Source organism: Marinilabilia sp., from assembly GCF_016278715.1.
In the GTDB taxonomy this organism is placed as follows: Bacteria; Bacteroidota; Bacteroidia; order Bacteroidales; family Marinilabiliaceae; genus Marinilabilia.
Genome location: NZ_JADQBH010000165.1, coordinates 1 through 46,563, shown reverse-complemented (window position 1 = coordinate 46,563; position 46,563 = coordinate 1). Strand labels below are relative to the sequence as shown.

General features: G+C 42.9%; 37 protein-coding genes and 1 pseudogene. 13 read left to right on the top strand and 25 right to left on the bottom strand.

Translation table 11 applies throughout. The features are described 5' to 3' along the window. Positions 1-14: 14 nt before the first annotated feature. The 4 genes from QZZ43_RS10650 to QZZ43_RS10635 form a co-directional block, all read right to left on the bottom strand. Positions 15-566 (bottom strand): hypothetical protein, encoded by a 552-nt coding sequence (locus QZZ43_RS10650; RefSeq protein WP_291858842.1) that lies wholly within the window; start codon positions 564-566, stop codon positions 15-17. Positions 567-601: 35 nt separating this feature from the next. After that, positions 602-1,021: a tRNA (adenosine(37)-N6)-threonylcarbamoyltransferase complex ATPase subunit type 1 TsaE gene (gene tsaE / locus QZZ43_RS10645; RefSeq protein WP_291858839.1), complete on the bottom strand. Its 420-nt coding sequence runs from the start codon at positions 1,019-1,021 to the stop codon at positions 602-604. 72 nt (positions 1,022-1,093) lie between these two features. Further along, positions 1,094-2,650, bottom strand: coding sequence for a PglZ domain-containing protein (locus QZZ43_RS10640; protein ID WP_291858836.1), 1,557 nt, complete (start codon positions 2,648-2,650; stop codon positions 1,094-1,096). 7 nt (positions 2,651-2,657) lie between these two features. Beyond that, positions 2,658-5,435, bottom strand: coding sequence for a tetratricopeptide repeat protein (locus QZZ43_RS10635; RefSeq protein ID WP_291858834.1), 2,778 nt, complete (start codon positions 5,433-5,435; stop codon positions 2,658-2,660). A 303-nt stretch (positions 5,436-5,738) separates the two neighbouring features. On the opposite strand from QZZ43_RS10635, the gene QZZ43_RS10630 reads away from it, so the two are divergent. Further along, positions 5,739-7,088, top strand: a complete 1,350-nt coding sequence (locus QZZ43_RS10630) for a sigma-54 dependent transcriptional regulator (RefSeq protein WP_291858831.1) — start codon at positions 5,739-5,741, stop codon at positions 7,086-7,088. 36 nt (positions 7,089-7,124) lie between these two features. Here QZZ43_RS10630 and QZZ43_RS10625 read toward each other — a convergent pair whose 3' ends face one another. The 7 genes from QZZ43_RS10625 to QZZ43_RS10595 form a co-directional block, all read right to left on the bottom strand. Next, the gene (locus QZZ43_RS10625) at positions 7,125-7,346 is read right to left on the bottom strand and encodes a NifU family protein (protein WP_291858848.1); all 222 of its coding nucleotides are present in this window, start codon (positions 7,344-7,346) and stop codon (positions 7,125-7,127) included. Between the two features lie 27 nt (positions 7,347-7,373). Further along, positions 7,374-8,483: an Mrp/NBP35 family ATP-binding protein gene (locus tag QZZ43_RS10620; protein WP_291858828.1), complete on the bottom strand. Its 1,110-nt coding sequence runs from the start codon at positions 8,481-8,483 to the stop codon at positions 7,374-7,376. 813 nt (positions 8,484-9,296) lie between these two features. Continuing rightward, a complete protein-coding gene (locus tag QZZ43_RS10615) occupies positions 9,297-9,644 on the bottom strand; it encodes an MGMT family protein (protein WP_291858825.1) in 348 nt (115 codons plus the stop codon). A 1-nt stretch (position 9,645) separates the two neighbouring features. Beyond that, positions 9,646-10,407, bottom strand: coding sequence for a tRNA (guanosine(46)-N7)-methyltransferase TrmB (gene trmB / locus QZZ43_RS10610; RefSeq protein ID WP_291858823.1), 762 nt, complete (start codon positions 10,405-10,407; stop codon positions 9,646-9,648). A 6-nt stretch (positions 10,408-10,413) separates the two neighbouring features. Then, complete coding sequence (locus QZZ43_RS10605) at positions 10,414-10,959, bottom strand: gliding motility lipoprotein GldH (protein ID WP_291858819.1); 546 nt, start codon at positions 10,957-10,959, stop codon at positions 10,414-10,416. Beyond that, positions 10,889-12,079 carry a regulatory iron-sulfur-containing complex subunit RicT gene (locus QZZ43_RS10600; protein ID WP_291858816.1) on the bottom strand — a complete coding sequence of 397 codons (1,191 nt, stop codon included), beginning with the start codon at positions 12,077-12,079 and terminating at the stop codon, positions 10,889-10,891. The genes QZZ43_RS10605 and QZZ43_RS10600 overlap by 71 nt, the downstream gene beginning before the upstream one ends. 187 nt (positions 12,080-12,266) lie before the next feature. Next, positions 12,267-13,406: an ATP-binding protein gene (locus QZZ43_RS10595; RefSeq protein WP_291858813.1), complete on the bottom strand. Its 1,140-nt coding sequence runs from the start codon at positions 13,404-13,406 to the stop codon at positions 12,267-12,269. A 214-nt stretch (positions 13,407-13,620) separates the two neighbouring features. Between QZZ43_RS10595 and QZZ43_RS10590 the strand changes: the two genes are divergently transcribed. Further along, on the top strand, positions 13,621-14,787 hold the full coding sequence (locus QZZ43_RS10590; protein ID WP_291858810.1) for a glycosyltransferase: 1,167 nt from the start codon (positions 13,621-13,623) through the stop codon (positions 14,785-14,787). A 1,109-nt stretch (positions 14,788-15,896) separates the two neighbouring features. On the opposite strand, the gene QZZ43_RS10585 is transcribed toward QZZ43_RS10590, so the two are convergent. The 3 genes from QZZ43_RS10585 to QZZ43_RS10575 are packed head-to-tail and all read right to left on the bottom strand — an operon-like array spanning position 15,897 to position 18,898. Continuing rightward, positions 15,897-16,754, bottom strand: coding sequence for a DUF3108 domain-containing protein (locus QZZ43_RS10585; RefSeq protein ID WP_291858807.1), 858 nt, complete (start codon positions 16,752-16,754; stop codon positions 15,897-15,899). Continuing rightward, entirely contained in the window at positions 16,751-17,062 is a 312-nt protein-coding gene (locus QZZ43_RS10580) for an MTH1187 family thiamine-binding protein (RefSeq protein ID WP_291858804.1), read from the bottom strand. Before QZZ43_RS10580 ends, QZZ43_RS10585 begins: the two co-directional genes overlap by 4 nt. Before the next feature lie 3 nt (positions 17,063-17,065). Then, positions 17,066-18,898 (bottom strand): Ig-like domain-containing protein, encoded by a 1,833-nt coding sequence (locus QZZ43_RS10575; protein ID WP_291858801.1) that lies wholly within the window; start codon positions 18,896-18,898, stop codon positions 17,066-17,068. A 90-nt stretch (positions 18,899-18,988) separates the two neighbouring features. Here QZZ43_RS10575 and QZZ43_RS10570 point away from each other — a divergent pair, with 90 nt between their 5' ends. Beyond that, positions 18,989-19,882, top strand: a complete 894-nt coding sequence (locus QZZ43_RS10570) for a hypothetical protein (RefSeq protein WP_291858798.1) — start codon at positions 18,989-18,991, stop codon at positions 19,880-19,882. Between the two features lie 11 nt (positions 19,883-19,893). Here QZZ43_RS10570 and metA read toward each other — a convergent pair whose 3' ends face one another. The 4 genes from metA to QZZ43_RS10550 form a co-directional block, all read right to left on the bottom strand. Beyond that, complete coding sequence (metA, locus tag QZZ43_RS10565) at positions 19,894-20,802, bottom strand: homoserine O-succinyltransferase (protein WP_291858845.1); 909 nt, start codon at positions 20,800-20,802, stop codon at positions 19,894-19,896. A gap of 182 nt (positions 20,803-20,984) precedes the next feature. After that, on the bottom strand, positions 20,985-21,593 hold the full coding sequence (locus QZZ43_RS10560; protein WP_291858795.1) for a TetR/AcrR family transcriptional regulator: 609 nt from the start codon (positions 21,591-21,593) through the stop codon (positions 20,985-20,987). Positions 21,594-21,785: 192 nt separating this feature from the next. After that, the gene (gene rnr, locus QZZ43_RS10555) at positions 21,786-23,948 is read right to left on the bottom strand and encodes a ribonuclease R (RefSeq protein WP_291858792.1); all 2,163 of its coding nucleotides are present in this window, start codon (positions 23,946-23,948) and stop codon (positions 21,786-21,788) included. A gap of 349 nt (positions 23,949-24,297) precedes the next feature. Next, entirely contained in the window at positions 24,298-25,467 is a 1,170-nt protein-coding gene (locus tag QZZ43_RS10550) for an aminotransferase class I/II-fold pyridoxal phosphate-dependent enzyme (RefSeq protein ID WP_291858789.1), read from the bottom strand. Positions 25,468-25,720: 253 nt separating this feature from the next. Here QZZ43_RS10550 and QZZ43_RS10545 point away from each other — a divergent pair, with 253 nt between their 5' ends. Continuing rightward, the gene (locus QZZ43_RS10545; protein ID WP_291858787.1) at positions 25,721-26,485 is read left to right on the top strand and encodes a hypothetical protein; all 765 of its coding nucleotides are present in this window, start codon (positions 25,721-25,723) and stop codon (positions 26,483-26,485) included. A gap of 5 nt (positions 26,486-26,490) precedes the next feature. Here QZZ43_RS10545 and QZZ43_RS10540 read toward each other — a convergent pair whose 3' ends face one another. The 3 genes from QZZ43_RS10540 to QZZ43_RS10530 form a co-directional block, all read right to left on the bottom strand. Next, on the bottom strand, positions 26,491-27,015 hold the full coding sequence (locus QZZ43_RS10540) for a DUF3267 domain-containing protein (RefSeq protein WP_291858785.1): 525 nt from the start codon (positions 27,013-27,015) through the stop codon (positions 26,491-26,493). Continuing rightward, on the bottom strand, positions 27,012-28,127 hold the full coding sequence (locus QZZ43_RS10535) for an efflux RND transporter periplasmic adaptor subunit (protein WP_291858782.1): 1,116 nt from the start codon (positions 28,125-28,127) through the stop codon (positions 27,012-27,014). Before QZZ43_RS10535 ends, QZZ43_RS10540 begins: the two co-directional genes overlap by 4 nt. A 111-nt stretch (positions 28,128-28,238) precedes the next feature. After that, positions 28,239-32,567 (bottom strand): CusA/CzcA family heavy metal efflux RND transporter, encoded by a 4,329-nt coding sequence (locus QZZ43_RS10530; protein WP_291858779.1) that lies wholly within the window; start codon positions 32,565-32,567, stop codon positions 28,239-28,241. A gap of 608 nt (positions 32,568-33,175) precedes the next feature. Between QZZ43_RS10530 and QZZ43_RS10525 the strand changes: the two genes are divergently transcribed. Beyond that, positions 33,176-33,424 carry a 4a-hydroxytetrahydrobiopterin dehydratase gene (locus QZZ43_RS10525; RefSeq protein ID WP_291858776.1) on the top strand — a complete coding sequence of 83 codons (249 nt, stop codon included), beginning with the start codon at positions 33,176-33,178 and terminating at the stop codon, positions 33,422-33,424. A gap of 5 nt (positions 33,425-33,429) precedes the next feature. On the opposite strand, the gene QZZ43_RS10520 is transcribed toward QZZ43_RS10525, so the two are convergent. From QZZ43_RS10520 to QZZ43_RS10510, 3 genes are all read right to left on the bottom strand, one after another. Further along, a complete protein-coding gene (locus tag QZZ43_RS10520) occupies positions 33,430-35,682 on the bottom strand; it encodes a PAS domain S-box protein (RefSeq protein WP_291858774.1) in 2,253 nt (750 codons plus the stop codon). 318 nt (positions 35,683-36,000) lie between these two features. Continuing rightward, positions 36,001-37,686 (bottom strand): PAS domain S-box protein, encoded by a 1,686-nt coding sequence (locus QZZ43_RS10515; protein ID WP_291858771.1) that lies wholly within the window; start codon positions 37,684-37,686, stop codon positions 36,001-36,003. Between the two features lie 64 nt (positions 37,687-37,750). Further along, on the bottom strand, positions 37,751-39,013 hold the full coding sequence (locus QZZ43_RS10510; protein WP_291858768.1) for an alginate export family protein: 1,263 nt from the start codon (positions 39,011-39,013) through the stop codon (positions 37,751-37,753). Positions 39,014-39,325: 312 nt separating this feature from the next. Between QZZ43_RS10510 and QZZ43_RS10505 the strand changes: the two genes are divergently transcribed. The 4 genes from QZZ43_RS10505 (at position 39,326) to QZZ43_RS10490 (ending at position 43,569) form a co-directional block, all read left to right on the top strand. After that, positions 39,326-40,105 (top strand): toxin-antitoxin system YwqK family antitoxin, encoded by a 780-nt coding sequence (locus QZZ43_RS10505; RefSeq protein ID WP_291858765.1) that lies wholly within the window; start codon positions 39,326-39,328, stop codon positions 40,103-40,105. A 79-nt stretch (positions 40,106-40,184) separates the two neighbouring features. Next, positions 40,185-41,657, top strand: a complete 1,473-nt coding sequence (gene cysS, locus QZZ43_RS10500) for a cysteine--tRNA ligase (RefSeq protein WP_291858762.1) — start codon at positions 40,185-40,187, stop codon at positions 41,655-41,657. Positions 41,658-41,845: 188 nt separating this feature from the next. Next, complete coding sequence (locus QZZ43_RS10495) at positions 41,846-42,868, top strand: M28 family peptidase (RefSeq protein WP_291858759.1); 1,023 nt, start codon at positions 41,846-41,848, stop codon at positions 42,866-42,868. Positions 42,869-42,915: 47 nt separating this feature from the next. Further along, entirely contained in the window at positions 42,916-43,569 is a 654-nt protein-coding gene (locus QZZ43_RS10490) for a ribonuclease HII (protein ID WP_291858756.1), read from the top strand. A 97-nt stretch (positions 43,570-43,666) separates the two neighbouring features. Here the strand turns inward: QZZ43_RS10490 and QZZ43_RS10485 are convergent, their stop codons facing one another. Next, a complete protein-coding gene (locus tag QZZ43_RS10485) occupies positions 43,667-44,257 on the bottom strand; it encodes a porin family protein (protein WP_291858753.1) in 591 nt (196 codons plus the stop codon). A 380-nt stretch (positions 44,258-44,637) separates the two neighbouring features. On the opposite strand from QZZ43_RS10485, the gene QZZ43_RS10480 reads away from it, so the two are divergent. The 4 genes and pseudogenes from QZZ43_RS10480 to QZZ43_RS10465 form a co-directional block, all read left to right on the top strand. Beyond that, positions 44,638-45,048, top strand: a complete 411-nt coding sequence (locus tag QZZ43_RS10480; RefSeq protein ID WP_291858750.1) for a TM2 domain-containing protein — start codon at positions 44,638-44,640, stop codon at positions 45,046-45,048. Positions 45,049-45,132: 84 nt separating this feature from the next. Further along, positions 45,133-45,873: a hypothetical protein gene (locus QZZ43_RS10475; protein ID WP_291858747.1), complete on the top strand. Its 741-nt coding sequence runs from the start codon at positions 45,133-45,135 to the stop codon at positions 45,871-45,873. Next, entirely contained in the window at positions 45,851-46,360 is a 510-nt protein-coding gene (gene yidD / locus QZZ43_RS10470; protein ID WP_291858744.1) for a membrane protein insertion efficiency factor YidD, read from the top strand. The genes QZZ43_RS10475 and yidD overlap by 23 nt, the downstream gene beginning before the upstream one ends. Next, a pseudogene (locus QZZ43_RS10465) lies at positions 46,360-46,563 on the top strand (hypothetical protein); the annotation flags it as partial. The gene yidD and the pseudogene QZZ43_RS10465, both read left to right, overlap by 1 nt.

Below are 46,563 nucleotides of genomic sequence, written 5' to 3'. Positions count from 1 at the left end.
TTCCCTCTTTGCTGTTACAGGTATTCCGAAGCAATCAATATGGAAGTATAACCCTCTATCTCACTCATGCTTCGCACAACCGGATAGCCATCTGACCCATCTTTCAACAATTCATAGGCCAGCGCATTTATTCTTTTATGCATCAACTGCTGCATCACCTCCCGTTTCTGATTGGCCAGATAAAGCAGGGAGATAAGCAATTGATTGGGGGACAACAGCTGACGTTCTTCCGCATCCGGAGGAGCCACCTTTAACACCACATCGCACCTAAAGGGTTCTTCATGATTGGAGACAATCTTTGCACCTGCTTCGGAGAAATCATGATCGTAATAATTAGCAGCATTTCCGGCACCACTTTCAATAACGATTTCATGTCCGTTGGCCGTAAGTAATTCAACGCCCTGCGGAGTGAGGGGAACACGATTTTCGCCTTCTTCCCTTTCGCAGGGAATACCAAATGACATAGACTTCTGTTTCCTCCCTATCTCCATCAATTCTTCCATTGGAGCAAGGCCGGCCTGATTCATAGCAAAATAGTACGATGCATTTTTTCGAAAATCCCCCATAGCGTTTTTCTTATTTCGGGATTAAGTTACACAATTCATGTGACTTTTAATGTTCTGGAACCATCCTCTTCTTCTTCGATGTAAACATCAAGCCTGTCGTCGGGCAAAACATCGGCTACTTTTTCGGGCCATTCAATGAGGCAATAATGATTGCTAAAAAAGTAATCCTCATACCCCATGTCAAAAACTTCGGTAACATTTTTCAGCCTGTAGAAATCGAAATGAAAAATTGTTTCGCCCTCTTTACCTTCATACTCATTAACAAGCGCAAAACTTGGACTCGTAACAGTGCCTTCCACACCCATAACCCGGCATAAACCTTTGATAAAGGTAGTCTTTCCCACACCCATATTTCCATAAAAAGCCACCACCTTATGCTTTTTTAATAGTGGCATAAATTCATGGGCTACCCTTTCCACATCCGATTCTGACTGAATGGTAAGTTTCCGACTCATAACTATTCATTATTTTAATACTTCCACAAAAATACAACAAAGATCATCAACTCGGATGGGGACAAAGACTTTTCATCTCAACGGAATCAACTCTACCAGGGGAACCATCATCTCCTCCAGCGAAACACCCCCATGCTGAAAAGTATCTTTGTAATAATTGACGTAATAATTATAGTTGTTGGGATAGGCAAAAAAATCGTCACCCTTGGCAAAAATATAGGATGTGGATACATTGGGGCGGGGAAGAAAGACCGCTTCAGGAGACTTCACTTCAAAAACATCCTTGGCTTTATAAGCCAGGTTTTTTCCCTGTTTAAACCGCAAGTTTGTGTTGGTATTCCGGTCTCCAACCACTTTCACAGAATGCTGAACCCTAATGGAACCATGATCTGAGGTTAGTATTACTCTGACCTTTTCTGACGACAACTTTTTAAGCAACTCAAAAAGAGGAGAATGCACAAACCATGAGCGGGTGAGCGACCGGTAAGCCGATTCATCAGAAGCCAGTTCACGTATCATTTTAATTTCAGTACGCGCATGCGAAAGCATATCTACAAAATTATAGACCAGTACTGACAAGTCATTATTCAACAGTTGTCCATAGTTTTCAGTCAGTTTCCTACCGGCTTCATTGTCGCTGATTTTATGGTAACTAAAAGAAAAATCCCGACGCATGCGTTTAAAGAAGGTCTGAATCAACTCCTCTTCGAAGTTATTGCGTCCGCCTTCTTCATCATCGTCCACCCAATAATCGGGATAAAACTCTTTGATCTGGGAAGGGAGAAGTCCTGAAAACAGAGCATTTCGGGCAAACTGGGTTGCAGTGGGCAGAATACTGCAATAGGTGGAATCGAAAACGACTTCGAATAAAGACCGGATATCATGTCTAATGGTCTCCCACTGGTCTAGTCTGAAATTATCAATAACCACCCAAACTACCTTTTCACCTTTGTCCAACTTTGGTAGAACCGAATGCTTAAAAACACGGTGCGACATAAGTGGTGCTTCATCGTCCACCAGCCAATGTTCATAATTTTCTTTTACGGTGCGTGCAAAGAGCTGATTGGCTTCTCCCTTTTGCATTTTCAATACCTCGTCCATCGGGCTGTCGGTACTCTGCAATTCAAGTTCCCAAAAAACCAGTTTCTTGTAAACTTCCTGCCATTCCGCCATAGTAAGTTTATCGCTCATGCGAAAGCCCAGATTTGAGAACTCTGCCTGGTAGGCACTGGTCGCTTTTTGGGAAACCAACCGTTCCCTGTCCACATGTCGTTTGATGGATGACAAAATTTGATTGGGCTTTACCGGCTTTATCAGGTAATCGGAAATTTTACTTCCGATGGCCTGATCCATAATGTCCTCTTCTTCACTTTTGGTGATCATAATGACAGGTAAGCTTGGGCGTAACTCTTTCATTCTTGAAAGTGTTTCCAGACCACTTAAACCAGGCATGTTTTCATCCAAAAAGACAAGATCAAAACGCTGAGTTTCCAGATTTTCCAGTGCGTCATTCCCATTGGAAGCCGTTTCAACAAAAAACCCCTTCTCTTCCAAGAAAAGTATGTGGGCCTTCAGATGTTCAATCTCGTCGTCCACCCAAAGAATTCTGATTTTCTTAATTTCTTCCATAACTCATCTATTCTCTAACATAAGGTTCTTCAGGAATCTCGCTTTCAGTTATTATGATGGCCGACGGATCACTGCCCGGCAAATATTTCTCAAGGAAAAACTGTCGGTACTCTTCAAGGTCGGAAGCAGATTTCAGCTTTCCGTAATTATCCTCAGAAATAAGCAACAACAAAGGTCTCCCCGGATTTGTAACAGCAAATACCGAAGGATTGTTTAACAATGCAAAGAAGTAATCCAGTCCTACTCTGCTGTTATTGAAAGGGCCCGTTTGCAAAGTATTGTAAGCAGCCTCCACCGTTCCACTTTCCAGTTGAAGTCCCCCCACGGTATATCGGTCAAAATTAAAATTAGCCAGATAAAACAATATCTGGTTGACATCCGCATCGGGCTGAAGGGCAATCAACAAATAGTGCACCTCCTCAGGCTGAAATACATACTTTCCGGTCTCATCTTCAGATTGTGAAGCATCTCCAGCTTCCCAAAGCTCTGAGCGCTCTGCCACCGATGTGTTCAACAGATCTTTTTCGGGATCATGCCCCTGCTTCAGCATTTCAAGCCAGTGTCGTGCCACATCGGCCTGCGATGAGCGTGGGTAAGCATCTGTCAGTGCCAGCAATCCATTTCGGAAAGCATTTCGATTCCCTGTCTGACTGTAAGCCGCGGCATTTAGCAACATTGCCTGAGGCATTATATCTTCATAACCGGATTTGAGAATAGTACTGGTATTATCCAACGTCCTGTTCCAAAACCCCTCTTTAAAGTCTCTGAAAGCTTCAGCATACAAAGTGTCCAACACTTGTTCCTGTGCTTCCTTTTTTTCGAAATAATCCGGGTCTTCAACAAACGCAGCAAACCTACTATCAGGAAAATCATCCTGTATTACCTGGCCGTAATGCGACAAGCAAGGGCGGTCCGGTATTTCAGCACAGGAAAGATAAATACCCATCAACGCCTGTTCACGAAAACCGGTCTGAGGATACTGGCTAATCAATTCTTCGAACCGGTCAATGGCCTCTGAATGTTTTTCAAAGTTCTGCGCCAACAAATGCCCGGCATTAAACAGGGCTTTCTGAACTTTCAACTGTGAAATCTCCATCTCTTCAGGTGTCAGGGGCAATCCGGAGATTAGTGCCTGCCTGTCAGGTTTACCGGCTTCCTCCCGCATTTCTGTTTCCGCAACAGGACCCGGCGGTTCCTGACTAAAGGGATCGGCAGGCATCATCCCGTCATTGGCGCCTAAATCTTGTTGCTGAATCTGTGCCTTCTTATTTTTCCTACGCCAGTTATCTTCCAGTTCCCGCCTTCCCCAACGCTTCTCAAACTCCATTTGTCCCAAACTAATCATGGTCTGATTGTAAAAATACCATTTCCCTGTCTCATCAGTACTCTTATTTCCCCTGTTGGCAAAATTCCGGTAAAAGAATGCATCATCCATCTGACCACCAAACTGTTCCTGCTCCTCCTGTTCCTGCATCGATGCCAACAGATTGTCGATAAACTGAGCCCTCTCTTCTTCCGAAAGCGCTGCAATGCGCTGCACACTGTCTTCATGTGAAATAGTGCGTAAACTTTCAGCCAGTGGTGTCAGCTTACGACGAAACTGTTGAATCTCAGAGACGCCAGGATAATTCTGAGGTAAAGCAGTAAGGGTAGAATCATAATAAGCATCAGCCGCCACATAATCTCCCGACTGAAAATAAATATCTGCCATGCGCTGGTAGATGTTTCCGGCAAGAATACGGTTTCTATCTCCATAGCCGGCTGCCAGCTGCAGGTTTACCAACGCATTGAGTGTATCCCCTTCCCAAAAGTGTGTTTCGGCAATGGAAAAAAATATTTGGTCTCTATAATCGAGGTTTTTGTATTCTCTGGCATATTTTTTAAGAATCTCCCTCGACTTTGCGGAATTATCGGGCCCTCCTGAAAGTAAAGCATTTTTCACTCGTGCATAAATCACCATCTCGTAATCGGGGTTCATCGCAACAACCTTTTGATATGCATCATAAGCCAGTTCTGAGCGATCAAGTTTCTCGGCTACCTGGCCCAAAATAAAAAACCAACGAATTTTTTGCCAGCGGTCGGTTGCATTTTCGGCAGCCAGGCGGCAATATTCCACCGCATTTTCATAATCATCCTGCATCAGCCAAAACCAGGCATAAGTAGCTGAAGCTGCCGGGAAAAATTGTTTTTCATTCTCCACTCCGCTGGAATAGCGTTCGAGACTAAGTCGGGCATTCTGTAAATCACCCATTTCAATGTAAGCCCGGGCAATCCAAAGCATCGCCTCAAACCTCACAGATTTTTCGGGGAACAATTGAAGCACCATATTAAATGCTCCTATTGCTTCGTACCATTCCCTTGAATAGATATGTGACTTACCCATTAACATATAGGCATCATCTACCCATCGATTAAACTCCCTTTGATTGTAAAAAGCACGGTATTCCTCCGTGGCGCCTCGTGCGGAACGACTGGGCTTGACAGTAATAGAATGTTTCTCAATGAGTTTGTAAGCTTTTCGGATAGCCCTGTTCATATCAGAAGATGAAACCTGACCTCCCGAGTTTTCAGAAAAAGCAAACACCGGTAATACTTTGGTATAATCATTCGTTACCGACTCCCGCATTTTATCCTGCCCACGGTCAAAACTCTGCTGTCCGTTGAATAAAACATTATACCTGGCAGTAAGATTGTGGTATCCGCGCGATAGCCAAGTGTTTTTCTGTGTTGAACACCCAAAAGAGACCAAAAGAACAAGTAAAAATATTATAGAAATTTTCTTCATGTACAAAACCAGACTGATAATACATTATAAACTACCCTATGGCAAAAATATTTCACAAATTGAGTAAGAAAAAATACTTTTAACCTGATTAATTCAGGAACACTCGTTGTCCAAAAAAACAATTTAGATTACGACCGGTGCAATGAATAACCCGGAAATTTGAAAATCCAAAACAATTACCAACAAAGATAATCATCTGGGTGGAAGTTTATTTGAAGCATCCCAGCTAATTTACCTTTTATTTTAACCCATGGGTAATACAACAACAGGTTCATTGAGAAATATTTAACTAGGATCACAGCCATGAGAGTTGACATTATTGAGGACGATGCTGTTTTCAGTAGAATGATTGAGCACATATTAAAACAAACCGGCCATTGTGAAACCGGGGTTTATCACGAAGGCAAAAGTTTTCTGATGCAACTCTCTCCCCAAACAGACGTGGTGACACTGGACCTTGGTTTACCTGATATTTCGGGAGCCGAATTGATGAAAAAGATCAAAAATTTCAATCCCGAAATTGAGGTAATTATCATTTCTGGACAGGACAACATCAGTCTGGCAGTTCAGCTATTAAAAGAAGGTGCTTACGATTACATTACCAAAGATGAAAATATCAAAGAGCGACTTTTGCACACCCTGAAGAAAATCCGTTCCAATCAGGAACTCAGGCAGCAAGTGGTCCAACTCAAAAATGAAGTCTCGGATAAATATCCTTTTCATGACACTCTTTTAGGAAACAGTTCTGCCCTTAAAAGCACTTTCTCTCTCATTGAAAAAGCAACCAAGGTGCCGAACATAAATGTCTCAATTTTAGGCGAAACAGGGACGGGAAAAGAACTGGTGGCCAAAACCATTCATTACAACTCAACCCGAAAAAATCACCCCCTTTTAAAAGTCAATATTACGGCAATGTCGAAAGAGCAACTGAAATCGACACTTTTCGGAATCGAAAAAGGAGCCTTTCCGGAAGCATTGATGACAACCAAAGGAAAGTTTGAAGAAGCGGGAGAAGGCACCCTTCTGCTGGATGAGGTCACCGATTTTGATGCTGACATGCAAATTGCATTGCTAAATGTTTTTCAGGAAAGAAAAGTCCGACGTATTGGAAGCAATGAAGAACGGGCCGTAAAATGCAGAGTTATTACCATCACGTCTTACGACTTGTTACAAGCCGTAAAGGAAAAAAAATTCAGAGAAGATTTATACTACCAACTGGTTGGCCTGCCCATCACCATGCCTCCCCTCAGGGAAAGAGGAAAGGACGTAATCATCCTGGGCGATTATTTTCTGCAATTGTTCTGTCAGAAAAACAATTTGCCCCCAATGAACCTATCATCAGGGGCAAAAAAGAAGTTATTGTCACACGATTATCCGGGAAACATTAGGGAATTAAAGGCCATTATTGAACTTGGCGCTGTTCTGGCCAACAGCTCCGTCCTGGAAGAACGGCACATTGTTTTTAACCATTCTGACCCTACCCCTGAACTCTTTCATGAGGAACTCACCATGAAAGAATACAACGACCGCATCATCTTCTATTTCATGAGAAAATACAACAATGTAATGGAAGTTGCCAGGCGACTGGACATTGGAAAATCGACCATCTATAATCTACTAAAAAAGCGAAAAGAAGAGGACGAAACTTCTTAACCAGGCAAACTCCAACATCACATTAAGCAACTCAACTCACACAGCGATAACTTCCAGTATTTCAGGAACTTTTTGCTTAACAACCATTTCCACGCCCCCTTTAAGCGTTTGCATACTCATGGGGCAGCCGTCACAAGCTCCTTTAAGCTGGACTTTCACCTGCAAATCGTTAGTAATACCAACAAAGATAATATCACCTCCATCAGATTGAAGATAGGGGCGAATGGAATCCAGCGCCTCCAGTACGCGTTGTGTCAGTTTCTCCTTATCAATTTCCATAATCGTCTATTTTCTTGTTATTTCCACCACCTTGGTGGGCGGTAGGTTTTCATTACGTTTTCCGACAGCTTTTACAACTGCTTCTCCCAACTCAACAAAAGCTTTACCAGTAACCGAATCGGGATTGAGCGCTGACGGCTCTCCTTTGTCACCGCCCTCACGAATGCTCTGAACTATAGGAATCTGGCCAAGCAATTCCACATTCAGTTCTTCAGCCAGACGTTTACATCCGCCCTCACCAAATATATAGTATTTGTTATCCGGAAATTCGGCGGGGGTAAACCACGCCATATTCTCCACCAGACCCAGCACCGGAACATTAATTTTCTCCCCTGCAAACATACTGATTCCTTTCCGGGCATCGGCAAGTGCCACATCCTGAGGAGTACTTACAACGACAGCACCGGTAATAGAGATGGTCTGAACCACTGTGAGGTGAATATCACTGGTTCCGGGAGGCAAGTCGAGCAGCAGGTAATCCAGCTCCCCCCAGTCGCCATCGCCAATCAACTGTTTGATGGCTCCGGTTGCCATAGAACCTCTCCAAACCAAAGCATCGTTAGTATCTACAAAATAACCGATACTCAGGTTCTTGACACCATACTTTTCTACCGGCACAATTTTGTCTTTACCCTCAACTTTCCGCAGCACCGGACGCTCACCTTCGGTATGGAACATTTTTGGAATGGACGGGCCAAATACATCTGCGTCGAGTAATCCTACCTTATAGCCCATATTGGCCAATGCCACCGCCAGGTTACTGGCAACAGTGGATTTTCCAACACCGCCCTTTCCGGAAGCTACTGCAATAATGTTTTTCACATCAGGCAAAAATTTCGGCTCAGCGATAGGAGCACGAGGGTTCACTTTAATAAAAATATTGCCCTCTATTTCGGCATCCTCTCCAACATATTTTTTTATGGACTGCACAGATGCTTTCTTTATGGCGGACACAAAAGGGTCGTTAGCCCTGTCAAATTTCAAGCTGAAACTAATGCGTTTCCCGTCAATTCGAATATCGTCCTCAACCATACCCAGAGACACAATATCTTTCTCTTTGGCCGGATGAATTACATGTTTTAAAGCGTCAGTTATAAGCTGTGGATAAAAACTCATATCTAAATTTATTTAAACTTTTTAAAGATAAGGGCAAAGATAAAAAAAATTCCAGAAAGCGAACAAATGCTTATTTAAACCTCTCCGCAATTCTTTTGAATTTCGATGATGATTTAATCTAGCCTGAACCATATAAAAATCATTGGTGTCCGATAAAAAACAGAGATTTTTTCCAAAAGGTTGGGATTCGAAATGACATTCAGACCTTAAGTTTTTCGGGATTCATCATAATAATTCGTGCCTGAATATTCTTTTTATTAAATCATAATCGAAAAACTTGAGAAAAAAACAAATACACATAGTACGACCCACCACGGGGGTCGATCCTCACGTAAACATTTCATCTATAAATGTCTGACCAACCTCGGGGTTATGTTATTATAATTGATAGAAACGGAGCCTTCAGAGTCATGTTTTTATATTTGATAGCAATCGAGCCTGAAGGGCTCTTATATTTATAGTTTTTCGTAAAATATAAAATATCGACGCTGAAGGTGTCGTATGCAATAGTGTTTGTTTGAAAGAACTTTTAAAACAGGTACCCATATTTGTGATGAGCCTAAAAACTAAAGATTCCTTGGTTACTTCGGGGTCATCTTTTATATTTGATAGCAATCGAGCCTGAAGGGCTCTTATATTTATAGTCTTTCGTAAAATATAAAATATCGACGCTGAAGGTGTCGTATGCAATAGTGTTTGTTTGAAATAACCTTGGTATCAGGTCATTGCTTTGACGTAGAATTACTCTTTCAATCTACCGCTTAAACACAACGAATCATACCACCTTTTGCATCCAGCAATACTTTTAAGGATCTATTTATCCAAGTAGCAGTCAATGTTAAAGTCATCCCAGAACACGTCTATAAAATCCACCACGGTGTCGTTATTAACTCGAACGCCTTCACTTTCGAGCAATTCCTGCATGGTACCGGCATTTGGAAAGGCATGCTTTCCGGTTAGTTGACCGTTGCGGTTAACCACCCGATGAGCAGGCACAAAACCGGGATGTGAAAAAGCTTTGTTCATGGCCCAGCCTACCATGCGGGAAGCGCCGGGGGAGCCTACAGCAGCAGCAAGAGCCCCGTAAGAGGTCACCCGTCCGGGCGGAACCTGTTTTACTGCTTCATAAACGCGAAAGAAAAAACCATCATCGCCCGCCATCTCAAACGTTGTTTCCGGTTCGTCTGGGCTTCACCCCCCTACCGGCACTTCGATAGTTATCCGGTTCAATATCCACATAAGGCTCAATCAGGCCATCAGCCTTTTGCAATACAAATTTCAGATATTTGATTGGTATCCCTTGCTCCAGCCATTTCCTTTCGTAATAAGTCTGTATACTTAAAATATCATCCTGATAGCCACAGGAATATAAATCCGATTCATCTACAAGCGGAGCTATACCATTGGCTTTTAGCAACTCGCGGGTATACGTATACATAAACAGGCTGTCTGTCTTCAGATGAATAATTCCTCCCGGTTTAAGAAAGCGGCCATAAGCCTCCAAAAAGCGGGAACAGGTCAAACGCTTACGGAACTTCTTTATCTGTGGATCGGGAAAAGTCAGCCATATCTCATCGACCTCCGACGGGGCAAAAAAAGCATGGATCGCTTCGATGCGAGTACGCAGGAAGCCCACATTTTTCAGCCCTTCATGAATTGCATCTGTTGCACCCCGGTGCATTCGATTGCCTTTGATATCAACACCAATAAAATTCTTTTGAGGGAACAAGCGGGCCAGCCCCACGGTGTATTCACCTTTACCACAGCCCAACTCCAGCACAACGGGATTGTTATTTTTAAAAAACATCTCGTTCCACCGTCCATACAATTCATGATTGTTTTGATGCACCTCACTAAAAGGAGCCTGCACAACATGTGGATAAGTGTCCATCTCCTCAAACTTTTTCAGTTTATTTTTTCCCACTTTTACTTAGTTCGATTCTGAATTTTCTTTTAAATCCGCTTCTTCTATCCACATAGATAAAGAAAGCACCCCCTCCAGCAAGTCGCGGCGCATTCCCTGGTGAACGATGAAAGAATACGCTCCCGGTTGTCTTAATTTCACGCCTGGTTTGTAAAGCCAGTTTGCAACTCTTGTTTTATCGTTTCCCTTCCCCAGCCAACGGCCATCAGGCTCTGCCAGAAAAAACTCCATCGTATCGGTTTGTTGATGGCCTCCCGGCCCGTTTACTTCCACAAACAACCAAAGATTACTATATGAATAATCATTGTTGTGTTTTAGAGAAAATCCAAGATTAAAAACTTTGGAAGTGTCCTCAATCACAGGGTTAAAAACAACAAGTGAATCTTTGTGCCAGCTGCCATGAGCCATTTCCCGGTTTTCTTCAAAAACCAGGCTCTGATTACAGGATACCAGTCCTATCAGCATAAGGATTGCCAGAAACTTAAACGTTCGGACCCTCTGAAGAATTGGACGACTTGTCGTTTCTGCGTCTTCGATTTTGATTGTTCCCATTTCCGGACTTATTAGTATTTTTACGTCGCTTATTCTTACGTCGTTTATTCGATTTTTGGTTGGTCTCATCAAAACGGGTGATACTGTCTTCACCTACCACATTGGTATAGTCGATTTCTTTAGCTATTGTTGCAGATATTTCACTGGCCAATTTATCTAATTTGGTTCCCGCCTTGTTCAGTTCAATTATCTCTTTGACCCTGTCCACTGTTAGCATGACCACATTCCCTGTGCTCTCCCGTCCGGATGAGAACCACATCAGCCGCTTAAAGATATCGGTCTTGAAATGATAATAGGTTTCATTTTCGGTTCGCAGGGGCACATCGGTTCGCGGAAAATCTTTTTGCGCGTCAATGTAGGAATCCAGCTCATAGTTGAGACAACATTTAAGCTTACCGCACTGACCGGCAAGCTTTTGCGGATTCAGAGAAATCTCCTGATAACGTGCAGAATTGGTGGTAACCGACACAAAGTTGGTCATCCAGGTAGAACAACACAATTCGCGTCCGCAAGGGCCTATTCCACCAATACGACCAGCTTCCTGGCGGGCACCAATCTGACGCATCTCAATGCGCACTTTAAACCGGTCGGCCAATACTTTAATCAACTCGCGAAAGTCAACCCGCTCATCGGCAATATAATAAAAGATAGCTTTGGTTCGATCCCCCTGATATTCGACATCTCCAATCTTCATATTCAGATTGAGCCGTTCCGCAATACGCCTTGACTCCAGCATGGTTTCATGCTCCATCGCCTTGGACTCTTCCCATTTATCGATATCCACCGGTTTGGCCTTTCGGTAAACTCGCTTGAACTCATAGGTCGCAGGATCCAGACCATTTTTCTTCATCTGAAGAATCACCAGTTCCCCTGTCAGGGTAACTTCGCCAATATCATGTCCGGGGGAAGCTTCCACAGCCACCACATCACCCTTTTTCAGTTTGACCTGATTACTGTTTCGAAAAAATCCTTTACGTGTATTTTTAAACTGGACCTCCACAATGTCGGTAACATATCCGGGTTGCGGAAGATCGGAAAGCCAGTCGAAAACTTCCAACTTGCCACATCGGCTACTGCAAGTGGTACACTTGCTTTCTTGTGGAATTGTTTCTTCTTCCATAACATTCCTGATTTTTGAAGAGAACTAAAAAATGATTTCAGACCAGTTCCGAAACATCTGAAAAGTGTCAGAAAACCATCAGGTCAGAAAGACTTCTCCAATGGAGTGTCTGTAAAAATTTTGTTGTTCTCAGGTATATAAAATAATATGGAAACTGTAAACATCAACAGTTTCCGCCGGTGGGCAATCAAACAAGCTTATTGGATATTCTGAACCAACTACTTATCTTAATTGCCATATCAAAAAGAACAAGCCTGGTGTTACCGTTCTGTTCAATGTGCGAGAGGGCCAGAGAAAACTCCTCAACCATCATCTCTACATTGCGATCGTTCACAAAAGGTTTGAACTTTCCAATAAAATCATTCTCTGCGGGGGTGGCATAAACCAGTTCCGCTATATCAAAATTCGCGATGTAACTTTCGCGCAAAATAGCAATGCAATAAAGCAATATATTTTTCAACCGCTCTTTGGGCAAAGCAGATAACTGCTCCACCCATCTGGAAATTTCATCAAGCTGACCTTTATAGGAATACCTCATGAAATTCACAAACATCTGATTAAAAAACTGTTTCTCCTCGCTGTTGCCGACGATGTCACGTGCCCTTATAAAATCGCCACCCGAAATACGCGCCACCGTATGGGCTTCTTCTTCAGAAACCATAAAGGCATCCATAAGCCCTTTGGTCATGGAAGCATCATCAATACGAGGAATCTTCAACTGCTGGGTACGCGATAATATGGTTGGCAAAATACCAACAGGATAATCAGACACCAGAAGAAAAAGGGTACGTGCGGGCGGCTCTTCCAATATCTTGAGAAGCTTATTGGCAGCAGAATTGTGCATCTTTTCGGGTTGCCAGACCACCATTATTTTATAGCGCCCCTCAAAATTCTTGAGACTAAGCCGTTTAATAATTTCATTCCCCTCCTGGGTATAAATCATTCCCTGGCTCTTTTCAGCATTCAGGAAAGAAAACCATTCATGAACGGTAAAATAAGGACTTTGAAGAACAAACTCTCTCCATTCATTGAGGTAATCGGCGCAAACAGGACTTTTTTCATTTCCCCGTTTCATAATAGGAAAGACAAAATGAAAATCAGGGTGAATAAGTTTTGCCATCTTTTTACATGATGGACAAACCCCGCAGGAATCATCCGGCCCGGGATTATGACAATTGACATATTGGGCAAAAGCCAGCGCCATTGGCATCAGCCCTGCACCGGAAGGTCCGGTGAAAAGCTGCGCATGACTAATCCTGTCTTCACTGACCATTGAAATCAAATGGTCTTTTATTGGCATCTGTCCTACAACGTCTTTAAAAAGCATAGCAAATCTTATCCTCTTTTTACCATTATATTCTGTAAGTGGTCAAAGATAGCAAAAACATCGGGACGTTGCTGTCTAAATTATCAACGGCTACGCAAGGCAACCAGTGACGAGAAACATGCATCAACATCCTGTACTTAAGTACTTTAAACCAAAACCAATAAATCAAATGAAAACAATCTTAGCTTTATGAGTAAATTTCGATAGTTTTGAAATGGAAAAATTAATTGATTTACAAAAACGGCTTTCACCTCATCAATTGAAAAAGATGCTGCACGAGGAGAAAAAAACAGTTCTCTTTTGTCCTCTGGACTGGGGCCTGGGGCATATCGCACGTGACCTTCCACTAATACGGGAATTTTCCCGAAACGGTCATCGGGTTATCGTTGCAGCATCAGAAAAGCTCCGTCAGTGGCTCCACGCCGAGGAACCCGGAATTGAAACCGTTTTTTTCGAAGGCCCTGAAGTCCATTACTCCGGAAAGCAAGGAGCATTTTTGAAGGTCTTACTCCAGCTTCCCGGGTTACTCCAATGGCCTGCGAAAGAAAAAAAACGAATAAAAGAGCTGGTATCTATTTATCATCCCCAACTCATTATCTCTGATAATCGCTACGGCGCCAGGCATCAGAAAGTTTTCTCAGTGCTTATTACCCATCAACTTTGTATAAAATTGCCAAAGTGCCTTAAATGGGGCGAATATCCGCTCTATCTGCTTGTAAAACAATCAATCAAGAGGTTTGACCAATGCTGGGTTCCCGACTTTCCGAAAAACAATTCGCTGGCAGGAGACCTTGTTCACAAATATCCTCTCCCGTCAAACGCCCTGCTCACAGGACCGCTTTCCAGATTTGACGGGATTTCGGCGGACCACAACAACATTAAGAGTAAAAAAGCTGTTCTTGGAATTCTTTCAGGCCCTGAACCGCAGAGAAGCTTGTTTGAAAATTTGTTAACCCAGGTTTTGAAAAAGCACCCCGGTCAACACACCCTGCTTACCGGGAAAACACCCTCGGATATGAGTTCAAATGAAACATCCGGGCCGGTTCTGCTGAATCATCAGCCTACTTCCGAAATGGCCAGATTAATCCGGGAACACCGACTCATTATCTCCCGGTCGGGGTACTCCACCATAATGGATATGTATTTCCTGAAAAAGAATATTCTGATAGTCCCCACACCCGGCCAGCCGGAGCAGGAATATCTGGCAACACATCACGACCAAAAAAACCATAAGAAAATACTTCAGTCGCAAATACCCGAAACAGATTTTTCAAAAACAACTCCTCCCGATGCAATTCGTCCAATGGAGAAATCGCCACTAAACTTTCGCTCTGTCCTGAACACTTACCTACAAAAAGCCGAAAAACAGAAGAAAATTTAAAGCTCCTGAGTCGGGCCAGACTCTCATCCATGAAAAGAAGTCCTTCATCACAACAAAGAATCTGTTCACAATATAATTGGCAGAAAAAACAAAAAGAGGAAACTTTTGTGACTGATTGACGTAACAGTTCAAAACCAATCGCATCAGACAAACAGAGTCAACAAAAGCCTATGTATTTTTTACCTTATGCAATTGCATTGGGGGTATCAGTTTCATTAACCCTCGTTATAGTGCGCAAGTTCTATCCTGAGTGGGTAAAAAAACGGGCAATAAAGAAACTTGATTCCTTCCTTTTTCCAAAGGGATACCGGCAAAAAGAAGAAGTGTTAAACACTTTCAAAGCATTTACAGGTGACCGCTTCAGTGATGATGAAATCCTTGATTATTTTTTCAAAATAAAAGGGCTTCAGTCGGTGGAAATCAATAAAAAAACCAATTTTTGGGTTAAGAAATATTTATTTAGGCCCACAACCATTAAATTAAATTATTTCGAACAGGTAAAATTCTATGAAACCTTTCTGAATTTTCCTGGACCACCTAAAAAAGCAAGAAAATCATTTTTTAAGCCTGAGAAGTTTTCTCAACAAAAAATAAAATCAGACCATGCTCCCCGAATGAGCAGAAATACAGTTTAACGACCAGACGTAAAAGCATTACCAAAGTCGTAAAAAAACGAACACCCGGCACGTATCTCACTTTATCTTCATGGCCCTTGATAGTGAAACATAACGTCCGGGTGTTCTTCTTTTATAATAGAACTTCGAGTAATTCTAATTTCCTTTCATCTAACAATGGCCATAATCAGCTTTAGACCTGATGTTTATACGGCTCTATTAATTCCTTGGGAATGTCAGAGACAGGAAACCCCACTACTAACTAAATTATTTTTATCAGAGATTCTTCGCAAGTTCAGAAAGACTGAAGTGTTTGGCTTGATTGCCTCCATTGGTTTCATAAGAGATCTTTCGTCATTCCTCCTCAGAATCAGTTCCTGGATAATCGGGTTATCTTGAAGCAACATTATTTAATCTAATAAAAACTAAAAATGTACACCTTGCACATTTTTTGTTGGTTACTCATGCATGTCATCTGAAAATCCTCACAACTGACTAATCTACTTTTATCTCTGCTTCCATTGGGCTTTTTAGTCCTCTGGCATTTACAAAAACAGCCTTTACCGACCCCACCAATATTTTGGCTTCAACAATAATGGGAATCCTGTTTTTATCATCTGTAACCCAAACAAACATTTTCTCTCCTTCTTCAAAAATAGTTCCCTCAACAAGCAAGGGTGAAAACTTCAGGCACCTGAATTCACGACCACTTCGGTCTTTCACCAATTCCTTACCGATATACCGAATATACAAATTGTGCACGTCTCCGTCAACAATCATATTTATTGGAATCCGGTCTCCCTCCTTATAACGCGAAAAATCAATATTTCTTGCATGATATACCATGGACAATAAATCAAAGGAACATTCGGGCCAGGTAAAAGTAGTATCGCGATAAGCTTTGCCCCGCTTACTGATGGAAGCGTTCACTTTTTGCTTGTCCGCATCAAAGAGATAGTGATGATGCGCTGTATAAGAACCTTCATTGGTTCTCCGGTGAAATTCGAAAGGTTGCAACGACGAAGGATCAACCCATACATCTAAGCTATCCCTGACTTTGAAGAAAAGATCATACGCTTTATAGGAAGCGCCATAAGAACTTATATGCCAGGCATTTTTCCCCTTCCAACTTGAGTTGTCAATGGCAAAAGTAACCGCCCCTGCATTAATCCAGACAAATCCCCAGTTGTAATAGGCATGATACGTCACCTCTTCCCCGGGGCCGAAACGGGTTACCGGATTTTCACATTGCCCCGAAGCTGTCCGGGCCCACAGAATTAGAAAAGCAAACACCAATAAAACCCTCAGCGTTGAAAACTTTAACGCATTCTTCTCAGTCACCTCATCAATCATTTACGAACCTTTCCAATTTTGGATTCCACGGAATCAATTTTAGCACTTATTCGGCCGACAGGCCCTTTCCGGGCATCGATGTTAATGGTTGTATAAATCCGGTCGGAGTGAGGCTCCAGTATTTTATATGCCTCATTAACCACCTGCAATGCCTCCTCCATCGTCTCTGTTTCAATAGAAGTGCCCATCGGGTTTAACTTGTAATTAACTCCTGATTCTCTCAAAAAAGCAATAACTTTGGCGACGTAATCACTCACACTGCCTCCCTTATCGGTGGGAAACATGGCAAAATTCAATAAAACAGACATAATTTACCTCCTGTTAGATTTTCGTTCCTCTTTTTTAATCCGGTTACGATTGATAAAATCATAAACCTTATATTCATTCACGTCCCAGGGAACCATTTGGTCCCAGTTGGCGCGTATTTCAATAACATCCGGAAAGTAAAGCATACTTTCGGGTTGTTGTCTGTCGGAAAAATCTCCGGTATCCCATTGACCATTTTGATTAATGTCTCTCAACATTCGTAAGAAATATTTCCCGGGCTTCATATATCTAAATGCAAGCTTACCGTTTTGAGGCAAATAGCCTTGTCTGATAACATTTTCTTTCGAATCCAGAACCTGAAGCAAGGCATTATCGGCCATTCCGGAAGCATCTACATACAAAATTCCATAGCTATCCTCCTTCTTAACAGTCAGATTTTCTTTCATGGGGCCATTGACCTTGCCGTAGATATCCCTGAAAGCAGCAGAATCAACCAACAACTGATATTGGGTTCCAGGTTGCCATTCGTGAATCAGGGCAAACTGTCGTATTCGAATAGAGTCCTGTTTCAGATCAAAAGGAACCGGTTGATAAACCGAATCGACCATAACAGAGAGCTGCAGAGAATCGAGGTAAACCTCAGAGATGGGCGTCGGAAAATTAAAATACGGGGTACTCCCAATTTCAAGATTCCCTCCGGGACTTCTGACTCTGAGTGGCTCAGCTTTCGGTGCATCTTTCTCATCATCTTTTCTGTTTCGTCTTCTCTCCTCAACCTTCCGGTGAAACATTTTTAGTGTATCTCTTTTGTCAACCGGATTATTCAACGAATCCTTCACCTGATAAATTAGCTCCATCGTTAACGAGTCTCTTGAAACCAAAGAGGTGTCACTTAACCAAACCATCACCGAATCATGCTTAAGTGAACGCTCATAAACAAACCATTCATCTGATTCCGGCTCTGCGTTAAGAACCTCAATTTCCAGGGGTTTTTCCAGACTTCGATTGAAGAAAAAATCAAGTCGGTATCGTTCTTTTCTTTCTCTGGAATCAAGATATTGTTCTTTGTAATCCTCCTGAAACAAAAACAATTTCAGACTGTCAGGAGTGTAAATAAGTTCTTTGGTGATAAGTACTGTGTCAAGGGTAACAGAATCAGTAAACAAAGAATCGATGCGATCACGATATTCAAATGAGGGTTCCACCAACTCATCGATCCATGCAATCCGCTCTCCGGGCTGGTCAAATTTATAATCGCGGTTCATATCTTCCAGGGCATAAATACGATATTGCCCCTCAGCAAGATTCCGAATAACAAATTCCCCGGCCTCATTGGTCTTAGCTACGCGGGGCGGAACCACTTTGGTCAGTGCTGTATCTGTAAGGTTGGAGTGAGCCATCACCATCACACCCGGAACAGGCGTATGGGAAAAAGCTTCAAAAACATGACCTGAAACCTCCAATGAATCCTGAGTTTCTCCTGTAGAAAAAGAGAAAGAAAAACCCTCCAGCACATTACCCTCATTATTATCCTGAATAGCATCAGCAAAATCGATGGTGTAGGTGGCACCGGGTTGCAATTCTTCTTCGAAAGAAATAGTAATGCGATTTCCCATGCCCCTGATGATCGGAGGCGTATTCAAAGGAGGCGACACCACTACTTTTTGGAAAGCCTCTTTGAGGACTATCAGCTCATTGAATTCTAAACTGATTTCATCCCCCTGGAAATTAGTAGAATTAAGTGGGGGGGTGGAACGAATCATCTTCGGAGGAGTTTCGTCAGCCGGGCCACCCTCGGGATATCCAATGTTGGCACAGTGAGAAAAACCAAGCATTAACAAAATGACAACAACAAAAAACGAAATATTTTTAAGCATCAGACGTTTATTTTCGGTAAAGAACAAAGCAAAGTTAGACTAAAATGATGAAACTTTTTAAATTTGTCCGGCATTCAATAAACAAAAACCATGCAAACTCAGGAAACAAATAACCCTTATAGGAATAAACCACTTTTCATAGCCCTTGGGATTACCGCATTATTGCTCATTGTGGTGGCAGTACTCTACATTTCCCAAAGCGTGGAAATGAAAGAAGTTGTGGAAGAAATGACCGTTGAGAAGGAGATTCTTACCGAAGAATATCAGGAATTGGCCCTGGGCTACGACTCTCTGGAATCGACCAGCGACACACTGAACATCATGCTGGAGCAGGAAAGGCAAAAGGTTGAACACCTTATCGAGGAGATAAAAACCATAAAAGCCACCAATGCTTCCAGAATGCGCGAGCTTAGAAAAGAACTATCGACCATGCGCGGAGTCCTGAAAAGCTACGTTCACCAGATTGACAGTCTCAATCGCCTGAATGAAGAGCTTAAGCAGGAAAACAAACAGTATCAGCAGCAATATACGCGCATTCAGAGCTCCTACCGCGAATTGGAAGGGGAGAAAGATGAATTGGAAGGGAAAGTGGAAATTGCAAGCCGTCTTGAAACAGCAGGTATAAGGGCTTCGGGCCTCAACACCCGGGGACGCAGCACTGACCGGACAAACCGAATCGATAAGTTAGAAGTTTGTTTTACAATATTAAAAAATGTGACTGCCCCCGTTGGAATAAAACCATTTTACGTAAGAATAGAACGCCCCGACGGACAGCTATTGCTTCACAGCCGTGATGACCTATTTGATTTCGAAAATTCGGAAATTAATTTCTCCGCCATGCGAAGTGTGGAGTATGGTGGTGAAGAAATGGAAATTTGCATTTATTATGACGTTGATATGGGCGAACTGATGCCGGGAGCATACACCGTAGATCTATTTGCAGACGGAGCCAACATTGGTCGTTATTCATTTGAGCTTGATTAAAGTGCCTGCCACTAACCCCACTCATAGGGGGTAGACTGGTAAACGTAATAGTTTAACCAGTTGGAATAGAGCAACTGCGCATGACTGCGCCACCGGACAATGGATTTTTTAGCCGGGTCATTCTCTATAAAGTAATTTTCCGGAATTTTTGTTTGCAATCCTCTTTGCTGATCGCGCCGGTACTCCTCGCCCAGGGTGAATTTATCATATTCGGGATGACCGGTGAGAAAAACCTGGCTTCGGTCTTTCGACAAAATCAGGTAAGGTCCCCCTTTTGCTGAGTCAGACAAAAGAATCAGGTCATCTACCTTCTCAATATCTGATTTCCGAACTTCGGTATAACGCGAATGAGGAGCCCAAAAAACGTCATCAAATCCACGCAGCAACGGCTCTTCCGGAGCATTCACAAAATGCTCAAAAACCCCAAAAAGCTTAGACCTCAACTCATACTTTGGAATTCCATAATGATAATAGAGTCCGGCCTGTGCCCCCCAGCAAATATGCAGCGTGGAAGTAACGTTGGTTTTACTCCACTCCATAATAGTGCAAAGCTCTTTCCAATAAGTCACTTTCTCAAATTCCAGCAATTCCACCGGAGCACCTGTGATAATAAACCCGTCGTAATGCTGATTCTTTACCTCTTCAAAAGTTTTGTAAAAGCTTATCAGATGTTCCTGAGGGGTGTTTTTAGGTGTATGCGATGAAGTAAAAAGCAACTCAACCTCGACCTGCAACGGACTGTTAGACAACACCCTGAGCAAATGGGTTTCTGTTTTAATTTTCAAGGGCATTAAATTGAGCACAAGAATCTTAAGGGGCCTAATATCCTGCGTTACAGCACGACTTTCGCCCATTACAAAAACATTTTCGGCCTCCAGCAAGCTTTTGGCAGGCAACAAATCAGGGATATTTACAGGCATAACAAGAAACTGATTGGTTAAAAAAAAGAGCATACAAAGATAGGGTAAAGATGAGAAAAATCAACCTGCAAAGATAATTCCCGTACAAACCGAAAATCCAGACCTTTCCAAATAAGCAGACCCCGCCGGTATCGTTAACATATCGGGCGGGGTCTGCTCTATATTGTCTTTAATTGTGATTTCTATCTTTTTAAAATCCCAAAGAAAAGGATATTGAGGATGTTGTCCAGTTGCAGTCTGAAATCATCAAAATTATCTACTCCTCTAAACAGGGGCAATTCCAATCCGCGCAATGCAGTGCTAATGCCCACAGCAGCAAGTTTCAGATTTTTAATATCAAATTCGCCCCCTGAAACCCCCTCTTCCAATACCGATCGGATCATCTCCTGTTCTGCCTTCTCAGATTTCTCACGCACCTCATCCAAAAAATGATAATCACTGTAAGTCTCGTCCCGCATGGCTTTTTGATAGTTATCAAGCTCCCTCAACGTTTCCATCCGAACAATAATATAATCGTTGAATTTTTGGCGGGGCGTATATTCACTGGAAACCACCTCACGTAATCGGTGTTCCAGCATATCAGCCTCCAACTCAATAACAGCCTGGAAAATTTCCTCTTTATTTTTAAAATAGTAATAAAGAGAACTTTTCCCTTTGCGAAGAGCCATGGCAATATCTTCCATGGTTGTTTTGCGGTACCCGAACTTTGCAAAAAGCTCACGCGCCGATCTTAAAATTGAGTTCCGAACAGTATCCTCCCCGGAAATCATAGAATTAAAAATTTCGCTCATAATATTTAAACTTAAGGTTACAGGACTATGGGGTCAAACAGGTATTATCATACTTAAAGTCAACTAAAGTCTCTAAAATCCCTAACCGGAACAATTCCTACATTTCTAAGATCATGCATGAAGTTCAGGTTTGTCGTTCTCCGAGACAATAATAATCTTAAAAACATTGTTCGACGAAATCAATATCCAGGGTCAAGTCGCCAGCACAAAATCCAATTGTCTTTTTTCAAGGTTGGCTTTGGCTATCTGAATTTTCACCGCATCACCCAGCTGATATTTCCGGTTTTTCCGGCGCCCTACCAAACAATAATTGTCTTCATCGAACTGATAATAATCGTCATCCAGGTCACGAATGGGCACCATTCCTTCACATTTATTCTCATCCAACTCCACATAGATTCCCCATTCGGTAACACCCGAAATAACGCCCTCGAAAACTTCTCCGACTCTGTCTTTCAGAAATTCCACCTGTTTGTATTTGATGGAAGTTCGTTCGGCATCCGAGGCCCGGATCTCCATTTTGGAGCTGTGGTCGCACAACTCTTCATATTTTTCACGTGTAGCTGAGCGTCCCTCATCGAGGTATCGCTGCAGCAACCGGTGTACCATCATATCAGGATATCGGCGGATGGGAGAAGTAAAGTGGGTATAATACTTAAATCCCAACCCGTAGTGACCGATGTTATGCGTGGAATAAACAGCTTTGGACATCGTCCGGATAGCCAGTGTTTCCACAATATTTTGTTGTTTTTTGCCCTGAACTTCGCCAAGTACCCGATTCAACGATGTACTAATGGTTTCGTTTTGTTTAGGGGCGGCTTCGAAACCAAATTTCCGTACAAACTTGCTGAATGACTCGTACTTTTCAGGATTGGGTTCATCATGAATCCGGTAAACAAAGGTTTTTGAATTTTTGGACGAACGTTTGTGCTCAGGAGTTAACTCATTGCGACCAATAATTTCAGCCACACGGCGGTTTGCCAGCAACATAAACTCCTCGATCAGCTTATTGGAATCTTTGGCTTCTTTAAAGAAAACATTCAGTGGTTTACCATTCTCATCCAACTTAAACTTCACTTCCACCCGCTCAAAATCGATCGCCCCTTTGCTGAATCTAATGGCTCTAAGTTTTTTGGCCAGACGATTCAGTGTCAGTATCTCATCTTTTAAGTCACCTTCCCCTTTTTCAATGACCTCCTGAGCTTCTTCGTACGCGAATCTTCTGTCGCTGTGGATTACCGTGCGTCCTACCCAGCTATCGTGAACGGCTCCATCTTCATCAACCTCAAAAACAGCAGAAAAACAGAGTTTATCTTCGTTTGGGCGTAACGAACAGAGCTCATTACTCAGCCGCTCCGGCAACATGGGAACCACCCTGTCAACCAGATAAACTGATGTAGCCCGATTGACAGCCTCTTTATCCAGCACACTGTCAGGAGTCACATAATGTGTCACATCAGCAATATGTACACCCACCTCCCAGTGCCCGTTTTTCAGTTTCCTCACAGACAAAGCATCGTCAAAATCTTTGGCATCGGCCGGATCAATAGTAAAAGTGGTCACCTTCCTAAAGTCACGTCTTTTCTTAATCTCTTCGGGAGGAAGTTTATCCTCAATTTTTTCAGCAGCCTCTACCACCTTTTCCGGATATTTGTAGGGCAAGTTAAACTCCGCCAAAATAGCATGCATCTCGGTGTTATTATTCCCGGGATCACCCAGAACATCCACCACTTTACCAATAGGATTTTTGGCTTTCTCGGGCCACTCAGTAATGCAAACCACAGCTTTTTGGCCCTGTTTTCCACCATTTAGTTGATCTGGTGGGATAAAAATATCGTGATGCATCACACGTGAATCAGCAACCAGGAAAGCAAAACTCTGTGAAACCTCGAGTGTTCCCACAAACTGGTCGCGGCTTCTTTCGATAACCTCGACCACTTCGCCTTCTGCCTGCTTATTGCGCTTGCGTGCATACTGAAGAATCTTCACCCGATCTCCGTTCAGGGCATGTCCCAGATTGCTTTGAGAAACAAAAATATCTTCATCTCCCTCTTCCGGGACGATGTATGCCGCTCCTTTAGCGGTCATATCCACCAATCCTACCACAAAGGTTTCGGGAACCATCTTCATCTTAAAACGCCCGGTGGACACTTCGTTCAGGAAGTTCTGCTCGCTCAGTTCAAACAGGAAAACTTCAATCTGCAGCCGGCCGGTTTTTTTGGTTATTCCCAAAGCAGCGGAAACCTGCTTGTAGTTATAGGTTTTCTGAGGATTATTCGAAAACAGATTTTTCACCTGTGACTGTAAATCACTCTTTTTGGTTTTCTTTTTATTTGATTTGTTCTTCTTTGACATAAATTTCTTATTCCTTAAATTCTAAAAATAACAGGGTTTGGTAAAATGTTTTCTAATTACAAAAAACCATCATGGAAAAACAGGTTACATACACAATTCCATCCTCTTTTCTGTTTTTGAAAAGAATGGAAATTCTCAGAATATACACCACAGCAAAATATTCGAAATCAATTGCCCTTGAAAGTATTGCCGGTTGTTTTTTTGGAGTTAAAAAAATGCTTTTTTAACTGGGAAAAAACAATCCGTCCAATATCTTAGCCCTATATTAACCTCAAAGATAATAATATCCATAACAATAATAAATGCTTCGATTAAAATGTTCGATTATTTTTTTAACTTAAAAACCATATTAAACCAACACAAAAGCCTTTTTAATGGCATCAATTAAATCATCCGGCTCTTCCAGACCAATACTTAAACGCACAAGGTTGGGATGAATCCCCAACTTTGCCCTGTCCTCATCCGAAACATCCACATGGGTCATGGTTGCAGGATGTTCAGCAAGACTCTCGGTTGATCCGAGACTAACCGCAAGTTTAAAAAGTGACAAATTGTCCAGAAAGCGGAAAGCCTCCTCTTCCCCTCCCGAAATATTAAATGAAATCATGGAGCCGTTGCCCAGACATTGTTTCTCAAAAATGTTTTTCTGTGCATCCCCCGATTTCAGGAATCCCAGGAAATGAACATTCTCCACTTTAGGGTGGTTCCGTATATATTCAGCAACTTTAAGTGCACTTTCAGCTTGTCGCTCCATCCTTATCTTCAGTGTTTCGAGGCTTCGCATCACCAACCATGATGAGTGCGGGTCGAGCATGCTTCCCATAAATGTTCGCATTCCTTTGATGGCGGCAATCACTTCGCCGGAACCCACACAAGCCCCGGCTATTAAATCACTGTGACCATTGATGAATTTGGTGGCCGAATAAACCACCAAATCAGCACCATGCGCAAGCGGATGCTGAAAAACAGGTCCTAGAAAAGTGTTGTCAACTGCCAGCAGGCATTTCTTATCCTTTGCGGAAAAAAAATCAGCCAAACGAGCACACATCTCAATATCTATGAGATTATTGGTAGGATTGCCCGGCGTTTCAACATAAATAAAAGAGGGCGTTTCGCCCGGCCAGGCAGCATTCAGCAAGGCCTGAATGTTCTCCTCACTGTCGTCTGAAGTAAACATCAAGGTTCGAATGCCAAACTGTGGCAGAACATGGTGAATAAAATGGTCGGTACCACCGTACAACGGAGAACCAAAAAGCAAAATATCACCAGGTCTGAGAAAAGTAAACATCATTGTAGAAATGGCTGCCATACCGGAAGCAAAAAAAGCAGCATCCTCGCCCTTATCCCAAAGCTTAAGCCGTTGCTCCACAATTGCAAGATTAGGATTGTTTACCCGGCTGTATATCATCCCCATTTCTTCTCCTTCTCCGGGGTTTCGAAGTCCGTACGCAAGTTCAAAAAAGGCTTTTCCTTCGGATGCAGAGGTAAAGGCAAAAGTAGAGTCTGAAACAACGGGCATTTCACAGCCCCCTGGTGTTCGGCAGCTTGGTATCCATACGACATCATCAGACTTTCAGGATAATAGGGAATTTTATTCATAACAACCGGATTTTAAAGTTTATTAAAAACATGAAAATTTCATTTAACTAAAATTAACAAAAAGTCATTCAATAATCCAGTCATTTTCACATAAATATCCGGTTGTTCGAAGTGATTTTTATCATGACAAACAAAATTTTATATTTTTGCACCCGAACTCACCTGACTCAACAATGAAGCACATCTTATTTTTTCTCTTTTTTTTTCTTTCCATTCCGGTTTTTTCGCAGGTAGAAACCAGGCACCACATGGGCTTTTCGATGGGTGCGGATCCATTGTCCGCAATCAGGGTTATGTTGGAAAGCATCGGTGATGATGATTACGACCCAAACGAGGATTATAATACAGACGAAGATGACTTTGGAGCTGTAGCGCTTGCCGTTTACTACAAGTATAAGCCACTCCCAAAATGGGACTTTGATGCCGGGGTAAAGCTGGGAGCCATCAGTTATGGTGCATTAGAATATACCCATTCCGACATCCATGCAAAAATGGACCTGGGATTCAATTTCGGTTTTTTCTCTGCGGTCAACTTTTCCACCCAAAACCCTTTCTCCAGACATTCCAACAACCCGTTTTTCTCCTCACTGGAGATTGGCTGGACAAGCCCCCCAGGAGACTTAGAAATCCATAACCGGGTAAGTAATGAAACGGAAGTTATTGACAACCTTGACGGCTCCATCTACTTCGAAGGAAAAGCCGGGATGAAATTTGGCTGGGAAAACAATGCCGTAGGACTTTTTCTGGCAGTGAACAACATGACCAACACCAAATCAGCCGACAAAGAATTACGAAACCGCGGCTATGGGGAATTACCGAAAATCGGAGTGGTTATCCTTGTTGGAATGACCTACGAATTCGGATTCAGAAAAAGTGATAAAAGGAACGCTAGGGAAACAAAAACCATTTATCCCGATTGGTTTCAACCTGTAGAGTAAAAACTTTAATCCAGCACAAAAAAACCCATTTTCTCAGGGTGATCGAGTACCTTTTTATGTCCGGGAATTTTCTTCAGCATTTTGAGGGCCACCAAATCTCCGCCGGCACCAATAATATAGATGTATCCAAAAAACCAGAATCCGAAAGACCCTGTAAAAAGTGCGACCACAAATGGAGCAAACCCCAGTACCAGCAAAGGCATTAAAGCCCCCAACCGGTAGTATTGCACACGAATGGGTGTGGTGCAATGACAAAAAGGCGTATAAGTTCGTGGCTCGACACCAAATTTAATGGATTTGTAGCCTCCCCTGGCAAACATCCCGAAAATGAGTGCATGAAATAATTCATGAAGAGGAATACCCACCGAAACGCACCCCAAAAACATAAGTACCCCCATCCAACTCCAATGCTGAAAAGGCTGCCAGCCATGTAACACAAAAAACGGAATACCGGTGGCGAAAAGTGCCGGAAGAATAAGCCCGATTACTTTGCGGGCCGTTTCATCTATGGTAAGTGAAATCTCTCTCATTTAATTAATCCAAATGCTCCTTTGGACAAAAATAGGGTATTTGGTTCAAATTCTTCGTAATTAAGAATGCCTGTCTGACCTTTTATAAGATCTGTCGTCTCCACTTCGCTGCGTACAAAGGAGTAAACGCTGTCATTTTCAGCTTCTTTAACCAAAACCCATTTCCGGTTTTCCACATCCACTACTGCATCAGCGGGCAATACCCACATCTCCCCGGAACTCTTCAATATTTGTGCATTTACAAACATATCTGGCAGCAAAGCCGGTGCTACACCCTTGAAGGTTGCTTGCACAGCAATGGTTCGCGATTCCGGATCAACCTTTCTGGAAATACGTACAATCTGTGCTTCATGCCTATCAGCACCAACAAGTACCTCCAAACCCTCGGCTAATCCATCCATTTCGGATTCATAAACATCCATCTCAACATAAACCGACTCCGGGTCTATAATCTCCATAACTTTCTCCCCGGGTGACAAAAACATCCCCTGACGCACCTCCTGCATGGTCACATTCCCGGCAATAGGAGCTTTAATCGTTATGCCCGAAGCGATCTCAACTGATTCCTCCAGCTTTGATGCATTAACCCCCAACAGCTCGAGCTGAGCTTTTAGTCCAGAAAGCCTTGCCTTGGCACCCATAAAATCGGCACGAGCCTTTTCAAATACCTTCTGTGAAGCAATTTCCTCACTGACAAGTTCTTTTTGTCTTTCAAAATCAGACTTCAAAACAGGATAAAGAGCAGCTGCGTCCAGATAATCCTTTTGCAAATTGATAATGGCAGGGCCCTCCAGCACAAAAAGAGCTTCTCCCCTTTTCACCCAGTCGCCCAGCGAAACAAACACTGAGCGCACCCGCCCTTCAATAAGAGGACTGATTTCGGAGAGATGGCCGGGCGTCACTGCGATTCTGCCATTAACATCAATCTCCTCAGTCGCTTCAACTTTCTGAAGAGGGGCCATTTCCATCCCGGAGGTCTCAAATTGTTCTTTGGTTACCACTACTGCACCATCAGAAAAAGTAGTTTCTTCGGATGAAGCATCTGTTTGATCGCCTGAACAGGCAGAAAAAATCAACAGCGAAACAACCAATAAAAGAATATTCTTAAACATAGTCGATATTTTTTATGAAAGTGTTTTTATTTTTTTATCACTGAGCAGACTCATCCCTATCATTACCGCTTCTGGAATTTATGTAACTACCCGAAAACGACTTCAGCTCCGTCACGGCAACAGGTAATTGATCTCCAGCACCGTCCGGTTGTAAGCCCTCAAACTATCCATATAATCCAGAATCAACCGGCGGGCCTGATCCATCACGGTGACATACTCCAGCACACTTATTTCTCCGGCCTCGAAAGATTTTCGGGCCACATGCATCATTTCCGAAGCCTGTGCGCTTCCGCTGGATTCGAAAACCTCAAGCGACCGGGCATGCTTTCGGTTTTGGCCAATTAGTGCTTCCAGCTGGCCGGAGAGTTGTCTTTGAAAATTACGATAATCCATACGGGCCGCTTCCATATCCAATCTGGCTGATTTCACTTTAGAACTTTGACTTCCAAAAAACAAAGGAAAAGCCAGTCCTACTTCAAAACCACGATAAACCCGGGCATTCTCCTCCTCGTTGGTACCCTGAAAATAACCCAGATTGATGTCGGGCAACCAGTTTAGTTTGTGCACATTCAATTGTTTCGAAGCCATTTCGCCCGAAGCATTTTGCATCAGCAATCCGGGATGTCCGGCCAAATCAGGGACCTGCATATTCAGGCGTGGCAGTGAATCCATTGCTACCTCAAATTCATCCTCGCTCTGAAGCAAACTGGACAAACGCTGCATAGCTGTCTTCTTATCTTCCGAAGCCCGCAGCAGCATCAGAGCCACCTCATCTTTTTTGGAGCGGGCCAGCAGAAGATCCAACCGGTTGCCGGCTCCTGTTTTTTGTCGGGTGTCGGCAGCACGGGCATAAATGGAATAAAGCGAATCAAGAGATTGATAGTGTTTTTCCACACATCTAAAATATACCACGTCGTAATAAGAAGTCAAAACGTTCAGGGTCAGCTCCTGCTGATTCATTCGATGCCGATACAACTGAATCTCTTCTTCAGCTTTCAAGACTTTCTTCCCGGCCATATAAACCAGAGGGAATTTCAGGCTCTGTTGAACTCCCCAAACGGTTATGGGGTCATCATTGTCGGCAGCAATGTTATTTTCATCATAGCTGACATAAACCTCCGTCTTATCCAAATCCCATGCTGTGGAAGTCCTGGCACCGGCAGCTTTCACTTTCAGGTCTGACGCCAAAATACCTGTATTGTTTTCCAGCGCAATTTTCACGGCTTCGTCCGGGCCAAGCGGTTTTTGAGCAGTTAGCCCCACTGGTACTAACAAAAGCACCAAAACAGTCAGCCAGTTAGGGATTCCAAACTTCCGCAACTTTGAGCGATCTTCCATCAAACAATACAACACCGGCAAAACCACCAAAGTCAGCAAAGTAGCTGTTACCAAACCACCCACCACAACCGTAGCCAGAGGCCGCTGCACTTCAGCACCGGCACCTGAAGAGAAAGCCATCGGGAAGAAACCAAAAGCGGTGGAGGTGGCGGTCAAAAGAACAGGTCGCAACCTTTGCCGTGCACCGGAAAGGATCAATTCTTTCAAATCAGTCATGCCCGAGCGTCGTAAATCATTGTAATGTTCTATCAAAACAATACCGTTGAGCACCGACACACCGAACAATGCCACAAATCCTACCCCCGCCGAAATGGAAAAAGGCATTCCACGCAACCATAAAAAAAGAATTCCGCCCACGGCAGAAAGAGGCACAGCTGAAAATACCAGAATGGCCGGACGAATACTGCCAAAAGCAAAATGCAACATAATAAAGATCAGCAACAGCGCCACTGGTACCACTACCAGCAATCGCTGACGGGCACTTCTTAAATTTTCAAACTGTCCGCCGTATTCCACATAATAACCGGGAGGTAAATCAACTTTCTCATCAATCAAAACGCCGGCATCTTCCACCACCGATTCCAGGTCGCGTCCTCTGACATTCACACCAACCACAATTCGCCGTCGGGCTTCATCTCTGGAAATCTGAGCCGGTCCCTTAGAATAAGAAATATCAGCTACTTCTCCAACAGGAATAATGCTGCCTCCAGGAAGGGTGACCATAAGATTTTTGAGATCTTCGATAGAATTTCGGGATTCCTTAGCCAACCTGACCACCAGATCGAACCTACGTTCTCCTTCATAAACTGTCCCAACAGTAGTTCCGGCAAAGGCCACATTTATCAACCTATTAACATCAGCAATATTAAGCCCAAGGGAAGCAAGCTTCTTGCGGTTGTAGGTCACAAGCATCTCGGGCAAACCGGTAGTCTTTTCCAACACCACATCAGCCGCCCCCGGAATTTGGTGCATCAATTCCTTAATCTGCTCCCCCTTCTGATTGAGCACATCCATATCGTCACCAAACACTTTGATGGCTAAATCGGCCCTCACCCCGGTAATAAGTTCGTTAAAACGCATTTCGATGGGTTGAGTAAACTCTATTTCAAGACCGGGAATTTTTGCCTGAATCCGTTCTTTGAATTTGTCGGCAAGCTCATCTTTAGTATCAGCAGTAGTCCATTTCCCTTTACGGATAAGCGTGATTATTACGTCGGTTTCCTCCATAGACATAGGGTCGGTAGGCACTTCTGCAGCACCGATGCGACTTACCACCTGACGGGTTTCGGGAAATGACTTGACAATTTTTTCAATGCGGGTCATAATTTCGATGGTCTCCCCCAGACTGGTTCCGGTTTTCAGCACAGGTTGAATCACAAAGTCGCCCTCGTCCAGGGTGGGGACAAACTCTGCCCCCAGACGGGTAAAGATAAACCCGGAGCCACCAAGCAACAGAGCAGCAAGAATGACTACAACTTTTTTATGATCCATTGCCCACGCGATGGTGGGTGCGTAAAGGCGGTTCAGGAAGTCCATCAAACGATCAGAGATGGTCCTTTTTTCCCTGCTTGATGCTTTGATAAACAATGCTGAGATGGCCGGGACAAAAGTAAAACCAAAGACCATAGCACCTATCAGAGCGAAGCTAAAAGTCAGCGCCATGGGACGGAACATCTTGCCTTCCACACCGCTTAGCGTAAGTATAGGTATGAGAACAATAATGATGATAATCTGACCAAAGACGGCCGACTTCATCATTTTTGAAGCCCCTTCAACAGACAAAGCATCCCTTGCATGGAGCCGTTCATCAGGGGACAACTCATTTAAGCCTTTTCGTCGCACATTAACTTTATAGGAAATGTATTCCACTATAATCACTGCGCCATCGATAATAATACCAAAGTCGATGGCTCCCAGGCTCATAAGGTTGGCATCAACGCCGGTCATATACATCAGTGAAAGGGCAAAAAGCAAACTTAAAGGGATGATGGCAGCCACCACCAGCCCGGAACGCCAGCTGCCAAGAAGAAGTACCACCACAAAAATCACAATCAGGGCGCCCAACACCAGGTTTTCTGCAATGGTGGCGGTAGTTCGGCCAATCAGGCCGCTTCGGTCGAGAAATGGATTGATGTAAACCCCTTGTGGTAAAGTCTTCTGAACTTCCGCCACACGTTCTTTCACACGATCTATCACCGCTTTCGAATTTGCTCCTTTCAGCATCATCACCTGCCCCATCACTTTTTCGCCTTCTCCGTTTCCGGTAATGGCACCAAAACGGTTGGCACTGCCAAATTGCACTTCGGCGACATGCCTGACCAGGACGGGTGTTCCCGCTCTGTTTCGAACTACAATATTTCGGATATCATCCAGATTTTCCACCAGTCCTTCGCCCCGCACAAAATAACTCTGCCCGCTACGTTCAATGTAACTCCCTCCCGCCATATTATTGTTTTCGGACACGGCACTAAAAACCTGCTCCAGGGTAACATCCAACGCTTTAAGCTTGGCCGGATCAACAGCCACTTCGTACTGTTTCAGGAACCCGCCCCATGTGTTCACCTCCACTACCCCCTCAGTACCGGAGAGTTGCCGCTTTACCATCCAATCCTGAATGGAGCGCAACTCCATAGGTGAGAAATGCTCTTCATACCCAGGTTCCACTTCGAGTGTGTATTGAAAAATCTCGCCCAATCCTGTTGACACCGGTCCCATAAAAGGTTTTCCATATCCTTCTGGAATCGCTTCCGAAGCTGCATTAAGTTTTTCTGAAATCAACTGTCGGGGAAGATAAGTACCCATATCCTCATCAAAGACGATGGTTACAACCGAAAGCCCAAATTTTGAAACCGATCTAATCTCCTGAACTCCGGGCAAATTGGCCATTTCCATCTCCACCGGATAGGTAAGAAATTTCTCAACATCCAGCGTAGATAAGTTACGTGAAGTAGTGATAACCTGAACCTGATTATTGGTCACATCGGGTGTGGCACCAATGGGTAATCGAGAGAGAGAGAAAATTCCAAAAGCTGAAACAGTGGCGGTAAAGAGAAACACCATCAGCTTATTTCGAACACTAAACCGGACTATTGCCTCAATCATAGGAAGTGAAGTTGAATGGTTATTGGCTTAAAATCAGTGGTTAATTTACAAATAAAAAAACAAAATGTTCAACCATGCATTCTACCAATTCGAAAAATTACATTATCCATAGTTTTGACAACAAATCCGGCAAGATCATTCGATTTTATTAAACTTTCACTACTCCAACAGACCGTTAGATTTTTAGATATTAGAATTAAAATAAATCGTATAACGCTGAAAATCTGCATTTCATCACAAATCAATCCTCCGGCGTAAACAACTGATTAAAAGAGTTCTTTGTAAAAGTTTAATAAATTATTAAGTACTCAATAGTCCGTTAAAAAAGCATAAACGCAGAGGTGCATAAGTGCCTGACTTTTAATATTCGTATTTTTTTGGCAAAATTTTTCCAAACATTTATTATGAAAATGGCTGCGCCATTTTTTGTTTGGCGTCCACAAATTACACGAATTGATTAGAGATTTCTTCGGGCATGGACCTCGCAGTATCTGAACCTCCGCGTAAAAGATAAGAGATTTGAAGGATTAAACTTTAAACAATTCGCACCTCTGATATGTATAATTAAAAGAATCTAAAATTGAGAAACCAAAAAAAAGGAAAAGAAAATGAAAACACCTGAAAATTGGATTATTGAAAACAATCAGCTTACGCGCACATTTGTGCTGAGCAACTTTGTAAAGGCCGTTGAATTTGTGAACAAGATAGTTCCAATAGCAGAAGAGGCCGACCACCATCCGGACATTGAGATTTTCGCTTACAAGAAGGTAAAAGTAAAACTCATCTCGCACGACGTAGGAGAAATAACAGAGAAAGATGTGAACCTTGCTGAAAAAATAAGTAACCTTAAAAGTTAAGTTCGTTACTCAACCACAGTAACATCAAGCGCACGTGCAAGGGATTCATCGAAAAGCGCGGGAAGAAACAGTAAAAACTCACTTCCTTTGGCAGGTTTGGATTTTAACTCAATATGTCCTCCCAGCATGTTTGCCAGATGCTTGCAGAGCGCCAGCCCAAGGCCATTCCCCCCAAACATACGGGTATGGCCTTCATCGGCTTGTCTGAAACGTCTGAAAATAACCTTGTGCATCTTTGCAGGGATACCAATTCCTGTGTCTTTCACGGAGAATAACACCCACCGGTTTTCGGTATAAGAAACCGTTATGGTAATGCCACCCTGTTCTGTAAACTTCACTGCATTGGACAAAAGATTCAGAAGAATCTGACGCAGACGCGACTCATCGGTAACAAGCTTAAACTTGTCAGGTAGTGCATTCTGCACTGAAACCTGCAATTGATTCTTATTGAGCTTTTTCTTAAAGATTTCGGTCTCCCCAAGCAAATCATCCAGCAGTTTTTGCGCCTGAATTCTTATTGGATGAATCTGAACCAGTCCTGAATCAATAAAGGAGAACTCAATAATATCATCCATTACATGCAATAAGTGCTCGCTACTCTCATTGATCATGTCAATGTACATGAGTGACTCATCGCGAGAGAGATCTTGGTCTTTCAGCAAGCCTGAAAATCCCATAACCGCATTTAGTGGCGTGCGAATTTCATGGCTGATATTGGCAAGAAAGGCAGATTTCAGCCTGTCACTTTCCTCTGCTTTTTTTCGGGCTTTCACAACTTTGGTAACATCCCTGAAAAAGGTCATTTTTGCCTGATAGATGCCTTCAAACACTACAGGAACGGTTGTAATCTGGTAATCCCGCTTATTGATACGATGCTCCTGCCGTTTGCGAAAACCCGACATATTCTCTTGGGCTGCCATACACCAGGGGCAGGGTTCTTTGAGCCCGAATACCAGCGAGTGGCATTTCAAGTTTTTCTTTACGTTGCCAAAACGCTTTTTAAAAGCCCGGTTAACATACACAATTTCGTATTGATCGTCGCTAATCATGACCGGATCCTGTAGGCTTTCCATCATTGTCCGATACTTCACTTCGCTCAACTCAAGCGCCTCTTTTGCCTTTTTTGTATCGGTAACATCTTCTACGAAAGTCACTTTTTTATATTCACCCGAAGCATCTTTAATGCGCGTTGCATCAGCCACAATGAAATGCTCCTTGCCGTCTTTGTCAATAACCGTCCAGTTGCCTTTAATTTCTTTTCCTTTATTAATAAAGTCGTCATGAAGTTCGAACATGTATGCACGATTGTCCTTCGGCACCACCAAAGTAAAATGCTTTCCAATTAACTCTTCCGGTGTATAGCCGTATATCTGGCAGTACTCTTCATTCACAAACTCAAAATTCCCCTCTTTATCGGTGATACAAATCCCAATAATGCAACTTTCTATAATGTCTCTGAAACGTTGTTCACTGTTTTTCAAATCTTCCAGGGCCCTCTCTTGATCGGTAATATTCCGGGCAACAGCCAGTATCGCTTTACGGCCTCCCAGATTAAAAATGCGGGCATTCACTTCGGTTGGAATTTCTTTTCCCGACTTGCTGCGCTGAATAACTTTAAAAACAAAAAATCCTTTCTGTTCAAGCCCTTGAGCCACCAGATTGTAATTGGTAGATCCTGCAACATCAATATCAGCGGGCGTGAGGGCAAAGAGCTCCTGTTTGGTATATTCAAGTCTCCTGCAGGCCACCTTATTGGCTTCAATAATTGTTCCCGGCACACTATTCTTTTCATCCCAGGAAAAAAGCAATACGGCATCTCGAATATTCTCAAAAAGAGTTTGATACAAATTCTCGCTATCCGAAAGAACCCTTTTACTATTGTTCTTACCTAATGCTTTTCGAATTACCTCCGCCACATAAGGAAAGAAATATTCTTTTTGGTCAGACCATTGCAAAAATTCTTCTGCACCACCCTTCATCACTTCTGAAGCCTGACTTACATCACCATCTTCGGCAATCACCACAAAAGGAACTTCTAATTCATTCTCATTCATCCACCGTATAAAACCGACAGCATCCATATCGTTGAGATGATCCTGCAGAACCATGATGTCATATTCATTTCGAACCAATGCCTCTTTTGCAACAGAAGTATTGGTGAGCATCTCCACCGTGCCAAAAAAATCGCCCAGAAAATTCTGTAGCTCTTTTCTTTGCCCCGGTTTATTCAGAAGAAGTATTTTGGATGAAATATTCATTACTAGTACAAAAAAAATCAAGCCTGCATGGAAAGCAAAAATCCAGGTAAACGCCCTTCCCGATAAAAATACATGCAGTTTATGTGGCAAGTTTAAAAAATCAAAACCCCATGCTTTTTTCAGAAGACATTTCCAGCTTTTGTCTTAACCAAGTACAACTTTACGTAAAAAAAAACTTTTTGTTCTGTTAAAGAACCGCAACACACAACCTCATCTATAAAAACCCCGTTTTTTCTACTATTACAGTAGTAAAAGTAATTTACAACATATCTCACCACAAATACAAGAATGTCCAGCGAAGAAACCAGATTTGCAGTTTTAATTGAAAGGCAGAACAACAGAGAAGATACTCCCTGTGCCGATAGTTGAACGAACTTTTAGAAGTCCCCCCATTCCTTCCACAAGATTCTTACTTATGAACAATCCAAGTCCGTTGCCTCCTGCCACGCGAGTGGATGACTCATCTACCTGTCTGAATCGCTCAAAAATAATGGGTATTTTGGCTTTTGGAATCCCCATTCCGGTATCTTCCACATTAAAAATAACTTCTTTATCGTTCCGGAAAGCCTCCAATTTCACATACCCTTTTTTCGTGAATTTGATTCCATTGCTCATCAGATTCATTAAAATCTGTTTCAACCGCAAAGGATCAGAATTAAAGCTAAAACCGGCAGGTAAGGTATTCGCCAGCAATAACTCAATTTCAGGTTTACTCCCATCAGCCAGTTCCAGCCGCATCACATCCATCACCTCCGAGAGCAAAATATTCACATCCACCGGAATTTTAGAAATACGTAGGTCACCTTGTTCAATACGGGCAACATCCACTATGTCATCGATGATGTTCAACAACTGAATACCACTCTGATGTATCAGATCCACAAAACGGCTTTTCTCTTCATAAGTCAGGGTGTCGTCATTTAAAATATCTGAAAAGCCCAGAATAGCATTCAGGGGGGTCCTTACTTCGTGACTCATATTGGCAAGGAATGCTGTTTTTAAACGATCACTCTCCTCTGCCCGTTTTTTATCTTTGAGTATTTCAGTAAGATCGCGAAGCACCACCATTTTCCTCATCACTTCCGGTTCAAACTCAACTGGCACCATGATTATTTGAAAAATACGACCGTCAGACTCACGGTAATACTCCGATTCAAATTTCTGACCGGGCTTTAGGTTCGCCACATCTTTACACCAGTTGCACTTTCTCTCTGTTCCTCTTATTTTTCTGTAGCAAAAAGTATCGTTATCGATATCTCCAAAATGGCTTCGAAAAGCTTTATTGGCAAAAATTATCCTGCAATCATTGTCCGTAATATACAAGGGAACATCCAGTTCCTCCATCATGCTTCGATACCTTTTTTCACTCCTGCGTAACTCATCTTCTGCCCTTACCTTTTCAGTTACATCGGTCACAAAAGTCACCAGACGTTTTTTTCCATTCAACCAGCTTATTGGAAGGGTTTCAATAACCACGGTTTTTTTCTCCCCATTTTTATTTCTGACGTTCCACGTTCCCTGACGATTCTCTTCATTGTCGAGCAACCCGGCATGTACTTCCAATGTCATCAGACGAATTTCTTCATCCACTAATAAACCTATAGAATTGCCCAAAAGTTCTTTTTCCGAATACCCATAAATTTTACAAAATGCCGGATTTACAAACTCAAACACGCCAAACTTGTCGGTAATGCAGATTCCTGAAACCGATTTTTCAATCACTCCTTTAAATCTTTGTTCACTTTGTTCCAGCGACTCCGAAAGACGACGGTTCCGACGCAGATAATTCTTGATTATCAGCAGCAATAACACTGAAACCGAAACCACGAAAAACTCACCTTTCCATGTTTGCAGACGGGAATATTCATGGGGGTTATCTACAAATATAAAAACCAAGCGATCGCTGAACAAAATCCATGCACTCCCAATCACCAGAAATAACACTGAAACACGAATGGCCATTCCCCATTCCGGATCAAGTTTTTGCTTTAGGCGATTGAGCATATCGTGTTTTATTAAGTTTTTTATATTAACCTAACATCTATACGAGAAAATTCGTTCACAAGATTCAAAAAAGAGTGGGTGTAATGGTCAACTCCACAAAAGCAAAGTTGGGAAAGCGCTCCTGAACAACACCTTGCAGCTGGCGAAAAGAGTCGGTGGGAAGATAAAAAAGCCATCCTGCCTTCAATGCTCCCCATCCATTAAATTTAAATTTTAGTTCCACTTCATTTTCCATTCCTAGTGCTTTACCATCCGGAGTATTTGAATTGGTTTGCGCAAGACTAAAAAAATGAGTCGTGTTTTTCAGCGAAATATTGTCCGACACTTTGTATCCCAGATATCCGTACCAATCAGACAATCCACCACCACCGGTATGTGAAGTCATATTCCGGAAATAATCCATGTGTCCAAAAAATCGGTGTCGGGCTCCATACAATGCATCAAACAAATTTTCGGTGGTGGAATCTGCCTCATCATTTCCGGACAGGTAACTAAAACCCACGCCAGGCTTATATCGTCCCAGACTCAAAGAGGCATCTGCATCCACCAAAAAAGCGCTGACTTCGGTTCCAACCTGGTTCTTTCCATACTGAAAATAAAAATTTCCCTTCATCGAGAAAGAACCCACATTATAGGTCGCATATACTCCTGATGTCTGTTTAAAATGCATGGTATTGGTTGTATCGGTTTCAGTCACCCCGGAAGCAATGTGGCTAAATGAAACATCAAAAGTTTCCCCAAAACTCTTTTTTAACCATAAAAAATTCAAAGACTTTATTCTGTCAGAAAGATAAAAACTCTCCGATGCAGTAGCTTTTAAGGAGTTCCAGGAAGCACCGGCATGTATAGCCCAGGCACCGGCTATGGTTTTAAACACAACAGCATCGTAAGCCAGTCCGTGCTGATTCCAGTTCCGTCCTGACAGCAATCGTTGATTATCGTAGGAAAGTTGCTGACGCCCCACGGAAATCCAACTGTTTTCCCACAACCTCAATTCGGCATAACCTTCAAATAAATCAAAAGATGCCTCGTCTCCAAAAACACCGGTCGAACTGGAGAGCTGCTCGTCTCCCCAAACTCTCACATCCTGAGGAGCAAACTTCAACTTCAACCCATCGGTCTGATAGCTGACAGACATCCGCAATCGCTGTAAAGCAATAAAGGATGGAGAAGCACTGCTTGACAGCAACTCCCCGTAACCGGCTCTCCATTCAAAGCGCGGTCGGTATTCCACTTCAGCATTTACCTGTCCCCTGACTGAAAATGAGGCAAGAAAGCCAGTAAGGGTCATCAAAAAAATAGTCATTAAGCGTGTTATTGTTTTCATAATTCAAACGTTTTCCCGTTCTGACACAATAGAAGAGAGGATCATTCGAAAAATCATCAAGGCGAAAACTTATTGTCTACCAAAAAGCGGGAAAGGGTTTTTGCTTATTCTGTCAGATTCGACATTCAAAGCAGAAAGTCTTTGTAAGAAAAGGTTAAATACTTCAATATTTTTTCTTTTTCTCATTTCCAAACGATATGCAGCTCAGCAAATTTCTGGTTTTTTGAAACCTTTTGTCCCGATTTTACGATAAAACAAGAACAACGAGATACCTTATCATAACTGATTTCCAACAAGCTTATCATTTAGAAAATGAAGCACACCATCTTTATTATATTATTCCTGATATTCTCACTTCCATCAACAGTCGGAAGCCAGGGAGTAAAGACTGCGCCCAACCAAACAGATGAAAATAATCAGCGAACCGGTCAATGGGAAACATATTACGATAGTGGCGAACTAAAGGAATCGGGTATTTACGCTGATGGCCAACGCACCGGCCTTTGGAAATCGTTTTACAAAAGCGGCGCCCTGAAACATGAAATCACTTACGAAAACGGGATGGCCAAAGGCCCCGCAAAGTTTTTCTATCGCGACGGACAACTATGGGAAGAAGGTTATTGGGACATTGACCACTGGAAAGGAAAATACACCTTATACCATGCCAACGGACAAAAATTCTATGAATGGAACTACAATGATGCCGGGAAACGAACCGGAGAACAGAAGTATTTCCATGCCAACGGAGAAGTGCAATATTCAGGCGAGTGGAAAAACGGACAGGCAAATGGTGAGGTTTCTGTTTTTAACAACCGGGGCCAACTACTTGAGAAGCGCGAATACTCAGAAGAGGGATTCAGCAAAAGTACCGTCGTAACCTCCCGCCCCGAAAATACCGATGAAGATCCTGACCGAAAAATACTGCCATTCTACGGCACAGGACACTACACACTTCAGTCGATCGACGGACTCACCATCAAGGAAGGCTATTTCAGGGACGGTATCCTCCAGGACGGGAAACATTATATCTACAGCCAACAGGACAGCCTCATTGAGGTCAGAATTGTGGAAAACGGGAAATATGTGAAGTAACCAGGTACACTCCCAACACTCCTGATATTTTTCTTAACTTAGCCGTCTGAAATTAACGCTTAACAAGCAGACGACTATCATGGAAAACAATCTGACGCTTTACAATACGCTTTCGCGAAAAAAAGAATCATTCAACCCCATAAAACCGCCGCATGTAGGACTTTACGTCTGTGGCCCCACCGTTTATGGCGACCCGCACCTGGGACACGCCCGACCAGCCATCACTTTTGACATTCTGTTCCGTTACCTGTCACATTTGGGATATAAAGTGCGCTACGTACGCAACATCACCGATGTAGGCCATCTGGAAAACGATGCCGACGAAGGCGAGGACAAAATCGCTCAGAAAGCGCGTCTGGAAGAGGTTGAGCCCATGGAAGTGGTGCAGTACTACACCGATCGTTACCACAAATTCATGGAGGCTCTCAATGTAAAACCGCCCAGCATTGAACCACGGGCATCCGGCCATATTATTGAGCAACTGGAAATTGTCAGGGAAATTCTTGACAAAGGGTATGCCTACGAGAAAAACGGATCCGTCTATTTCGATGTTCAGAAATACGACAAAGACCACAAGTACGGAGTCCTGTCGGGTCGTGTGCTGGAAGATTTGCTAAGCACCACCCGCGAACTGGAAGGGCAATCAGAGAAACGCAACAGCTTCGACTTTGCCCTCTGGAAAAAAGCCACACCGACACACATCATGCGCTGGCCATCGCCCTATAGCGACGGATTCCCCGGATGGCACCTTGAGTGCTCGGCCATGAGTGCCAGATACCTGGGCGAACAGTTCGACATCCACGGAGGAGGCATGGATCTGCTGTTCCCCCATCATGAATGTGAAATTGCACAATCGGTCGCGGCCAACGGAAAAACTCCTGCGCGCTACTGGATGCACAACAACATGATTACCATCAACGGACAGAAGATGGGCAAATCGTTGGGCAATTTTATTACCCTGGAGGAGTTCTTTACAGGCAACCATAAGCTGCTCGACAAAGCATGGTCGCCAATGACCATTCGCTTCTTCATTCTGCAGGCTCATTACCGCAGCACGGTGGACTTCTCCAACGAAGCACTGCAGGCTGCTGAGAAAGGGATGGAACGCCTGATGGAAGCCCTTCGGCAAATGGATAAAATCAAAGCGGGCGACAAAACCACTTTCAATCTGAATCAGTTCAGAGAAAAGTGCTACGGTGCCCTCAATGATGATATGAACAGCCCCATCCTGATAGCGCATCTCTTCGAAGGTGTAAAAGCCATCAACAGTGCCCTGGCCGGAAAAGAGTCTTTTACCCTAGAGGATTTGGAAAAATTCCGCCAACTGATGCATTTGTTTGCAGAAGAAATTATGGGACTATCTCAGGAAACAACAGCGGATGCAGGAGATTCTCAGGTGCTAAACGGCGTAATGGAACTCCTCCTCAATGTGCGTCAGCAAGCCAAAAAAGCCAAAGACTTTGACACCTCCGACCGCATTCGTGACGGCCTGAAAAACCTGGGCATTGAAGTGCGTGACGGAAAAGACGGAGCTGATTGGGAAGTGAAATAAAGACTCGGGGTGCCCAAAAGAGACTTTGGAAGAAGGTTAGACATTGGAGGTTAGAGGATCGAGGTTTGATCTACTTTGAACGATTTCAAACAGGCTGAAAGTCTGTAGAGAAAAAGCCCCGGACAACGCCCGGGGAAAATAGATTATTCATCTAAAAAGGCAAAACATTCCAATAAAAATTGAATTAAATGCAAAAGCAAATCACTCAATTTATTAACATTCCATTGGTATTATCAGTGGTTGCTTTGATTTCCCTTGGATCAGGATGCAACAGCACCGGCTCAAAGAAATCATCAGAGAAAGAAGATATAGCCCGGCCGAAACTTCAGACACCAGCCTTCAATGCCGACTCAGCCTTCAGTTATATTCAAAAACAGGTTGATTTTGGGCCACGGGTTCCCAACACACCTGAGCACGAAGCAACAGCAAACTGGCTGGCCGCAAAAATGGAGAGTATGGGGGCCGATGTCATTATTCAGAAAGGCAAAGTCACCGCTTTCGACAACAGCATCTTAAACATCAAAAACATCATTGCGCAGTTTCAGCCCGAAAAAAACAACCGCATTCTGCTTTTTGCCCATTGGGACACACGTCCTTTTGCCGACTATGACCCCGACCCGGCCAAACGCAATCAGCCCATCGACGGAGCCAATGACGGAGCCAGCGGTGTGGGCGTTTTAATGGAGATTGCCCGGCACCTTCAGGATAATCCTACACATCCGGGCATCGACATCATCTTTTTCGATGCGGAAGATTACGGCACACCCGATCACCTCAATGTGGAATACAAACAAGATACATGGTGTTTGGGCAGCCAGTATTGGGGAAAAAATCCGCACAAAAAGAATTATTATGCCCAATATGGCATCTTGCTGGATATGGTAGGAGCCAAAAATGCCCGTTTCTATCAGGAACAGGCTTCTCTGAGATTTGCTCCGAAGCTGGTCAACCATATTTGGGATACAGCTGCAGCACTGGGGTACGGCAGTTATTTCATTTTCCGGAAAGGCGGATACATTACCGACGACCACGTTTATGTAAATAAACATACGGGCATACCTGCCGTAGATATTATTCAGTACGATCCCTCTACCAAAACCTCATTCGGTAGTTACTGGCACACACATGACGATACGATGGAGAATATTGACCGCAACACACTGAAAGCAGTGGGCCAAACGGTAATGGAGGTTATTTACGGCCCCCTCTAACTCTCCAAAAATGGGAGGAGGGCCCCCGGAAAAAAAGGAAGAAGAGAATGCCTGGCAGAAAACAAAAAGCGACCATAAAAGAAAAACTACCAACCGTCAGGGGAGAATTGCTGCCTGCCGACGGGCCTTTAGTCGCCGGTTGCGATGAGGCAGGCCGTGGATGTCTGGCAGGCCCGGTAGCAGCTGCTGCCGTTATTCTGCCCGAAGGTTTTAATCACCCGCTACTGAACGACTCCAAACAAATTTCTGAGAAAAAACGCGATTTACTAAGGCAGATAATTGAAGATGAAGCCCTCGCCTGGGCGGTTGCTATGGTTCACAATGAAGAAATTGACCGCATTAATATTCTGAACGCTTCCATAAGAGCCATGCACCTTGCCATTAAGCAGTTAACCCCAACACCGGTGTCGTTGCTAATCGATGGCAACCGGTTTCACACTTACAAAGAAATCCCCCACCGGTGCATTGTAAAGGGCGACAGCATTTATCGATGCATTGCAGCTGCCAGTATTTTAGCCAAGACACACAGAGATGAGTATATGCTGGGCCAACATGAGAGGTATCCTTTTTATGACTGGAACAAAAACAAAGGCTACCCCACAAAAGCACATCGTTCAGGAATCGAGACTCATGGAGTAACGTCGGTTCACCGACTATCTTTTAAGTTGACAGAGAAACAAACCAGTATTCAGTGGGAGTAAATTCCGGTTTCTATTTTCCGGAATTGGTTAGAAACAAAAAAGTCACCTCCTTATTATCCGGAAGTGACTTTCTTAAATTCTAATTACTTCTCAAATATTAGAACGAATAGCTTAATCCAACCTGAATTACACTGTTTTTAATATCGCCATCTTCTTCGTCAGAAATATTTGAAAGCCCTATATTATATCGTACATCCACCCCAAGCGGTCCAAAATCGTATCCCGCACCAACATTAAATCCAAAGTCAGAACCTTTCAAATACTCTTTAATATCCTCAGTTTCTGACTCACCGCCACCTTCATATTCATTCTCAGCTGACAGCAACAAACTCACTTGAGGACCTGCCTGCAAATTAAGTCCTCCGGCAATGTTATACTTTAACATCAAAGGAATATCAAGATAGTTAAGTTTAGTCGTCTGGTCAAAATCTACCCCCATGATTGAAGAAGTGTTTTTTATTCCTTTCATAGAGTACAATAACTCAGGCTGAAACGCTAACTTTTCTCCAAGCCCGAGATTAACAAAGGCACCAAAAAATGGAGCTAATCTTGAATCGGCATCCTCAACATCATCACCGGTAGCATTCGCTATGTTTACACCGGCTTTTAATCCAAATTTAGCCTGAGCGATGGATGCTGTGGAAACACTTAGTAACATCACAGCTACAAAAAACAAAACTTTTTTCATAATAAATAAGTTAGTTTGATTAAAAAAAGACATTAACTGTCTGCATTAATTGTATCGAAAATAAAACATTTCGGTTGAAAAGCTTTCCAAACTCATTGAATACCCACCTTTTTTATGATGAATGGCTCCTATCTTTACACCAACCCCTAATTTTTATAGATAAAAACATGTTTTAACACTATTTCCAACTATCTGATTATTAACCTTAAATAGTCTATTATTATTTATTGCCTATTCATATAAGGTATATGCACAAAAAATGTACTATCTCAATCGTTACCGATAACCATTATAAATTAACCTTTTTTGACCACTGCAGGATTCAAATTAAAAACAAATACTTATTTTCGCAACTAGTCTTAATCAAAATCATATTTATTATGAAGAAACTTTTAATCGTTCTGACCCTTGTATTGGGTATTTCTGCGTTTACTACAAACGCAAGTGCATCTTACACTATTGACGATGCCCAGATTGAAAATCTTTTTGCCTCAGCTACAGCTACAACTTTCAGCATGGTTGCTGATATAGCAGAAGCTGCTCCTGCCATGGCAGTTGCTTCAGCCAGCGGCGGAAAAGACCCTTTAATTGCCATTTTGCTTGACTTCTTCCTGGGAGGTTTCGGTATTCACCGTTTCTATCTTGGAACTAAAGTCATGACAGGAATTGGATACATCCTTACCTGTGGTGGTATCTTCGGCCTGATGCCTTTGATTGACCTTATTGTTTTGGCAGTCAACTGGGACGACATCAGCGCTTATGTTGATAATCCGAAATTCTTTATGTGGTAATACAAAAACCATTTTAACAAAAAACAAACAGGTCTGTCATCCCGACAGGCCTGTTTTTGTAGTTCCAACTTCCTATTTAACATTATGAATTCTGTTTTCGGTAAAAGAAATTATTTTAAAAAAGCAGGTTTTCTATTGCTGGTTGTTCTCTCCATGCCAGCGATCAACGTTTTCGCACAAACCTACACAGGTCAGGTGAGCGTAGATGCACTTTACCAGAACTATCAAAAAGGGAGTCTGTTTACAGCAGAGGCCTCTTCGTTTTACGACGGGCAAACCGGGAAAATAATTACGCATTACCTTTCCCCTACCGAGTTCTACAAAACCATCAATGCAAAAGGTGAAACAACCATTTATCTTCCTGATAAAAACACGGTTTCCTTTATGCAAAACAGCCACTATTCAAGTAAAACTGAATTACTCTATTTCTTTGTCAACAACCTCACGCAGGACATGGGCCTCAGACATGAAGGTTTTACACAAATAAATACACGGCGCGAAAACAATTACATCATCACTACATGGCAGGCACCCCCGGGCATGCAAGCTATCAGCACAGTTGAGTTGGTTGCGGAAAATTTCACACCCATCTATGCTCAATACTTTGACAACAAAGGGGCTGTGAAAAGAAAAATCTACTATTATGATTATTATATTGGCCCACAGTTTCTCCTCCCAAAAAAAATAACAGAAATCAGTTATACTGCTGAAAATGACAGCACCATCAGGCGTACCACTTTTTCCAATATAAAAACAGGCTTCGAAGCCGATGATAAATTGTTTGATTTCAAAATCCCGGATGATGCACAAAAAGTCGATTTCTAAATGTTCGATTGTTCTGGTGTTATTTCTTCTATTCGCATTCGGTGCCCATTCTCAAAATAAAGATGCCCTCCGAAGCGATTTAACACGGATCAACTCCTCCGAGCAAGACGATTTGCTGAAAATTCACCAGACAGAAAACAGAAAAAGGGTATTTCTTGTAAAAAAAGAGGACCCTCTGATAGACAAAATCAATCCCATAAAGCTTACTTTTGGAGGGCTTTTGTATTTTTATCAGACTTCGCTTTCCAAACATTTCTCAGCCGATTGCCTCTATGAACCATCTTGTTCCAATTTCAGCAAAGATGCAATTTCTCATTATGGACTGATAAAAGGTATTTTTCTTACTTCAGACCGACTTAGCAGATGCAACAGAATAGCACAAACATCCCTGCATCCACTCACCATCAATCCTGAAACCAGACACTCATCAGATGGATGGTCCAAATACCAGTTCAAGTCCTATAATCCTTCAGAACATTTTCATTGATGCGGTTTTTAATCTTTATTACCATCATTCTTTTTGCGGCAATTCATGCCTCGGCACAAAAGGCGCCGGAAAGGATTCAATTTTCCGAATACCTGATAAACCAGGCCTTGTACGAAGAGGCGGTGTATGAGAGCAATCAAATTTTGCAGCTAAAGCTGACAAAACCACAAACCGACTCGGCACTCTATAGATCGGAAGAGCAC

Excerpts from the sequence above, each read along its gene's own strand:
- QZZ43_RS10650 (WP_291858842.1), bottom strand. The coding sequence starts at position 566 with ATGGGGGATTTTCGAAAAAATGCATCGTACTATTTTGCTATGAATCAG.
- tsaE (WP_291858839.1), bottom strand. The coding sequence starts at position 1,021 with ATGAGTCGGAAACTTACCATTCAGTCAGAATCGGATGTGGAAAGGGTA.
- QZZ43_RS10640 (WP_291858836.1), bottom strand. The coding sequence starts at position 2,650 with ATGGAAGAAATTAAGAAAATCAGAATTCTTTGGGTGGACGACGAGATT.
- QZZ43_RS10635 (WP_291858834.1), bottom strand. The coding sequence starts at position 5,435 with ATGAAGAAAATTTCTATAATATTTTTACTTGTTCTTTTGGTCTCTTTT.
- QZZ43_RS10630 (WP_291858831.1), top strand. The coding sequence starts at position 5,739 with ATGAGAGTTGACATTATTGAGGACGATGCTGTTTTCAGTAGAATGATT.
- QZZ43_RS10620 (WP_291858828.1), bottom strand. The coding sequence starts at position 8,483 with ATGAGTTTTTATCCACAGCTTATAACTGACGCTTTAAAACATGTAATT.
- QZZ43_RS10615 (WP_291858825.1), bottom strand. The coding sequence starts at position 9,644 with ATGGCGGGCGATGATGGTTTTTTCTTTCGCGTTTATGAAGCAGTAAAA.
- QZZ43_RS10605 (WP_291858819.1), bottom strand. The coding sequence starts at position 10,959 with ATGGGAACAATCAAAATCGAAGACGCAGAAACGACAAGTCGTCCAATT.
- QZZ43_RS10600 (WP_291858816.1), bottom strand. The coding sequence starts at position 12,079 with ATGGAAGAAGAAACAATTCCACAAGAAAGCAAGTGTACCACTTGCAGT.
- QZZ43_RS10595 (WP_291858813.1), bottom strand. The coding sequence starts at position 13,406 with ATGCTTTTTAAAGACGTTGTAGGACAGATGCCAATAAAAGACCATTTG.
- QZZ43_RS10590 (WP_291858810.1), top strand. The coding sequence starts at position 13,621 with ATGGAAAAATTAATTGATTTACAAAAACGGCTTTCACCTCATCAATTG.
- QZZ43_RS10585 (WP_291858807.1), bottom strand. The coding sequence starts at position 16,754 with ATGATTGATGAGGTGACTGAGAAGAATGCGTTAAAGTTTTCAACGCTG.
- QZZ43_RS10580 (WP_291858804.1), bottom strand. The coding sequence starts at position 17,062 with ATGTCTGTTTTATTGAATTTTGCCATGTTTCCCACCGATAAGGGAGGC.
- QZZ43_RS10575 (WP_291858801.1), bottom strand. The coding sequence starts at position 18,898 with ATGCTTAAAAATATTTCGTTTTTTGTTGTTGTCATTTTGTTAATGCTT.
- QZZ43_RS10570 (WP_291858798.1), top strand. The coding sequence starts at position 18,989 with ATGCAAACTCAGGAAACAAATAACCCTTATAGGAATAAACCACTTTTC.
- metA (WP_291858845.1), bottom strand. The coding sequence starts at position 20,802 with ATGCCTGTAAATATCCCTGATTTGTTGCCTGCCAAAAGCTTGCTGGAG.
- QZZ43_RS10560 (WP_291858795.1), bottom strand. The coding sequence starts at position 21,593 with ATGAGCGAAATTTTTAATTCTATGATTTCCGGGGAGGATACTGTTCGG.
- rnr (WP_291858792.1), bottom strand. The coding sequence starts at position 23,948 with ATGTCAAAGAAGAACAAATCAAATAAAAAGAAAACCAAAAAGAGTGAT.
- QZZ43_RS10550 (WP_291858789.1), bottom strand. The coding sequence starts at position 25,467 with ATGCCCGTTGTTTCAGACTCTACTTTTGCCTTTACCTCTGCATCCGAA.
- QZZ43_RS10545 (WP_291858787.1), top strand. The coding sequence starts at position 25,721 with ATGAAGCACATCTTATTTTTTCTCTTTTTTTTTCTTTCCATTCCGGTT.
- QZZ43_RS10540 (WP_291858785.1), bottom strand. The coding sequence starts at position 27,015 with ATGAGAGAGATTTCACTTACCATAGATGAAACGGCCCGCAAAGTAATC.
- QZZ43_RS10535 (WP_291858782.1), bottom strand. The coding sequence starts at position 28,127 with ATGTTTAAGAATATTCTTTTATTGGTTGTTTCGCTGTTGATTTTTTCT.
- QZZ43_RS10530 (WP_291858779.1), bottom strand. The coding sequence starts at position 32,567 with ATGATTGAGGCAATAGTCCGGTTTAGTGTTCGAAATAAGCTGATGGTG.
- QZZ43_RS10525 (WP_291858776.1), top strand. The coding sequence starts at position 33,176 with ATGAAAACACCTGAAAATTGGATTATTGAAAACAATCAGCTTACGCGC.
- QZZ43_RS10520 (WP_291858774.1), bottom strand. The coding sequence starts at position 35,682 with ATGAATATTTCATCCAAAATACTTCTTCTGAATAAACCGGGGCAAAGA.
- QZZ43_RS10515 (WP_291858771.1), bottom strand. The coding sequence starts at position 37,686 with ATGCTCAATCGCCTAAAGCAAAAACTTGATCCGGAATGGGGAATGGCC.
- QZZ43_RS10510 (WP_291858768.1), bottom strand. The coding sequence starts at position 39,013 with ATGAAAACAATAACACGCTTAATGACTATTTTTTTGATGACCCTTACT.
- QZZ43_RS10505 (WP_291858765.1), top strand. The coding sequence starts at position 39,326 with ATGAAGCACACCATCTTTATTATATTATTCCTGATATTCTCACTTCCA.
- cysS (WP_291858762.1), top strand. The coding sequence starts at position 40,185 with ATGGAAAACAATCTGACGCTTTACAATACGCTTTCGCGAAAAAAAGAA.
- QZZ43_RS10495 (WP_291858759.1), top strand. The coding sequence starts at position 41,846 with ATGCAAAAGCAAATCACTCAATTTATTAACATTCCATTGGTATTATCA.
- QZZ43_RS10490 (WP_291858756.1), top strand. The coding sequence starts at position 42,916 with ATGCCTGGCAGAAAACAAAAAGCGACCATAAAAGAAAAACTACCAACC.
- QZZ43_RS10485 (WP_291858753.1), bottom strand. The coding sequence starts at position 44,257 with ATGAAAAAAGTTTTGTTTTTTGTAGCTGTGATGTTACTAAGTGTTTCC.
- QZZ43_RS10480 (WP_291858750.1), top strand. The coding sequence starts at position 44,638 with ATGAAGAAACTTTTAATCGTTCTGACCCTTGTATTGGGTATTTCTGCG.
- QZZ43_RS10475 (WP_291858747.1), top strand. The coding sequence starts at position 45,133 with ATGAATTCTGTTTTCGGTAAAAGAAATTATTTTAAAAAAGCAGGTTTT.
- yidD (WP_291858744.1), top strand. The coding sequence starts at position 45,851 with ATGCACAAAAAGTCGATTTCTAAATGTTCGATTGTTCTGGTGTTATTT.